General features: G+C 30.2%; 52 protein-coding genes, 1 tRNA gene, 1 other RNA gene and 1 pseudogene (1 of these 55 running past the window's edge). 30 read left to right on the forward strand and 25 right to left on the reverse strand.

Translation table 11 applies throughout. The features are described from left to right. From AJ888_RS05480 to AJ888_RS05525, 10 genes are all read right to left on the reverse strand, one after another. The coding region (locus tag AJ888_RS05480) for a flagellin (RefSeq protein WP_070296181.1) at positions 1-1517 on the reverse strand (1517 nt) is incomplete at its 3' end. Positions 1518-1600: 83 nt separating this feature from the next. Next, a complete protein-coding gene (locus AJ888_RS05485; RefSeq protein WP_070296182.1) occupies positions 1601-3427 on the reverse strand; it encodes a motility associated factor glycosyltransferase family protein in 1827 nt (608 codons plus the stop codon). Positions 3428-3436: 9 nt separating this feature from the next. Beyond that, a complete protein-coding gene (locus tag AJ888_RS05490) occupies positions 3437-4687 on the reverse strand; it encodes a DUF2920 family protein (RefSeq protein ID WP_070296183.1) in 1251 nt (416 codons plus the stop codon). Beyond that, entirely contained in the window at positions 4688-5203 is a 516-nt protein-coding gene (locus AJ888_RS05495; protein WP_070296184.1) for a type II secretion system protein, read from the reverse strand. After that, complete coding sequence (gene tsaD / locus AJ888_RS05500; protein ID WP_070284128.1) at positions 5204-6211, reverse strand: tRNA (adenosine(37)-N6)-threonylcarbamoyltransferase complex transferase subunit TsaD; 1008 nt, start codon at positions 6209-6211, stop codon at positions 5204-5206. It abuts the gene before it with no gap. Further along, positions 6208-7602 (reverse strand): M99 family carboxypeptidase catalytic domain-containing protein, encoded by a 1395-nt coding sequence (locus AJ888_RS05505; protein WP_070284127.1) that lies wholly within the window; start codon positions 7600-7602, stop codon positions 6208-6210. The genes tsaD and AJ888_RS05505 overlap by 4 nt, the downstream gene beginning before the upstream one ends. Before the next feature lies 1 nt (position 7603). Then, entirely contained in the window at positions 7604-8674 is a 1071-nt protein-coding gene (dxr, locus tag AJ888_RS05510; RefSeq protein ID WP_002862022.1) for a 1-deoxy-D-xylulose-5-phosphate reductoisomerase, read from the reverse strand. After that, a complete protein-coding gene (locus AJ888_RS05515; RefSeq protein ID WP_002862023.1) occupies positions 8671-9396 on the reverse strand; it encodes a phosphatidate cytidylyltransferase in 726 nt (241 codons plus the stop codon). Before AJ888_RS05515 ends, dxr begins: the two co-directional genes overlap by 4 nt. Before the next feature lie 8 nt (positions 9397-9404). Next, the gene (locus AJ888_RS05520) at positions 9405-9743 is read right to left on the reverse strand and encodes a hypothetical protein (RefSeq protein WP_002855905.1); all 339 of its coding nucleotides are present in this window, start codon (positions 9741-9743) and stop codon (positions 9405-9407) included. A 1-nt stretch (position 9744) separates the two neighbouring features. Beyond that, on the reverse strand, positions 9745-11052 hold the full coding sequence (locus AJ888_RS05525) for an NFACT RNA binding domain-containing protein (protein WP_070296185.1): 1308 nt from the start codon (positions 11050-11052) through the stop codon (positions 9745-9747). 61 nt (positions 11053-11113) lie between these two features. Here AJ888_RS05525 and AJ888_RS05530 point away from each other — a divergent pair, with 61 nt between their 5' ends. The 6 genes from AJ888_RS05530 to ceuB all read left to right on the forward strand — a co-directional run bounded on the left by AJ888_RS05530 (position 11114) and on the right by ceuB (position 16417). Continuing rightward, positions 11114-11689, forward strand: coding sequence for a molybdenum cofactor guanylyltransferase (locus AJ888_RS05530; protein ID WP_070296186.1), 576 nt, complete (start codon positions 11114-11116; stop codon positions 11687-11689). Beyond that, positions 11686-12675: a phospholipase A gene (locus AJ888_RS05535; RefSeq protein ID WP_070296187.1), complete on the forward strand. Its 990-nt coding sequence runs from the start codon at positions 11686-11688 to the stop codon at positions 12673-12675. Before AJ888_RS05530 ends, AJ888_RS05535 begins: the two co-directional genes overlap by 4 nt. 85 nt (positions 12676-12760) lie before the next feature. Continuing rightward, positions 12761-13729: an ABC transporter permease gene (locus tag AJ888_RS05540; protein WP_002871405.1), complete on the forward strand. Its 969-nt coding sequence runs from the start codon at positions 12761-12763 to the stop codon at positions 13727-13729. Then, a complete protein-coding gene (locus AJ888_RS05545) occupies positions 13722-14660 on the forward strand; it encodes an iron chelate uptake ABC transporter family permease subunit (RefSeq protein WP_002881476.1) in 939 nt (312 codons plus the stop codon). Before AJ888_RS05540 ends, AJ888_RS05545 begins: the two co-directional genes overlap by 8 nt. Continuing rightward, entirely contained in the window at positions 14657-15412 is a 756-nt protein-coding gene (locus AJ888_RS05550) for an ABC transporter ATP-binding protein (RefSeq protein ID WP_070284893.1), read from the forward strand. The genes AJ888_RS05545 and AJ888_RS05550 overlap by 4 nt, the downstream gene beginning before the upstream one ends. 12 nt (positions 15413-15424) lie before the next feature. Continuing rightward, on the forward strand, positions 15425-16417 hold the full coding sequence (gene ceuB, locus AJ888_RS05555) for an enterochelin ABC transporter substrate-binding protein CeuB (protein ID WP_052949159.1): 993 nt from the start codon (positions 15425-15427) through the stop codon (positions 16415-16417). 72 nt (positions 16418-16489) lie between these two features. On the opposite strand, the gene AJ888_RS05560 is transcribed toward ceuB, so the two are convergent. The 4 genes from AJ888_RS05560 to nrfH form a co-directional block, all read right to left on the reverse strand. Beyond that, positions 16490-16579, reverse strand: a tRNA-Ser gene (locus AJ888_RS05560). 63 nt (positions 16580-16642) lie between these two features. Then, on the reverse strand, positions 16643-17197 hold the full coding sequence (locus AJ888_RS05565) for a membrane protein (RefSeq protein WP_002892921.1): 555 nt from the start codon (positions 17195-17197) through the stop codon (positions 16643-16645). A gap of 126 nt (positions 17198-17323) precedes the next feature. Further along, the gene (locus AJ888_RS05570) at positions 17324-19156 is read right to left on the reverse strand and encodes an ammonia-forming cytochrome c nitrite reductase subunit c552 (RefSeq protein ID WP_070296188.1); all 1833 of its coding nucleotides are present in this window, start codon (positions 19154-19156) and stop codon (positions 17324-17326) included. Positions 19157-19170: 14 nt separating this feature from the next. Continuing rightward, positions 19171-19686: a cytochrome c nitrite reductase small subunit gene (nrfH, locus tag AJ888_RS05575; protein ID WP_010891930.1), complete on the reverse strand. Its 516-nt coding sequence runs from the start codon at positions 19684-19686 to the stop codon at positions 19171-19173. A 188-nt stretch (positions 19687-19874) separates the two neighbouring features. Between nrfH and AJ888_RS05580 the strand changes: the two genes are divergently transcribed. From AJ888_RS05580 to AJ888_RS05595, 4 genes are all read left to right on the forward strand, one after another. Beyond that, positions 19875-21959, forward strand: a complete 2085-nt coding sequence (locus AJ888_RS05580) for an RNA degradosome polyphosphate kinase (protein WP_070261409.1) — start codon at positions 19875-19877, stop codon at positions 21957-21959. Positions 21960-22040: 81 nt separating this feature from the next. Further along, complete coding sequence (locus AJ888_RS05585; RefSeq protein WP_002862033.1) at positions 22041-23033, forward strand: DNA cytosine methyltransferase; 993 nt, start codon at positions 22041-22043, stop codon at positions 23031-23033. Next, positions 23026-24039 (forward strand): DNA adenine methylase, encoded by a 1014-nt coding sequence (locus AJ888_RS05590; RefSeq protein WP_002862034.1) that lies wholly within the window; start codon positions 23026-23028, stop codon positions 24037-24039. The genes AJ888_RS05585 and AJ888_RS05590 overlap by 8 nt, the downstream gene beginning before the upstream one ends. Position 24040: 1 nt before the next feature. Then, positions 24041-25102, forward strand: coding sequence for an HNH endonuclease signature motif containing protein (locus AJ888_RS05595; RefSeq protein WP_002862035.1), 1062 nt, complete (start codon positions 24041-24043; stop codon positions 25100-25102). A gap of 39 nt (positions 25103-25141) precedes the next feature. Here AJ888_RS05595 and ssrA read toward each other — a convergent pair. Both ssrA and AJ888_RS05605 read right to left on the reverse strand, forming a co-directional pair. Next, positions 25142-25500: a transfer-messenger RNA gene (gene ssrA, locus AJ888_RS05600) on the reverse strand. Further along, complete coding sequence (locus tag AJ888_RS05605) at positions 25501-25911, reverse strand: hypothetical protein (RefSeq protein WP_002862036.1); 411 nt, start codon at positions 25909-25911, stop codon at positions 25501-25503. Positions 25912-26001: 90 nt separating this feature from the next. Here AJ888_RS05605 and ruvB point away from each other — a divergent pair, with 90 nt between their 5' ends. Beyond that, positions 26002-27009 carry a Holliday junction branch migration DNA helicase RuvB gene (gene ruvB, locus AJ888_RS05610; RefSeq protein ID WP_002862037.1) on the forward strand — a complete coding sequence of 336 codons (1008 nt, stop codon included), beginning with the start codon at positions 26002-26004 and terminating at the stop codon, positions 27007-27009. A 3-nt stretch (positions 27010-27012) separates the two neighbouring features. Next, positions 27013-28056: an AI-2E family transporter gene (locus AJ888_RS05615; RefSeq protein WP_002862038.1), complete on the forward strand. Its 1044-nt coding sequence runs from the start codon at positions 27013-27015 to the stop codon at positions 28054-28056. A gap of 29 nt (positions 28057-28085) precedes the next feature. Here the strand turns inward: AJ888_RS05615 and fumC are convergent, their stop codons facing one another. From fumC to AJ888_RS05630, 3 genes are all read right to left on the reverse strand, one after another. Beyond that, complete coding sequence (gene fumC, locus AJ888_RS05620; RefSeq protein ID WP_002862039.1) at positions 28086-29477, reverse strand: class II fumarate hydratase; 1392 nt, start codon at positions 29475-29477, stop codon at positions 28086-28088. A gap of 133 nt (positions 29478-29610) precedes the next feature. Then, positions 29611-31407 carry a glutamine--fructose-6-phosphate transaminase (isomerizing) gene (gene glmS, locus AJ888_RS05625; protein ID WP_002862040.1) on the reverse strand — a complete coding sequence of 599 codons (1797 nt, stop codon included), beginning with the start codon at positions 31405-31407 and terminating at the stop codon, positions 29611-29613. Between the two features lie 3 nt (positions 31408-31410). Continuing rightward, positions 31411-33759 (reverse strand): hypothetical protein, encoded by a 2349-nt coding sequence (locus tag AJ888_RS05630; RefSeq protein ID WP_002862041.1) that lies wholly within the window; start codon positions 33757-33759, stop codon positions 31411-31413. A gap of 142 nt (positions 33760-33901) precedes the next feature. On the opposite strand from AJ888_RS05630, the gene mqnE reads away from it, so the two are divergent. From mqnE to AJ888_RS05660, 6 genes are read left to right on the forward strand one after another with little or no spacing between them, the layout of a single operon-like run. Further along, positions 33902-34966, forward strand: coding sequence for an aminofutalosine synthase MqnE (gene mqnE / locus AJ888_RS05635; protein ID WP_070296189.1), 1065 nt, complete (start codon positions 33902-33904; stop codon positions 34964-34966). Between the two features lie 9 nt (positions 34967-34975). Further along, entirely contained in the window at positions 34976-36295 is a 1320-nt protein-coding gene (locus tag AJ888_RS05640) for an NCS2 family permease (RefSeq protein WP_002862043.1), read from the forward strand. A gap of 14 nt (positions 36296-36309) precedes the next feature. After that, positions 36310-36753, forward strand: a complete 444-nt coding sequence (locus tag AJ888_RS05645) for a phosphoribosyltransferase (protein WP_002862044.1) — start codon at positions 36310-36312, stop codon at positions 36751-36753. A 44-nt stretch (positions 36754-36797) separates the two neighbouring features. Then, positions 36798-37496 (forward strand): VacJ family lipoprotein, encoded by a 699-nt coding sequence (locus AJ888_RS05650; protein WP_002932912.1) that lies wholly within the window; start codon positions 36798-36800, stop codon positions 37494-37496. A 9-nt stretch (positions 37497-37505) separates the two neighbouring features. Then, positions 37506-38075: an ABC transporter substrate-binding protein gene (locus AJ888_RS05655; protein ID WP_002862046.1), complete on the forward strand. Its 570-nt coding sequence runs from the start codon at positions 37506-37508 to the stop codon at positions 38073-38075. After that, positions 38075-40546, forward strand: coding sequence for an efflux RND transporter permease subunit (locus tag AJ888_RS05660; RefSeq protein WP_002862047.1), 2472 nt, complete (start codon positions 38075-38077; stop codon positions 40544-40546). Before AJ888_RS05655 ends, AJ888_RS05660 begins: the two co-directional genes overlap by 1 nt. 30 nt (positions 40547-40576) lie before the next feature. Here the strand turns inward: AJ888_RS05660 and rdgB are convergent, their stop codons facing one another. Continuing rightward, positions 40577-41179, reverse strand: coding sequence for an RdgB/HAM1 family non-canonical purine NTP pyrophosphatase (rdgB, locus tag AJ888_RS05665; RefSeq protein WP_002862048.1), 603 nt, complete (start codon positions 41177-41179; stop codon positions 40577-40579). 166 nt (positions 41180-41345) lie between these two features. Here rdgB and AJ888_RS05670 point away from each other — a divergent pair, with 166 nt between their 5' ends. Both AJ888_RS05670 and AJ888_RS05675 read left to right on the forward strand, forming a co-directional pair. Next, the gene (locus tag AJ888_RS05670) at positions 41346-42641 is read left to right on the forward strand and encodes an MFS transporter (RefSeq protein ID WP_002862049.1); all 1296 of its coding nucleotides are present in this window, start codon (positions 41346-41348) and stop codon (positions 42639-42641) included. Continuing rightward, positions 42638-43446: pseudogene (locus AJ888_RS05675) on the forward strand (alpha/beta hydrolase). Before AJ888_RS05670 ends, AJ888_RS05675 begins: the two are co-directional and overlap by 4 nt. Here AJ888_RS05675 and AJ888_RS05680 read toward each other — a convergent pair. Next, entirely contained in the window at positions 43439-45100 is a 1662-nt protein-coding gene (locus tag AJ888_RS05680) for a 4Fe-4S dicluster domain-containing protein (protein ID WP_002862051.1), read from the reverse strand. The pseudogene AJ888_RS05675 and the gene AJ888_RS05680 sit on opposite strands and share 8 nt — an antisense overlap. A gap of 77 nt (positions 45101-45177) precedes the next feature. Between AJ888_RS05680 and selA the strand changes: the two genes are divergently transcribed. From selA to AJ888_RS05700, 4 genes are read left to right on the forward strand one after another with little or no spacing between them, the layout of a single operon-like run. Continuing rightward, positions 45178-46500 carry an L-seryl-tRNA(Sec) selenium transferase gene (gene selA / locus AJ888_RS05685; protein WP_002862052.1) on the forward strand — a complete coding sequence of 441 codons (1323 nt, stop codon included), beginning with the start codon at positions 45178-45180 and terminating at the stop codon, positions 46498-46500. Beyond that, a complete protein-coding gene (selB, locus tag AJ888_RS05690; protein ID WP_002862053.1) occupies positions 46497-48302 on the forward strand; it encodes a selenocysteine-specific translation elongation factor in 1806 nt (601 codons plus the stop codon). The genes selA and selB overlap by 4 nt, the downstream gene beginning before the upstream one ends. A 48-nt stretch (positions 48303-48350) precedes the next feature. Then, positions 48351-49061, forward strand: coding sequence for a thioredoxin fold domain-containing protein (locus AJ888_RS05695; protein ID WP_002862054.1), 711 nt, complete (start codon positions 48351-48353; stop codon positions 49059-49061). 5 nt (positions 49062-49066) lie between these two features. After that, positions 49067-49597 carry a hypothetical protein gene (locus AJ888_RS05700; protein WP_002862055.1) on the forward strand — a complete coding sequence of 177 codons (531 nt, stop codon included), beginning with the start codon at positions 49067-49069 and terminating at the stop codon, positions 49595-49597. Between the two features lie 45 nt (positions 49598-49642). On the opposite strand, the gene fldA is transcribed toward AJ888_RS05700, so the two are convergent. From fldA to AJ888_RS05715, 3 genes are read right to left on the reverse strand one after another with little or no spacing between them, the layout of a single operon-like run. Next, positions 49643-50134, reverse strand: coding sequence for a flavodoxin FldA (fldA, locus tag AJ888_RS05705; protein ID WP_002855629.1), 492 nt, complete (start codon positions 50132-50134; stop codon positions 49643-49645). Next, on the reverse strand, positions 50134-50829 hold the full coding sequence (locus AJ888_RS05710) for a hypothetical protein (RefSeq protein ID WP_002862056.1): 696 nt from the start codon (positions 50827-50829) through the stop codon (positions 50134-50136). The genes fldA and AJ888_RS05710 overlap by 1 nt, the downstream gene beginning before the upstream one ends. Positions 50830-50831: 2 nt before the next feature. Next, positions 50832-51146, reverse strand: coding sequence for a DUF2325 domain-containing protein (locus tag AJ888_RS05715; protein WP_002855637.1), 315 nt, complete (start codon positions 51144-51146; stop codon positions 50832-50834). A 170-nt stretch (positions 51147-51316) separates the two neighbouring features. Between AJ888_RS05715 and AJ888_RS05720 the strand changes: the two genes are divergently transcribed. Both AJ888_RS05720 and AJ888_RS05725 read left to right on the forward strand, forming a co-directional pair. After that, positions 51317-52741 carry a catalase gene (locus tag AJ888_RS05720; RefSeq protein WP_044794240.1) on the forward strand — a complete coding sequence of 475 codons (1425 nt, stop codon included), beginning with the start codon at positions 51317-51319 and terminating at the stop codon, positions 52739-52741. Positions 52742-52797: 56 nt separating this feature from the next. After that, on the forward strand, positions 52798-53268 hold the full coding sequence (locus AJ888_RS05725) for a Cj1386 family hemin-binding protein (RefSeq protein ID WP_002862058.1): 471 nt from the start codon (positions 52798-52800) through the stop codon (positions 53266-53268). Here AJ888_RS05725 and AJ888_RS05730 read toward each other — a convergent pair whose 3' ends face one another. Next, a complete protein-coding gene (locus AJ888_RS05730; protein ID WP_002881505.1) occupies positions 53269-53925 on the reverse strand; it encodes a transcriptional regulator in 657 nt (218 codons plus the stop codon). It abuts the gene before it with no gap. A 166-nt stretch (positions 53926-54091) separates the two neighbouring features. Between AJ888_RS05730 and AJ888_RS05735 the strand changes: the two genes are divergently transcribed. The 4 genes in view from AJ888_RS05735 to purB are tightly spaced (at most 12 nt apart) and all read left to right on the forward strand, a layout consistent with a single transcriptional unit that may run on beyond the window. Continuing rightward, a complete protein-coding gene (locus tag AJ888_RS05735) occupies positions 54092-54454 on the forward strand; it encodes a RidA family protein (RefSeq protein WP_002881507.1) in 363 nt (120 codons plus the stop codon). A gap of 3 nt (positions 54455-54457) precedes the next feature. After that, positions 54458-55897: a C4-dicarboxylate transporter DcuC gene (gene dcuC / locus AJ888_RS05740; protein ID WP_044794239.1), complete on the forward strand. Its 1440-nt coding sequence runs from the start codon at positions 54458-54460 to the stop codon at positions 55895-55897. 12 nt (positions 55898-55909) lie between these two features. Continuing rightward, positions 55910-57073, forward strand: coding sequence for a trans-sulfuration enzyme family protein (locus AJ888_RS05745; RefSeq protein ID WP_002862062.1), 1164 nt, complete (start codon positions 55910-55912; stop codon positions 57071-57073). A gap of 9 nt (positions 57074-57082) precedes the next feature. Then, positions 57083-57671, forward strand: partial view of an adenylosuccinate lyase gene (gene purB, locus AJ888_RS05750; protein ID WP_002862063.1) — the 5' end (the start) only. It continues 779 nt past the right edge of the window; 589 of the gene's 1368 nt are visible here — the first part of the coding sequence; it begins with the start codon at positions 57083-57085; its stop codon lies off the right edge, out of view.

Raw genomic sequence — 57671 nt, forward strand, 5'->3', positions numbered from 1 at the left:
GAACCTATATCAGCTCTGATTTGATCAAGGTTAGTTATAGCAGTTTCAGCTATATCCATCACAGCCATAGCACCTTTAAGAGTGGTTACACCCGCAGTTTCATCAGTAGCACCTACAGCTGTAGTTCTTAAAGCAGCAAATTGAGAATTACCTGAACCTGCTGAGAAGCCTGAACCTGCCGAAACTACATAGGTACTGCTTATAGAAGCCGCGCTTGAAACAATTTGTACTGCTCCAGTTAAAATTGTAGAATATCCTTTTCCACTACCTACTGAGAAGCCTGAACCTCCTGAGAAGCCTGAACCTGCTTGAGACATAAACGCTGAAATACTAGAAGCTTGGATAATTTGCTTATCTCCACCACCATTGTAAGAATTAAATCCCATAGCATCAGCATTAGCTGCTGAAATTTGACCTTTTGACTCTCTTAAAGATACTGAAGCTTGAGAAATCATATCTGTAGCACCCATACCTATAGCACTAAGATTAGTTCCACTTATGTTGATATCTCTACCATCATTTTTAACTAAAGATAATCTTCCATAATTTTCAGTTTTTAAAATACCCGCACCAGCACCTATACTACCTGTGATTTTAATGCCTCTACCATCAGCTGAAGTAAGAACAAGTTTACCATTCTCATCTTTAGAAGCTTGAACTCCTGTGGTATCTTTAACCGCATTGATGGCTGAAATCAAAGAACCGTTATTATCTCCATCTTTATAATCAACCTTACCAATTATAACCCCATTGATAGCAAAGTCTTGAGAAGTAGTTCCTTCTTTTATAGCATAAGCTCCAACAGTTTTTACATCATAAGTTGCTCTAACTCCTGTTTTATCAGAGCTTTTATTAATCTCTTCAGCTAAAGCTCCAAGACCTGTTCCAACAGAAGTTGAAATCACAACATTATCAAATTTAAAATCTTCCAAACCATTATAGTTTTTGATAGTAAGTCCTACTACACCTGAACTCACACTTTGTGAACCTGTTTCAAATCTTGTAACACCGATTTTTGAAGACTGGGTTGGTCCAATGCTAGCTTTTATAGTTTGATTTGAGCTTGAACCGATTTGAAATTCTTGATTGGTAAAATTTCCACTTAAAAGTTGTTTACCATTAAAAGCTGTAGTATTTGCGATATTATCAAGTTCTTCCATTAAGCGGTTTATATCTGCTTGAAGCATGGTTCTTGTTTTTAAACTTTGACCATCTTGAGCTGCTTGAGTTGCTTTAGTCTTAATAGTATCTAAGATCTTAAGTTGCTCATCCATAGCCTTATCTGCAGTTTGTAAGATACCCAAAGCATCATTACCATTTGATATAGCTTGACCTAGAGTATTTGCTTGAGATCTTAAGCTATCTGCTATCGCCATCCCTGAAGCATCATCTGCTGCGGAGTTAATCCTAAGACCTGAACTAAGTCTTGCTAATGAACTGTCTAAACTTTTAGCATTTAGATCTGAATTTGCTTTTGCATTTAATGCTGCGACATTTGTGTTAATACGAAATCCCATTTTAAATCCTTTTAAATAAATTCAAGCTCATCCATGAACTTGTTGCACCCTATATCGTTACTTTTTTTAAAAAATTTATACTTTTATAAAAATAATTTTTCTAAACTTTGTTTTCTAACATTTAATTTTTCGATTAGCAAAATAAGCCAATCTTTATAAACTTTAACAATTAAATACAAATAATTTTCTTCTTTTTGAATTTTCTGAATAATAATTTTACTTAACTCAAATCCTCTTTTAAAAAAAATTCCCTTAAGAACTCCATCTTTAAAAATAAAACTATTCTCCAAAAAGGAGTTAAAAAATTGTATATTTTTATGACATTGATGTAGAAATTCTAAAGGTAATTTTTTTTCGCTTAATAAAATTTTTTCCAAAGCATTATCTAAAAATTTTGCATTATCTAAAATTTCATTAATATTATTTAAATCTTCTTTTAAAATTTCTAAAACTTTTTTATAAAGTTTTTCATTTCTATTTGAAGTTAAAATTTGTGGAATTTTTAAACTTTTTTCTTTCTGACTTGCAAATTTCAAGCAACACTGCTCAAAATTAAGTTCTTTTGTAAATGCTATTTTAGCTCCTCCTTCGGTAGCATTGTAAAAATTTACTTGAGTATTATTTGCGAATAAAATTTCCAGTTTCTTTCTATAGTCATTCCAAGTTATTCTAGTTGCAATTTTATCTTTTCCGCCATAAGCGCTAACTTCAAATTTAAAATCTTTATTTTTTTCAAAATTTGATTGATACTTAAAATCTGAAAAATGCGTATTACCATCCAAAGAATAAGCTAAATCTTGGCCTATTATAATAACATTTTTAAATTTTAAAGCTAAAGCTAAAGTATAACAGGTATGTCCAACATGAGTTCCAGTTTCTAAATATCCAAAACTAGGAATATTAATATGCTGATAAAGAGCATCTCTGCTTAAAAATAAAGATATATGAAAATTATTTTCCAAATAAGAAACAACTTTAGAATGAGTAGATGAAGCTAATAGAATAAGGCTTTTTGACAATTTTTCTTTTTCAATATCTTTAAAAAATTCAATAGGATATTCTTGAAAATCCACATTTAGGATATAATCAGGAATAATATCATTTTTATAAAGCAAAGGAAAAGCCCCATCTGCACAAAAAATCACAAAATTTTCTTGATATTTTTTTAAAAGCGGAATTTGTTTTTCAAGACTAGGTCCAGCGCAAACTACTATACAATTTTCAAATTTATTTTTTCTTTCTTGAATAATTCTTTGAAAAGGAATACTTTTTAACATTAAAGGAATATTTTGTATAAAATTATCATAGCAAATTAATGATAATTTACATTCTGGATCTAAATTTCTAATTACAAGATTGATATTATCATACACTATATGGTCTATTTTTATAATATCATCCATGAAATACTTTTCATAATAAGAAGAATTTATAAACATTTCATAAAGACTCAGATATTCAAACATATCTTTTTGATCAAATAGTATACTAAGCTGTATGTTAACTTTCTCTTCCTCAACATCCACCAGATAAATTTTTCCACTACAAAGCTCTTCACTCAAATCCAGTGTACTTAAAGCTAGGATGAAAAGTTCTATTTCGCTTTCAAATACAAAAAGATGTTTATAGTGTTTAGCTAAATTTTTAATAAGCAAGGCATTGCCTATACCATAAATACATACAAAAGGATATCTAGGAGTTTTTTCTAAAATACTTTGATAGAAAAAATTTAATTCTTCTTCTAAGTTTTCATACATGAAAACATTATGAGTTTTATCAAAGATATTTAAATTTTCATCTATATTAAAACGAGAACAAGTTTTATTTTGTATGAAATTTAAAAGTTTATTTCCTAAGGGTTCATTTACCCCACTTAATAAAGCTTGTATGTTTTTTTCTAATATAGTCATGAAATTTCCTTAAATTTTATCTATTTTGAGTGATATTTTGTCATCTTTTTCACTAAATTGATACAACAAATCCTCACAAGGATAAGAGATACATTTTTCTTTACAATCTTTTTTTGAATTTTGTTTTATTTTTTCTAGCATTAAAGGGAGTTCTTTAGAAATCAAAGTTTTTATAGACATTCCCATGCCATGTTCTAAACTTTTGATAAATCTACCATCAACTTGATCTGAATTTTTTATCATATAAAGCTCTGCATTAAACCCAAATTGTTCTAAATATTTGTAAAGTTCTAATTTTTCATCAGGTGGAGCTATTTCTTTATCATAAAAAGAATGATAACTAATATAACATGGTTTTGCGTAATTAGCTTGAATTTCAAGATGCTTTGGTTCTAAGATATATCTTATCATTCTTCTTGGCATTGAAAAAAAATTATTTGAACTTGAATTACTTGTCCAAAAAGTTTTTGTCGAGCAATGTGTTTTAATATGATGAAAAAAATCAAAAGTAGAAAATTCACTATATTGCACAAAATCTATTTCCTTTCCAAAACCTATAAGACGCCAAAGAAATTTAGCATAACTTGAGTTATCTATAACTCCATCTATTAGCCAAGGTGCAATTTTAGTTGCCAAATGTGCTAAATATCCCCCGTGAGAACTACCTATCATAATAACTGGTATACCCCCCCCCATAGTATCAAAAGGAGCATGTTTTTTAAGATAAAGTGCAACATTTAAAAGATCTTGAGCCTGCATAACACCAAAATTTTGATATTCATTTTTTGCAGGTTGCAAACTCACATGTAAATTTAAAAAATAATTTGGTGCAAAATTACCTTTCTGCTTACCTTTGGTTATTTGATTATTTACAAAATGAAAAATTTCACTCATTTGTTTATAGTCTTGAATTTTATCAACATCATAAGGAAGCTTTATGTCTATAGCTTCACAACTTACTTTTAAAATAAGCTTGTCTATATCATCTAAATAAAAAGTAGAGCCTGTTTGAGGACGATTACCTATACAATGATAATTCACACTAGCTACAGCTGCATTATACTCACTAGCCACAAATTCAGCCAAGTGTTCACGGTAATTTTCATCCGCATCTCCACCAAGCCCAGGGATGATAAACACTAAAGCTTTTATTTCTTTTTCATCATCAAAACAAAGCTTAAATTCAAGCTTTGATTCTCTTTTTATACCAAGCTCTACATCATCACAAGAGTCAATCTCATAAGTTTTACTCACTAACATTTACCTTCCTCCTATTAAAAGATAAGTTTTACTCGCTAGGTTTTTAAAATTTTCATTCTTACTTAAAATCACGCAAGCTTTATTGCTTGAAGAGCTTGTAAAGTCTATATTTTCTAAATCTTCATGAGTCTGATTAGCTGCGTTGATGATAGCATTTTTACTTGCTTCATTACTTGAAATTCCCATGAGCATAAAATCAGCCTTATTTATAAAAACAAGTTTTAAGCATTCTTTATCATCGCCTACGCGAAAATTTACTTCTTTTGTGCCGTTAAAATTGCCAAGATCAACATTTTCAACTCCGTTTACATTACTCATCGTTTTTATAGAGCTTAAATGGTCATTTTTTAAAGTATAAATGCTTATATCATTGATCAAAGTTTTAAGGTTGTTTAAAGACTTGCTAACTTCAGCTTCATCCTTGCTTGAACTCATTTTTGGTAAAGCAATAGCAGCTAAAATTCCCAAAATAACGATCACAAAAACAAGTTCTAATATAGTAAAAGCTTTTCTCATCTATATCCTTGAAAAATTTTTATTTTTAGGGCTTAAAATATCTTCTTCTATGCTTACAAATTCCTTTTTTTCGTAAGCATCAACTGCGGCTCTTGCTATCATCAACGCATTATCAGAACAGAATTTTAAAGGAGCTAGTTTTAAATTTGCATTATATTTTTGACATAAATTTTGCAAACGCGAACGCAAATTAAGGTTTGCACTAGCTCCACCTACAACGCCAAAATTTTTAAATTTATAAAGATTAAAAATTTTTTCTAATTTATCCATGATATGATCACAAGCTGTATTTTCAAAGGCATAAGCTATTTCTGCTTTTGTGTCTTCATTTAAATTTTCATGCTTTAAAATTTCCAAACGCACTGCATTTTTAAGTCCTGAAAAACTGAAAGCAAGTTCTTTAGAATGCTTTAAAGGTATGTTAAAAGAGATATTTTTAAGTTTGGCATTTTTTGCTAAATTTTCTATGATAACCCCACCAGGATAACCTAAATTCATCATTTTAGCCACTTTATCAAAACTTTCTCCAAAACTATCATCATTTGTGCTTGCTAAAAGCTCTAAGTCTGCATCATCTTTAAGATAAAGCACCATAGTATGCCCACCACTAACAAGCAAAATTCCCATATCTAAAGAAATTTTTTCTTCCAAAAAAAGACTATAAATATGACCTTTAAGATGATTTATAGGGATTAAAGGCAAATTTAGGGCACTTGCTAAAGTTTTTGCCATAGAAATTCCACTGAGCAAAGAAACACTAAGTCCAGGTTCATTTGTCACAGCTATGGCGCAAAGATTTTTAAAATGCTCTTTGCATTGCTTAAGTATCTTTGGTAAAGCTTCGCTATGAAGTCTTGCAGCAAGTTCAGGTACCACTCCCCCATAGATACTATGATCTAATTCTTGGGAAATTTTTTTATGAAATTTACACTCTAAGGTATTTTTATCAATGATAGCTATAGAACTATCATCGCAAGAACTTTCTATAGCTAGGATAAGATTTTTCATTCAAATTCCACTAAAATAGAACCTAAGAATTTATCTTTTAATCTTGCCATTTTAAGAGTGTTTAAGTCCAAATTTTTAGCATTTTTGATCAACTTGCTATTGGTATTTGCCTCTAAAAGTTGTTGCAAATTCGCCCCTCTTAACTCATAAAATTCCACTCTATAAATTTTACCTGCCATATCTAAAGAGTATTGTGTTTGCATATTTTTTTTATGAACTAAAATACCACTTTCATCTTTTCCATGATCAAAGCCTATGATATTTACGCGTACATTAGCTATCTTTGGGATAAGAAAATTCTCTTTTACTTTTACCTTACTTCCAAAAGAAGCTGTGGTTTCATTACCATCAACTTGAAAAGTTACTTCATTAAAAGCATCGCTAAATTCTAAATACTCAGGATATAATCTTGTTTGAAAACGATTGCCATACTGGATATAAAAAGAATTTCCTTCTGCGATAACAGCGGTAAGTTCATTACTTGTATTATAATTTAACTCTTTATTTACCGGAAAAGGCACATAATTGATAACCTTTCTTGGATTTTTTAAAGAAAGTAAAATTCTATCATCAAAAAGTTTCACTTCAAGCTCTTTATTTATGGCTTTATCAACCCCTTGTGGAGTGAGTTCAAAATCTCTGCTAAATTCAATTCCTGCGGTTTTTAGATAATTTTCAATTGCCAAAAGATGATAATAAGCTCTTAAATTTACAGGCAGATTTTTGCTCGCTTCATTTGCAAAAGCAGCTTTGTGATTTGAAATCACAAAATAAGTCAAAGCTTTAAGCATTTCCGTATCGCCAAGCTCTTGGGTTTTGGTATTTTTAAGATGATAAGCATGCTTTGGATCAGCAAGTGAAGAATTGACACTATTTACGGTTTGAGTAGCGATATTTTCAAGATCAGGGTATTTGCTTGCATTAATTTCGCTTGTGTCAATCACACTTGAATTTCCCCAACGCTTAGGATTTTGCATCGCATCGATATAAGTAGGTTTATAAAAACCCCAACCATCGTGAAGATTGATCACCATACTAACCTCAGGAAGTAAAATAAGCTCTTTAATGCGTTGAACTCTTTTGTAATCAGGATCCTTTGGGCTAATACTTGCAAATTTACGGTTTAAATCCCCATTATTCCCACGCGAACGCTTGATAATGCTATCAAAAGCTAAATTTGGAGCCACTATAATCTTACCCTTAGTGATATTATAATCACTCAAAAGCAAACTTGCCGCATGAAATCCACCAGGCTCATCGCCTTGAATTCCACCAAAAATCAAAACTGTATTATTATCATCTAGGCTTTTTCCATTTTCTCCTACGCTAAAGTCTAGCTCTAAGGCAAAAATACTTGTTATAAAAAATAAAATTATTAAAAAAAATTTCATTTTAACTCCTTAAATACTCTCTTGTTTTAAAATCATACTCAAAAACTTCTTCTATACTTGAAATTTTAGGCACTCCAAAGTGATCAAGAGCTTTAAAAATGCATTTAGCAATGTCTAAAAATCTACTTTTATTTTCTAAAAAATTATAAACACCAACTTCATTAGCAGCATTGATGATAACACCTAAATTTGGCTCTTTTAAAAATGCATTTTTAAGCTTAAAAATAGGATATTTTTTTGTGCTAATTTTATGAAATTTTAAAGCAGGCATTTTGCTAAAATCAACAGCCTCTAAAATAGGCGTATCTTGTTTTTCAAATATAGCATCTGAAATAGCTAATTTCATATCTGCTTTTGAAAAATACGCCGTGCTAGCTCCATTTTTAAATTCACACATTGCATGCACTAAAGATCTTGGTTCTATTAAAGCATCAATTTCTTTAAAATCATATAAATGATAAGCCTCTATAATCTCAAAAAGCTTATTTGCCATAGTCGCACTATCTATAGTGATCTTTGCTCCCATGTTCCAATTAGGATGTTTTAAAGCATCTTTGACACTAACTTGATTTAAATCTTTGATTTTGTACTTATAAAAAGCTCCACCACTTGCTGTGATATAAAGTTTTGCTATATTTTTTTTACCTTCGAGTAAAAATTTTAAAGCCGCATGCTCACTATCAACGGGTAAAAATTTAGCCCCTTTTAAAAAACTCCCCGCCACCACAAGACTTTCTTTGTTGGCTAAGGCTATGTTTTTGCCAAGTTCTTTAGCCTTTAAAGTGCTTTTAAGTCCTGCAAAACCTACAATGGCATTGAGCAAAAGTTTGTCTTGGCATTCTGTTAAAATTTGCTCTAAACCTTCTTGCCCTATAAAAACCCTATCGTGTTTAACTAAATGCTTATTTTTTGAATCTTTTATGGCAACAAATTTAGGCTTAAACCTTGCGATTTGTTCATTTAAAAGAGCGATGTTATCCCCACAAGCTAAAGCAGAAATGGGAATGTTTTTTAAAGCAGCAAGTTTAAGAGCATTTACTCCTATGCTACCTGTGCTTCCAAAAAGTATCATAAAAGAGCAACCATCACAAAAGCAGCAATGATCACTGCATCGATTCTATCGAGCACACCCCCATGACCAGGGATAAGATCTCCACTATCTTTTACGCCTACTTCTCTTTTAAAATAACTCTCAAGCAAATCTCCAATTACTGCAAAAATCGCTACAAAAAACGAACAAAGCAAAGAAAGCCAAAAACTATAAACAAAAACTCCTAAAATAGTTCCAATAATACTCGCACAAATCAAGCCACCTATAACACCTTCTAAGGTTTTGTTTGGACTTGTTGGAGAAAAAGGGGTTTTACCCATAAGTTTTCCGATAAAATACGCCCCACTATCACAAGCTGCAACGATAATGATAAGCCAAAAAAGCGCGAACATACCCTGATCTAAATACACTTGCCAAAGTGCTAAAATAGGCAAACTAGGATAAATATAAATAAGAGCTGGTTTTAAGGAAGCCTTTTTATAAACCAAATATCCAACGACTAATAACAAAGCTAAAATCCCAAAAAACAAAGCTTTATGCGATAAACTTCCCAAAATAAAAGCTATAGCCAAAGGGATAATAGAAATATTTTCTAAAACAAAAAGTTTTTTTGCTTCACTAAAAGATAAATACAATAAAACCGCAAAAACGATAAAATTGATAAAAAATTGATCAATCAACGCGATAATAATAATAGCCCCTATCATCACAAGAGCTGAAATAATTCTAGTTGTATTAAACATATTTTTCCTTATATACTAATATCTAAGCGATGAATGCTTTGTGCGTCTTTAAAATTTGGATCTTTAGACTCATCTTCTTCATTTTTCTCATCATCGCTAGTTTTAGCTTCTTGATTGTGTTTTTTCTTTTTTTCTTCTTGTTCGGCTTTTTCTTTGATCTCTTCTTTGATTTCATGAGTCTCATTGACTTTTTCAAGCTTGTTTAAAGTTTTTTCTTTTTCATTAAATTCAGCCATATTTAGCGTAGCTGCAAAACCTTCTTTTGCAAGCTCATTGCTTGCTTGTGTAGCTGGATAAGCCATATTTTGATTTATATAATTGACATTTCCTAATGGGCTAACTGGCATTTTAATCCTTCATGATATTAATACTTTTAAAATTTGTATAATTTACAAACGCCTTTTGCTGAACCTTAACAAAATTTTTTAAGGTATAATCGACCCAATACGAACCTTTCTTTAACTTAGAAAAACTTACACAAAGCCTTGCGGCAAATTCTATCACATCAAGGCTGATTTTTTGCTTGTTTGATACAATCAAAGTATGTGCACTAGGAATATCCCTTACATGAAGCCACAAATCATCTTTTTTAGCATTTTTAAGTAAAAATTCATTGCCTTTTTCATTTTTACCCACGCAAATTTTAAACTCATTAAAATAAAAATTTGCCACAAGATCTTCTTGTTTATGATCTTGATTTTTTTTGCTATTTTTTTTAGGTAGTAAAATTTCAAGCTCTATCTCACTCTTAGCTTGAAGCAATAATTCTTTTAAACTCAGGGTAAAATCTAACTTTTCTTTTAAATTTTGCCTTTGTATGTTTAAATTTTTAGCTTTTTGTTCTAATTTTTTGGCATTTTTATAGTATAAATTAGCACTTTGCTTAGGACTAAATTCAAGCTTAAATTCAAGCTCTTTGCCTTCAAAGTCATCAAGCTTAAATTCCCTTTCATAATCTTTTAAAACACTCAAATTTGCAAACAATACATCAGCCCTTTTTCTGTATTCTAAAGCTTTTAAGAGTAAAGAATTTTCTTCATCTAAATTAGAAAAAAGTTCTTGTAAATTTTGTATTTTTTTATCCACTTGTGCAAGTTTTAAATTTTTTATTTGTTTGATTTTACTCTCATAAATGCTTGTAAATTTGCGAGAAAAATAATCTTTAAAATCTTTAATTTCCTCAAAACTTTCATCCATTTTATAAGGCTTTAAAGGCTCTAAAATCACATTAGGTTTTACTACACGATAACTTTTATCAATGTGCCTTAAAGCCTCTATGATTAAATCTTTTTCATCTGTAAGAATAACATTGGTATTTTTACCCGTAAATTCAAAATAAATCTTGCTCTCATAGCTTTTATAAGCCTTATTAGCTTTTACACTAAAACATAAAATACGATTGCCTTCAAGGACTTTAACTTCCTTTATAAAAGCATTGCTAAAATACTTTTTAAGCATAAAATCAAAAGGTGCATTATAGTTTTTTGCATTAAATTTAGCTGTATAAATCGCACTCATTACGCGAGTGAGATCGAAAATAAATCTTTCTTTATCAAAGCTTAATTCCAAAATATTGTCATTGATACGCTTGATAAAATCGATTTTTTTAAACTGAGAAAAAAAAGTTTGCAATTGTAAAAGTTCTGTGTATTTCATAAAAGAAATTATAAAATATTTTAGCAAATTTGTGGTAGAATTAAACTAAAAAAGGAAATTTGTGCAGCTTAATGAGCTAAATTGCGTGATTTTATGTGGTGGTAAATCTAGTCGTATGGGACAAGATAAAAGCAAATTGATTCTTAAAAATCAAAATTTAATTCAATTTCAAGTAAATAAATTTTCTAAAATTTTTAAAAATGTCTATGTGAGCACAAAAGAAGACAAATTTGAAAACCATTTTAGCTTGATAAAAGATTCTTTAGAATTTGAAGTTTACTCTCCTATGCTTGCGCTTTACTCTATACTTTCAAATTTTAAAAATGAATTTGTTTTTGTTTTAAGTGTGGATAGTCCTAAAGTAGGTGAAAATGAGCTTTTAAAAATGCTTCCTTTTTTAGAGCAAAACTATAAAATAATCATAGCCAAAACCCCTTTACATAAACATCCCTTATGTGGCTTTTATCACAGCTCTTTAGCTCAAACTTGTAAAAATTTCTTAGAAAAAAATGAACAAAAAATAGGACTTTTATTTTCTGAGATTAAAACCAAATTTGTGGAATTCGAAAATGAAGATGCTTTTTTAAATCTTAATTTTTATGAAGAATATGAAAAATTTAAAAGCGAGTTAAAATGAGAAAAACTGCTTTATTTTTAAGCTTATGCGTTTTTATATGCGCTAGTGATTTGCAACAAGCTTTAGAGTATGAAAAACAAGGCAATTATAAAAAAGCTATGGAAATTTACAAAAAACTCGCTTTAAAAAATTCATCTGTTTTAATCCCTCAAGAACAAAATAAAACTAAACAAACTACTCAAAATGAAAAATCTATTATTGCAGCCAAAGAAGAAAGACAAGATTTTGCTCGTCTTGCCTTGGCAAATTATCTTGAAGAAGATGAATACTTTAACCCTCTTGGCATTAGTGCTTATAAAATGAATTATTTTCTACCTTTGGCTTATAGTTTTAACTCTCTGGAAGAAAATCACAATAAAAGTGAAGCTAAATTTCAACTTAGCATTAAAAAAAGGCTTTTTGAAAATTTGCTAGGATTGGATGAAAAATATTATATAGCCTATACTCAAACTTCTTGGTGGCAAATTTATGAACATTCTTCTCCTTTTAGAGAAACCAACTATCAGCCAGAATTTTTTATAGATTTTCCTTTGTATCTTAAAGATTATGAATTTTTTAACAACCTACGCGTAGGTATATTGCATGAAAGCAATGGTAAGGGAGATGAGAATTTGCAATCTCGCTCATGGAATAGAATTTATGTATCTACAGCTATTTTATATAATAAATTTTTATTTGTCCCACGCCTTTGGTATAGAATTCCTGAAAGCAAAAAAGATGATGATAATCCTGCCATCTTGCATTATATGGGAAATTTTGATGTGAATTTAGCGTATTTAGGCGATGATTATTTTATCAATCTTATGCTAAGAAACAATCTTAAATTCCGCAATAACAAAGGCGCTATACAAGTTGATCTAGGATATGATATTTTTAATAACGGAATTTATTGGTATTTACAATACTTTAATGGCTATGGAGAAAGCCTTATAGACTATAACAAACACTTGCAAAGACTTTCCACTGGATTTTTAATTTCTTACTAAAATATCCTTTGTAGTTTTATCATTTCTTAAAACAAATTTCATTACAATTTCATTTTTGATAATTATTATTACTATAAGGAAAGATTTGTTTTTTAAGCATATATTGAGTTTAAAAGCGCTTATAGCTTTACTTTTATTCTTTGGAATGATAAGTTTATTTATAGGAGTTATCAGTATCAATGTAAAAGATATTCTTAATCTTAACTCCACTCAATTAGAAATCATAACTCTCACAAGAATTCCTAGACTTATAGCGATTTTACTCACAGGAATGAGTCTTAGTATATGTGGGCTTATCATGCAACAACTCACGCAAAATAAATTCGTTTCCCCAACTACAGCAGGGACTATGGATTGTGCTAAATTTGGCATACTTGTTTCTTTAATATTTTTTGCTGGAGCGTCTTTTTTCACTCAAGCTATCATTGCATCTGTATTTGCGCTTTTGGGTTCTTTTATATTTATCCAAATTTTAAGAAAAATCAAACTCAAAGATGTGATTTTTGTACCTTTGATAGGCTTGATGTTTGGAGGCATTATTAGTGCTATAACCACTTTTTTTGCTTATGCTTTAAATTATATACAAAATATCCAAGGCTGGTTACAAGGCAGTATGGCAAATGTTATGCAAGGAAATTATGAATTGCTCTACATTTCTTTACCACTTTTTATACTTGCTTATTTTTTAGCTCATAAAATCACCATAGTTGGCATGGGCGAAGATATAGCTTTAAATCTTGGAATTTCTTATAATGGTATATTATTTTTAGGCTTGATGATTGTAAGCATTATCACTAGCTTAGTGATTGTAAGCGTTGGGATTATCCCTTTTTTAGGGCTAATTATCCCAAATTTAGTAGCTCTTTATCTAGGTGATAACCTTAGAAAAAATCTTATCTATATAGCACTTTGTGGAGCTTTGTTTTTACTTGTTTGCGATATCATTTCAAGACTTGTCATCTTTCCTTTTGAAATGCCTTTAAGTATCACTACAGGTGTTTTAGGATCTTTAATCTTTATCTTTCTTTTGTTAAAAAGGAAAGTTTATGCGTAAAAAAATGCTGATTTTAAGCTTTTTAACACTTAACATGATAGGGATTTTTATACTTGTGGGTTTAAATGGCTTTGATGAGTACGCCTTAAAAAGTCGTTTTTTACAAATTGCAGCTATTATCATAGTAGCTATTTGTATCGCTGTTTCAACAGTGATTTTTCAAACTTTATGCAATAACAAAATTCTAACCCCTGCTATCATAGGATTAGATTCTTTATATATGTTACTTCAAAGTGCTCTTATCTTTTCTTTTGGTGCGGCTAATTTAAGTGTTTATAAAAACGATATCAATTTTTTAATCACTCTAGTTTGTATGGTGGTTTTTTCACTAGGACTTTATAAAATTTTATTTAGTAGCGATAGAAGCATTTATCTTATCATGCTTTTAGGCTTAGTTTTTGGAACACTTTTTAGCACTTTAAGCTCTTTTTTTGAAGTATTAATCGACCCTGATGAATTCATGGTGATACAGGGAAGAATGTTTGCTAGCTTTGATAATATTGCTTTTGATGTTTTAATTCTTGCTTATATTATTAGCTTTTTAAGTTTTATATGGATTTTTCGCTATATGAAATTTTTGGATCCTTTGAATTTAGGCAAAGATTTAGCGATAAATTTAGGGATAAATTATCAAAAAATTTCAAAACAATTGATGATTATCATAGCTATTTTAACTTCTATTAGCACCGCGCTTGTAGGTCCTATAACCTTTTTAGGGCTTTTGGTAGTAAATATCACTTATGAACTATTTAAAACTGCAAAGCATAGTATTTTACTAAGTGCTTGTATACTCATTAGCATTTTAGCTTTGCTTGGAGGGGTATTTTTTGTCTCTAGAGTTTTTGATTATAATGCCACTATAAGCGTGGTTATTAATTTCTTAGGCGGGATATATTTTATCTATCTTGTATTAAAGGGTAATAAATTATGATTAAACTAAAAAATATCACCAAATTTTATGACAATAAAGCCATTATTTCAGATCTTAGCCTTGATTTTCATAAAGGCAAAATCACTTCTATAATAGGAGCCAACGGTGCTGGAAAATCCACTCTTTTAGCTCTAGCAAGTCGTTTGATAAAACCTAGCAGTGGAGAAATTTATATCGATGGAATGAATTTAAAAGACTATAAAGAGCAAATCTTAGCACAAAAAATTTCCATTCTCAAACAACAAAACAATATCAATTTAAGATTAAAAGTTGAAGAATTAGTCGCTTTTGGGCGTTTTCCGCATTCTCAAGGAAGACTTAATGCAAACGATAAAATCAAAATCAATGAAGCTTTAAAATATATGGGGCTTAGTAACTTAAGAAATGAATTTTTAGATACATTAAGCGGCGGACAAAAACAAAGAGCTTTTATAGCCATGATCATCGCTCAAGATACTGAATTTATAATGTTTGATGAACCTTTAAACAATCTTGATATGAAACATAGCGTACAAATCATGCAACTAATGAAAAATTTAGTCAAAGACTTTAACAAAAGTATAGCTGTTGTATTGCATGATATTAATTTTGCTTCGATTTATTCTGATGAAATCATAGCCTTAAAAGATGGGAAGCTTTTAAAACAAGGCTCAAAAGATGAAATCATCAATCAAGAAAATTTAAAACAAATTTATGATATGGATATACCTGTAAGTCAAATCGATGGTAAGAAAATTTGTATTTATTTTTAAAAAGGAGAAAATATGAAAAAATCTTTAGTTTTTGCATTTTTTGCATTTTTTTTAAGTCTAATCTTAACAGCTTGTAATTCAAACTCAAATGAAAACAATGCAAGCTCTACAACAAAAACCAACACTGCTACGGTGAAAGTTTTGCCTATTAGCATGAGTGATGAGGGTGATAGTTTTTTAGTAAAGGATAGTCTAGGAGAAAATAAAATCCCTAAAAATCCTTCTAAGGTAGTGATCTTAGATCTTGGAATTTTAGATACTTTTGATGCTTTAAAATTAAACGATAAAGTCGCAGGCGTTCCTGCTAAAAATTTACCAAAATACCTACAACAATTTAAAAACAAACCTAGTGTAGGTGGAGTGCAACAAGTTGATTTTGAAGCCATTAATGCTTTAAAACCTGATCTTATCATCATTTCTGGACGCCAAAGTAAATTTTATGATAAATTAAAAGAAATAGCTCCAACTTTATTTGTAGGTCTTGATAATGCAAATTTTTTAAGCTCTTTTGAAAACAATGTCTTAAGCATTGCAAAACTTTATGGTTTAGAAAAAGAAGCTTTAGAAAAAATTTCAGATATTAAAAATGAAATTGAAAAAGCCAAAAGCATAGTTAATGAAGATAAAAAAGCTCTTATCATTCTTACAAATTCTAACAAAATTTCAGCCTTTGGTCCTCAATCTCGCTTTGGGATTATTCACGATGTTTTAGGGATTAACGCGGTAGATGAGAATATAAAAGTAGGCACACACGGCAAAAGTATCAATTCTGAATTTATATTAGAAAAAAATCCTGATTATATTTTTGTTGTTGATAGAAATATCATTGTAGGCAACAAAGAACGCGCTCAAGGCATACTCGATAATGCGCTTGTTGCTAAAACCAAAGCAGCACAAAACAAAAAAATCATCTATCTTGATCCAGAATACTGGTATTTAGCAAGTGGAAATGGACTAGAGTCTTTAAAAACTATGATTTTAGAAATCAAAAATGCTGTAAAATAATACAACCTCGCAAGGGCTAGTCTCTTGCTTTAATACCTAATAAAATATTTGGAATTTTCAAGAAAGTTTTAGTGGCGGACAGAGAGGGATTTGAACCCTCGAGACCCGTTAAGATCTGCACCCTTAGCAGGGGTGTGGTTTCAGCCGCTCACCCATCTGTCCAATAAAGTAAAGTGTGATTATACAAAAAAATAAATAATACCTAGCTTAAAAAGCTAGGAAAAATCAAAGGCTAAGATAAGCCAAAAGCAAAGTTACAACAACCCCTACTCCAAGAACTGCAAATTGTTTACTTCTATCTTTTTTATTTGCAAACAAAGTAATCATAAGCCCTGAAATATAAAGCATAAATAAAGTAATACCAAAGCCTACGCTAAGCACAGAAAAATACCAAGCGCCCTTATCTTTATGAAGCATAATCATATCTCCAAGTAAAGATCTTGTTTTTAAGGTAATGTTGTATTCATTAGTAGAATTTTGAGTTATATTAGCACTATAATGAGTTCCGCCTATTGTTATGCCTTTATCTTTACTTTTAATGATATCTGTATTAGATGGCACTTTTAAACCATTTGTTTTTAAGTACTCTATTAAAGCTTCTCTTTCTTTACCACTTTCTATAACTTTTGACAATTGATACTGCTCAACTTTCAAACCCACATCTTGATTAATACCAAAAATATACGCTATACCCGTTAAAGCAAAAAGCAAAGCACAAGGCAAGAAGAACAAACTAAGATAGATATGAACCTGTCTAAACAATTTATTTTTATTAATCATTTTAAGTCCTTTTTTTATTATTAAAATTTGTGATATTTTGACAAAATAAAGTGAATTTTAAATAAAAAGTTTATATTTTTTAAAACAATGAAAAGAAAAAGCCCTTATGATTATAGGGCTTAAGAATTATTTTTTATCAATCACTTGATAATTATAAGGAACAAGCTCTTTATCATGCTCTAAAAGTTCTTTTGGAGGATTGCCATTAACATCTTTTTCATCTGCATAGTAACGCTCTCCAGCTTTATGACCATTAACATCTACTTTATAATAAAGCTCTCCTGGATTAAATTTTTGAATATCTTCAAAACCTAAATTTGAAGTTTTAAAATCTTTAATTCCATTTACCGCTGCAATTTCTACAAGTTTAGTTTGTCCCATTCTTGCCATATCAACAGCTTGCAATAACATTCTTGAAGCTTCGCGAGGATTATGAAAACCAGTTGAGTTTTCAGCATTAACAAAATCCGCTCTCATTTGAGCTTTACGATGAAGTTCTAAAACTTCTTTTAGCTCTTCGCTAATTTTTTTCGCATCAGCTTTTCCATCGCTTTGGAATTTTTCCATATTGCCTAGCTCATCGCGTAGTTTTTTAGTATCCATAATCAAACTAACAATTGCGTACTCTACAGTTCTTTGATCATGTGCAACGCTATTTTGTATGTCAAGTACTTGAGCTTTTAAATAATCTTCGCTTTGTTTATGACAAGATTTGCAAGCAGAGTTAATATCTCTTAAAGGAGAAGTGATATTGTGTTGAGTAACCTTTTTAGCCCCTTCTCTAACATAAGGCATATGACAATCCACGCAACTTACTCCATTTGCAGCATGCACACCGCCACTATAAAGTTCACTTTCTGGGTGTTGAATTTTAATAATTTGTGCCCCTGTTAATTTATGAGTAAAATCAGCTCCAAATACTCCACGAACTTTATCATAATAATCATCTAGCATTTCAATTCTAAATGGTTGTCCTTTTTTCCACTCACTCCAAGGAAAAGTTAAAACTATACCATCGGTTTCAATCTCTTTAGCTTTATTTCCATCTCTCCAAAACTCATACTCATCATAATTTTTCTGAGTTCCATTCCACCATTTTTTAGAACTATCATCTACAATAGTTTCACCCATTACTTTTACTTTTTCCCCTGTTGGTTTAAAATAGTATTCAACATGGCATTGAGAGCAAACTAAAGTTCTCATTTCTTCTCTTGTAGCTTTTACGCCTTGTACTGGATCTTTTTCATATCCCCTAGAAACTAAAGCATTAATAGCTGCTGGACGAGTAAGTCTTAAACTCATATCATTTGGATTGTGACAATCTGCACAAGTTACACCCATTCTTTTACCACCATGTGGACCTGCATGTTCAGGTGAATTTTCCACTATACCATCAACGGCTGGGATATTTTTAATCATGGTCCAATAATTTGTAGAGTTAAAAGCAGTAAAATCCCCTTTAGCAACATTTTTTATAAGCCATGGAGTCCATCCACTATGACAATTCATACAAGCTGCGGGCTGGCCTTTAAAAGCAGCAAGGCCGTGAGCATTAAGAAAATCTTTGTTGTTTCTTGCTGTTTTCATTTGATCTACTTGAACCCAAAAATGCCCTCTTTCTTCATTGAAATCAAGACTAAAAGGATATCCTGCCCAAAGTATGGTTAATTGAGGAAAGCGAATTAATTTTGAATAAGCTAAATTACCACCAAATTCAGTAGCTTTAGGCTCTTCTTTTTCAACTGTTAAATACATTTTTAGCTGCTCTGGAAAAACCTTACCCCATTTTTCAAAATTTGGATCATCATCACTAAGCAAAGAAAAATCAGCATTTGCTGCAATGGCATTTTTATTTGCTTCATCTTCTTTTTTTTGATTGATATCATTATTTAGCCATAAAACTCCCGCTATAAGTAAAACCAAAACAACAATACCCAAGCGTAAAATATTTTTTTTCATTCATCTTCTCCTTATTAAATTCCGTGTTTATGTCCAACATCTTTATGACAAGAAGCACAATTTAATGACTTGTCTGCATGTGGATTTGTTGTAGCATTGATAGCTGTTTGAGCAAAATCTGCATGACAGCGTATGCAGTTTTCTTGCACCATTTTTCTGCTTTTTTCAGTCGCACTCAAATTTGTAGGCAATTCATCAAGTTTAAAAGTAAAAGCATAAGCATGTCCTAAACCACTTTGCGCTTTAGCTATCCACTTAGCTACAAAATTATGTGGCAAATGACAATCCACACAAGTTGCTCTTGGTTCGCCTTTGACTTTTTGAGAGTGTGGTCCTGCCATGTATTCGTTATAAACTTCATTCATAATATGGCAGTTATTACAAGATTCGCTTGCATTGCTTAAATAAGATGTGCCCTTAGCATTATAAAAAGTATAAAACCCAACCGCAAAGAAAACAAAAAGCAAAACAAGAAAAATAGTAAAAAGATTCGAAGTTTTCTTCAAAATTTTCCTCCTTAAAATTATCATTTCTTAAAATCTTCAATAAAACAATAATGTCACAGAATTTCCCAAAAATAAATTTTGTAATTTTAACATAGATGAATTTAATATAATTTTAAAGATATATTTACTCTTAATTAACCTAAAAAATTTGAAACTTTTATTCAATAATTTTAAAATAAATGATAAAATATAACAAAAAAAAGGAAAAATTAATGCAAATAAGTCCTGATATGTTTATCAATCGCGAACTTTCTTGGCTTCGCTTTAATTCTCGTGTTTTAGACCAATGTTCTAAAAATTTACCCTTATTAGAAAAATTAAAATTTATAGCTATATATTGCACTAATTTAGATGAATTTTATATGATACGCGTTGCAGGCTTAAAACAACTTTTTTCAGCTGGAGTTAATGCAAGCAGTAGCGATGAAATGACCCCGTTACAACAATTAAAAGCCATACGCAAATACTTACACCAAGAAAAAGAGCTTTTGGAGCGTTATTTTAATGAAATCACAAGTGAATTAGAAAAAGAAAATCTTTTCATAAAGCATTATGAGAATTTAGATGAAAATTTAAAACAAAAATGTGATGAGTATTTTTTCTCTAATATTTTTCCTGTTATTGTTCCAATAGCTGTTGATGCGACTCACCCTTTTCCACATTTAAATAACTTATCTTTTTCACTAGCGGTTAAAATTTGTGATAAAGCACATCCTGAACTTGTAAAATTTGGAATGATTAGAATTCCAAGGGTTTTACCTCGTTTTTATGAGGTAAGTGCAAATATTTATGTTCCTATAGAAAGTATAGTCCACCAACACGCAGAAGAAATTTTTCCAGGCTATAAACTCTTAGCTTCAGCAGCATTTAGAGTGACTAGAAATGCAGATATAGTAATAGAAGAGGAAGAAGCTGATGATTTTATGATGATTTTAGAACAAGGCTTAAAACTTCGTAGAAAAGGGGCTTTTGTAAGATTGCAAATTCAAAAAGATGCAGATGAACAAATCGTAGAATTTCTTAATACACACATGAAAATTTTTCATAAAGATGTTTATGAATATTCTATTTTACTCAATCTCCCTAGCCTTTGGCAAATCGCGGGAAATAAAAACTTTACGCATCTTTTAAGCCCACTTTACACGCCTAAAACTTTACCACCTTTTGATGAAAATTTATCTATTTTTGATGCTGTAGAAAAAGAAGATATACTCATCATACAACCTTTTGAAAGTTTTGATCCAGTTTATAAATTTATCAAAGAAGCAAGCAAAGATCCTGAAGTAATTTCCATAAGAATGACACTTTATAGAGTTGAAAAAAATTCTAATATAGTTCAAGCTTTAATTGATGCTGCAAGCGATGGAAAACAAGTAACTGTGATGGTAGAATTAAAAGCACGTTTTGATGAAGAAAATAATCTTCATTGGGCGAAAGCTTTAGAAAATGCCGGAGCTCATGTTATTTATGGCATTACAGGTTTTAAAGTCCACGCTAAGGTTTCTCAAGTCATACGCAAACAAGGGGATAAGCTTAAATTTTATATGCATTTAAGCACAGGAAATTACAATGCAAGCAGTGCTAAAATCTATACTGATGTGAGTTATTTTACAAGCAAAGTAGAATTTGCAAGAGATACGACAAAATTTTTTCATATCTTATCAGGCTTTAGTAAAAACCGTCGTCTTCAAACTCTTTCAATGAGTCCAAATCAAATCAAAGAAAAAGTTTTAGAAATGATACGCATTGAAACAAGCAAAAAAAATGAAGGTGTGATTGTAGCTAAAATGAACTCTCTTGTGGATAGTGATATCATACAAGCGCTTTATGAAGCAAGCATGGAAGGAGTACAAATCGATCTTATCATACGCGGAATTTGTTGCTTAAAACCTGATGAAGAATACAGCAAAAACATACGCGTTAGAAGCATCATAGGAAAATACTTAGAACATGCTAGAGTATTTTATTTTAAACATAGTGAGCCAAATTATTTTATATCGAGTGCAGACTGGATGCCAAGAAATTTAGAGCGTCGCTTAGAACTTATGACTCCTATATATGATGAAAGAAGCAAAGCTAAATTAGCTCAATTTTTACGCTTACAACTTAGCGATAATGTTTTAGCTTATGAGCTTAAAAACAATGGAGAGTATGAAAAAATTCCTTCTTCTGAAAAAACCATAGATTCTCAACAAACCTTAGAAGAATATGTAAGTAAAATTTATAAAACACTTAAAAAAGATACAGATCAAAGTCGTGCAACGCACTTAGCTTCCAAACTTTTTAAGGAAAATTAGTTTAAAATAAGTTTTTATGTTTTATGTGAAAATTACAAAAATCACCAATAAAAACGGGAAGGCTAAGATTGGTAGTTTATAATGAAAAAATATAATACTTTAGATTTATTTAGTGGGGCGGGTGGTTTCTCTCTAGGTTTTTTAAAAAGTGGGGCTTTTAATATACTGCTTTCAATTGATAATAATCCAAAACTATCCATAAGCTACGAAAAAAATTTTGATTTCATTAAGCATATAAACCGTGATATTTTAAGCTTTAGTGATAAAGATATACAAAAATTACAACAAAAATATAATTTTGAAGTAATTATTGGAGGTCCGCCTTGTCAAGGATTTTCCTTAGCAGGAAAAATTGGAAGAAAGGAACTACAAGATGATAGGAATAAACTCTTTCTAGCCTATTTAAAATTTATAAAGAATATCAAGCCTAAAATTTTTATAATGGAAAATGTTGCAAGCCTTGCTAGACACAATAAAGGACAAACACTAAAAGAGATTTTGCAGTGCTTTTATAATATTAACTATGAAGTCAAATACGAAATTTTAAATACTAAAGACTATAGTATAGCACAAAATAGAAGTAGAATTTTTATCGTTGGAACGATAAAAAAAAATAGCTTTATTTTTCCAAAAAAAGAAAATAGTCAAATCAGCATCAAAAAAGTAATAGATGATTTACCCAAACTAAAAAATGGCGAAAAATCTAAAATACCTAATCACAATGCAATGATGCACTCAAATCAAATGCTAGAAAAAATGTCCTATATTAAAGATGGTGGCAATAAAGAGCAAATTCCACCTGAGATAAGACCAAAAAGTGGCGATATGAGAAAATATATTCGCTACAATAGTGCCAAACCATCTATAACTATAACAGGCGATATGAGAAAGGTTTTTCACTATTCTCAAAATAGAGCCTTAAGTGCAAGGGAATTAGCAAGAATTCAAAGTTTTCCTGATGATTTTATCTTTTATGGTAATTCTATTGATATACAACAGCAGATTGGCAATGCTGTTGCACCCTTATTGGCAGAAAAAATTGCAAATCAAGTTAAGATTTTTTTAGATGCATAAATATCCAAAAGTCAATTATATAGGTAATAAAGAAAAAATTAGTACTTGGATAATAGAAAATTTACCTATTAAAAAGGGTAAAGTATTAGACTTATTCTCTGGCGGCTGTGCTATGTCTTACGCGTTTAAAAACGCAGGTTTTAGTGTCATTTCTAATGATATTTTGTATTCTAATTATTGTATATCAAAAGCCATTATAGAAAATAGCAATCAAATTTTAAACTTAAATATAACAGCAAATGAGTTAACTGATTTTTTTACACAAAAAAGCTATAAAAATATAAGCTGGCTATCAAATCATTTATATTTTGATTATGAAGTAAAGGAGTTAGCTTGTATTATAAATTATAGTGCTACTTTAAATGAATATGAGAAATTCATATTTTTAGCCTTAGTGCGTAGAGCAATGATACGAAAAATTCCATACTCAAGAATGTGTATAAAATGGGAAGAAATCGTTAAATTTAGAGATGAAGAATTAAGTTATCAAAAATACGGTAGGCGTAGAGCCTATCATAATATAAGTTTTTTAGAGCATATTTATTTAAATCTTAAACAATATAATAATGCTGTCTTTGACAATGGATTAAAAAATTTTTCCCACAAGCTTGACTGCATAAAAATGCTTGATAAAATAGCTAAAGTGGATTTGATATACATAGATCCACCCTATCCTTCTACAATGAATAATTATTTTAATTTTTATGGTCCTTACGATAAAATCTTTAAGGAAGAAACTAAACAATGTACGGATTTTACAAACAAAAACACCTTTTTGCAAAATTTAAAGCTTATATTTGAAAAAGCCATAGGAAAGACTACCTATATAGCTATGAGTTTAAACAACCAAAGTAAGCCAAATCCTAATGAAATAATTACTAGCGTATCGAATTTAACCCTTAATTTTTTTATTTATCAAAAACCACACATCTATAAGGTAACTGGAAAAGAAAATAAAAAACAAAATTATGAAATCGTGCTTATTTTTAAACTTATTGGGAGTTAAAATGAAAAAGCAGCAATACGAAAATTACTGGCAACTTACCCTTGAATATAGTGATTTTTACGGCAATAATTTTAATGAATGCCTAAAAATAATAATTGAATTTATGGATAAAAATCCTCAAATTGATTCTCAAAAATATCAAGAATTACAAGAAAAAGTATATGCTTTTAATCCAAAATCAGACTTTGCTTCAGTTAGAAAATCTATCAATCAATTTTTTAAATTAGGATTTATCAACAATAAGTTTGAGGGCTATCACAGCAAAACAAAAGAATTTTTACATGAGCAAAATAGGACAAAAAAGAAAATTTTATATTCAGAAATACTTTATGATAATGCTAGTTTTTCAAGGTCTTTTAGACATCCTAGCAATGAAAATGAACTCAAATTTTTGGTAAAAACCATAGAATACTGCGGAAGTATTACAAAAGAAAATCTTTTAGCACTTATGTATGTGAAAGATACAATTCATAAAAATTATTTAAACAAACAAGAATTAGAACAACTAACCCACCACATCATACAAATGCATGCAGCAGAGAGAAAATATAACCAAATAGCATATTTATGGAATATTTGCACGAATATTCTTACGGGTATTTATTTAGACCAAGATAATTGCTTAACACTAGATAGATCTGATTATAGTTATACTGAGAAATCAGCTAACAGAGACACATACAAACAAACCTTATATAAACATTTACTTTATGAAGAAAGTAGGGAATTTTTATCCGATGTTTATTGCTATGTTGAAAATTTAAAATATCCACTCTTAGTAGCTTCCCATATAAAACCTTATAGAGTTTGTGATGAAAATGAGCAATTTGACAAAGATAATGGCTTACTACTATCAAAATCAATAGACCAATTATTTGACCAAGGTTGGATTTCATTTGAAAATGATGGGGATATAATACTTAATGAAAATTTAGATGAAAATCTAAAAAAGTTCTTAGCTACAAAAAGAATTCATCCAAAAATCTTAAATGAAAAAAGACTTCAATATTTAGCCTATCATAGAAAATATGTCTTTAATAACTCAAAACAATACAAATTCTAATTTCAAGGCTTAGAATAAATCTTGCACCTTCTATACGGATGGTGGAAGCGAGGGGAATCGAACCCCTGTCCAAAAATAATCCCACAAAGACCTCTACATGCTTAGCAAAGATGACTACTTCACCCTACTTCGCTCATCTTCCAAAACTCAAAAGCAAGGCTAAGACTTTATTTCACCTCAACGCTTGTCAAACACAAGGCTACACTATCAAAAATGACCGAAAATTAAGCTAGATAGTATGACTTAAATTTCAGGCTCAACTGAACTTACGCAGCTTTAGCGTAAGCAGGAGCGAATTTAACGTTGTTTGCGTTTAATTTTATTTGGGCTTTTTACGCTTTGCCCAAAGCGACATGCCATCTAAGCAGACTTACTCCTGTCGAAGCCAAGTCGCTCCCTTATTTAGAAATAATATTTGGAACATTAACAATTAAAGGATTAAAAACCGCTAAAACAGAATCATCATTTTCATATGAACGACAATATTTTTCAAACTGATCGCTCATCAAAAGCATCCAATCCGTAAATTCATCACTAGCAGGTCCGTTAAAGCGATTTGCTTGCACCATCATCTCTTCACAAAATACACAAAAATCAGTCACTTCTTCAAGATTTAAACGTCTTGCTGCCCAAGCGGTATTGTGTGCTAAAGTTTCAAGCTCTTTTATAGCTTCTTTATAACGCACACTATCGCTTCCAAGCTTGATGATTAAAGGTTCAAACCTATCGCACATGGTTCTAAAAAATTGTAAAAATTTTTCTATATCGTCAATTTCATAATCTAATTCTAATTTTGTTAAAATTCCCATTTTTAAACCATAATCATTAAAGTTTAATGTAAATTCTAGCAAATTTTAGCTAAAATCTTATTTTAATTTTTCCAAAATATAAGCAAAGATATGGATAGAATAGTAGAAATAGAAAAATACTCCTTTGATGAAACTTACGAAACTTCGTTGCGTCCTTCAAATTTTGATGGTTATATAGGTCAAGAAAGCATTAAAAAAAATTTAAATGTCTTTATAGCTGCAGCTAAAAAACGCAATGAATGTTTAGATCATATACTTTTTAGCGGTCCTGCAGGACTTGGAAAAACAACACTAGCTAATATCATCTCCTATGAAATGGGTGCAAATATCAAAACAACCGCCGCTCCTATGATAGAAAAAAGCGGGGATTTAGCCGCTATTTTAACCAATCTTAGTGAAGGAGATATACTTTTTATTGATGAAATTCATCGCTTAAGCCCTGCTATCGAAGAAGTGCTTTACCCTGCAATGGAGGATTACCGCCTTGATATTATCATAGGTAGTGGTCCAGCCGCCCAAACCATAAAAATCGATTTGCCAAAATTTACTCTTATAGGAGCTACAACGCGTGCAGGTATGCTTAGTAATCCTTTGCGAGATCGTTTTGGTATGCAATTTAGATTAGAATTTTACAAAGATAGCGAACTTGCTCTCATCTTGCAAAAAGCAGCTTTAAAACTTAATAAAACTTGCGAAGAAAAAGCCGCACTTGAGATCGCTAAAAGAAGTCGTTCAACCCCTAGAATAGCTCTAAGGCTTTTAAAAAGGGTAAGAGATTTTGCTGATGTTAATGATGAAGAGATTATCACAGAAAAAAGGGCTAATGAGGCCTTAAATTCTTTAGGAGTGAATGAGCTTGGTTTTGATGCGATGGATTTAAGATATCTTGAACTTTTAACTGCTGCTAAACAAAAACCTATCGGACTTGCAAGCATTGCTGCGGCTTTAAGCGAAGATGAAAATACCATAGAAGATGTAATCGAACCTTATTTACTAGCTAATGGCTATATAGAACGCACTGCAAAAGGGCGTATAGCTAGTACAAAAAGCTATAGTGCTTTAAAATTAAACTATGAAAAAACTTTATTTGAGGAGTAAATTTTGCAAAATGGAAAATTCTTTCTTATAAGCTTTATTTTAGTTATTTTATTTCTTTTGCTTTATCTTTTTAAAGGTTTTTTACTTGTAATTATCATAGCTAGTTTAATGGCGGTAGCTACCTCAAATATCAATGCGAAATTTTTAAATCTTACTAAAGGGCATAAATTTTTAGCTTCCATTCTTACAACAACTTGTATGGTTTTGCTTTTCTTTGCACCTTTTGTTTATGCTATGATAGAACTTGCCAAAGCTTTAAAAAATTTTGATATTAATTTAGTCACACAAACACTTGATTATGTCAAAAACTATCAATTTACCTTGCCTGAAAGCTTTAATTTTTTAGAACCTAAAATCAAAGAATTTTTAGCTTCTATAGATTTAAATAGCATTTCTAAACAAATTCTAAGTTATGCTTCAAGTTTTACAAAATCAGGAGCTAAATTTCTTATAGATATGGTTTTAATTTGCGTATTTTATTTCTTTGCAAATCTATATGGAACAGAACTTGTTATCTATCTTAAATCCATCATTCCCATTGATAAAAAAGAACTCGATGATGTTTTAAGCGAAGTGGGTAATGTTATGGCTGTTGTGCTTTACTCTATGGTAATTGTAGCAATATTTCAAGGTGCACTTTTTGGTTTAATTACAATGTTTTATGGTTATGATGGAATTTTAATGGGAGTAATTTTTGCTGTAAGTTCTCTCATACCTGCTATAGGAGGAGCTTTAATTTATGTGCCTGTAAGTCTTTATGAATTTGCCTCAAACAATCTTAACTCAGCTCTTGTTATTTTTATTTATTCTGTAATTGTAATTTCTTTTATAGCAGATACTTTAATCAAACCTTTAATCATCAAATGGATCAACAAAAAACTTGTAAAAACTCCAACCAAAATCAACGAACTTTTAATTTTCTTGGCTATGATAGCAGGAATTTCTACCTTTGGTTTTTGGGGTATTATACTAGGTCCTGCGATTTTAACCTTTTTTGTATCAACTTTAAGAATGTATGTGATTTTAAAAGATAAGAATTTAATTTAACTTGCCTTAAAAAAGGCAAGTTTTATGTTCTAGGCTTTTGGACCTATCATTTTAGTAGGATCAACAAATTTATTGAAATCTTCTTCGCTAACCAAACCAAGCTCCATTGCGCTTTCTTTTAAAGAAATACCTTTTTTATGGGCATTTTTGGCTACTTTAGCAGCGTTTTCATAACCTATGTGTGGATTTAGAGCGGTAACTAGCATTAAAGAATTATGAAGATTATGATCGATTTTTGCACGATTTGGTTCTATGCCTACAGCACAATGGATATTGAATGAATGCATAGAATCAGCCAACAAATCAAGACTTTGCAAGAAATTATAAATAATCACAGGCTTAAACACATTAAGCTCAAAATTTCCTTGACTTGCTGCAAATCCAATAGCTGCATCATTTCCCATCACTTGTACAGCAACCATAGTAATAGCTTCGCACTGGGTAGGATTTACCTTACCTGGCATAATCGAACTTCCTGGCTCATTTTCAGGGATGATAAGCTCACCAAGACCGCATCTTGGGCCTGAAGCTAACCATCTTATATCATTTGCAATTTTCATTAAATTTGCAGCCAAACCCTTCATTGCTCCATGAGTGAAATTGATCGCATCATGACTTGTTAAAGCATGAAATTTATTTGGACTTGAAACAAATTTCGTACCTATAAGTTGAGTTAGTTCTTCACTTACTTTTTGGCTTAATTCTGGATGCGCATTAAGCCCTGTTCCTACTGCGGTTCCTCCTATAGCAAGTTCTCTTAAAGTTGGTAAAGAAGCGATGATTTGCTCTTTTGAATGCAAAAGCATAGAAAGATATCCACTAAATTCTTGTGCTAGAGTAAGTGGCGTAGCATCTTGTAAATGCGTGCGTCCTATCTTGATAATACCATCAAATTCTTTTACTTTTTTTTCAAAAGTTGCAATAAGCTCATCAAGCGCAGGGATGAGCTTTTTCTCTACTTGCTCAACCGCAACAATACTCATAGCAGTTGGAAAAGTATCATTTGAACTTTGACTCATATTAACATGATCATTTGGATGTACAAGCTTTTCTTTTCGAAAATCTCCGCCCATGATTTCAGTGGCACGATTTGCAATAACTTCATTCATATTCATATTGCTTTGCGTACCTGAACCTGTTTGCCAAATCGCAAGTGGAAAATTATCATCAAATTTACCTGCGATAATCTCATCACAAGCTTGAACTATAGCATTTTTTTTAGCATCATCAAGTTTGCCAAGTTTGTTATTGACTAAAGCTAAAGATTTTTTAAGATTTGCAAAAGCATAGATTAAAACCTTTGGCATTTTCTCACAACCGATTTTGAAATTTTCAAAACTTCTTTCAGTTTGAGCTCCCCAATATTTGTCATTTGGGACCTTAACTTCACCCATGGTATCATGTTCAACTCTGTATTCCATAGTGTTTCCTTTCTAGAAATATTGTTAGAATTATTTAAGCAAAAATAAGCATAAAATTAGCTTATAATTTAAAATTTATTTATAATTTTTGAAGTATTTGAAAGTTATGTGCAGTTTCTTTAAACTGCACGGATTATTCCACTGTTACGCTTTTAGCCAAATTTCTTGGCATATCCACATCATTACCAAGTCTTATAGAAATTTCCATTGCTAAAAGTTGAGTAATTACCATCATTTCAAAAAATTCACACATATAATGATCTTGCTCATTGGTTTTTATAAAATCATCACTCAAATCAAATTCTAAAGGCGAAATGCTAAGCACTGTAGAATCCCTAGCAATAAGCTCTTCAACATTTGATTTTGTTTTTTCATAAAGCATATGCTTTGGCATTAAAGCTATAGTATAAAGTTTAGAATCAGCCAGAGCAATAGGGCCATGTTTCATCTCTCCTGCAGGATAACCCTCAGCGTGAAGATAAGATAATTCTTTAAGTTTTAAAGCTCCTTCTAAGGCCAAAGGATAAAACACATCTCTACCTATAAAGAAAAAGCCATGTCCATCTAAATAACGCTTGGATAAACGATGAATTTTTTCATGTAAAGCCTGTTTTACACTCACACAATTTGGAGTATGTAAAAGCGCTTTAATTTCAGCAGAAACATTTAAATTTCTTTTTTGTGCCATAAAAATAGCAAGCATCCAAAGTGTTAAAACCTGAGTGGCAAAAGCTTTAGTTGAAGCAACTCCTTTTTCTATGCCCGCACGAGTTAAAAGGCTTAGATGTGCTAAACGCACTATATTAGAATTATCCACATTACAAATTGCAAAAGTCTTAGCACCCTGCTCTTTTGCAATCTTTAAAGCCTCTAAAGTGTCTGCTGTTTCTCCACTTTGAGAAATAACGATAAATAAAGAATCTTTTTTTATAATTGCTTCACGGTAGCGAAATTCACTTGCAATTTCTACTTTAGCTTTAACTTTAGCAATTCTTTCAAACAAATAAGCACTTGCCATTGCAGCATGATAGCTTGTTCCACAAGCACAAAGCGTGATTTCATCTACTTGACTTAAATCTTCATTGTTTAGCTCATCAAAAACGACTTCATCGCCTTGAATACGTCCCATTAAAACTTCACTCATCACGCGACTTTGTTCATAAATTTCTTTTTCCATAAAAAAGCGAAAGCCGTCTTTTTTTGCATAAGCCTTATCGCCTGAAAACTTAGAAAAACAAAGTGATTTTAAAACATCATTTTCATAAACGACAAGCTCATCTTTACTCGCGTATCCCAAGCTTAAATCTTCAAGATACATTACCTCATCACAACTTCCTATCAAAGGTGCATCACCTGAAGAAAAATACCATTCTTTATTTGCATTTTTACCGATAATCAAAGGAGCAGCATTTTTTGCAAAATACACATGATGGGGATCTTTTTTTGTTACTAACAAAGTAGCAAAAGCACCGCGAAGTTCTTTGATGGTTTTTTGCCAAGCTTCAAAAACTCCCAAATTTCTTGCATAAAATTCAAAAAGCTGGACAATAACTTCAGTATCTGTTTGGCTTAAAAAACTCACGCCTTCTTTTTCAAGTTTATCTTTGATTTCTTTATAATTTTCTATAATACCATTGTGAATCACGCAAGAATACTGTCCTAAATGAGGATGTGCGTTGATTTCAGTAGGCTTACCATGAGTTGCCCATCTTGTATGACCTATAGCAAAACCATAACCTTGACTTTCAAAATCCATGCATTTATTCGCCAAATTTTCAAGTTTTCCTACAGCTTTAAAAAAACTAAGCTCTCCTTCTTGCATCACTGCCATACCCGCACTATCATAGCCACGATATTCTAATTCTTTAAGTCCATTTAGTATAATTTGTTTTTTTTCATTATTTCCTATATAGCCTACAATTCCACACATTTTTTACTCACTTATTAATAAATTAACTAACTTTTGCTCGCTATGTTCTAATTTTTCATTCTTTTGAAAAATAAAAATATTACGCGTCCTTTGTCTTATGGTTTGAATTTTTGCTGCACATAAAACAAGTTCAAGTTCATTAAAAACATTCATCAAATACGCCATTAAACCTTGCTGATCTTTGGTATTAAGACCTAATTTGGCATACATTTTAGAATAGTTTAAGTCTAATTTTAACTCATCTTTTTTAATGACTGGCTTTTTAATTTTTTTCAAATTAAAACCAGAAAGATTTGAATTTAAAAGCTCGCAAAGTTTTAGTTTTTGCTCATCGCTGATAATATTATCATATTCAAATCTTAAATAAATTTTATCATCAAAAAGTTCAAAAAAATTCATGAAAATAAGATTTAAATTTGTTAAAGAACTTAAAATAATGGCAATATTAAAATGAAGTGGTGCAACAATTTGCAAACTAAGATTTGTTTCATTACTAAACCAAAATTTAAAATCATTTTCTTTGGCTAATTTAGAAATCATAACAATATCTTCAAAAGTATTTTTTATAATAAAAAGATTTGATTTGATATGTATGATTTTATCTTGCAAAATTTCATCTTGCTCTAAAAAAATCTTACTTCTTTTAAGTGTTAATTCTTTTTTTACTCTTCTTGCGCTTTCTTCAAGTAGATTTTCATCTTCAAAACCTTGTTTTGCATTTTCTAAAAGTTTATCAAGAACTCTAAAATAAAAAGCATTGTAATTTAAAGCCTTAGCCTTTAGCCAAGTTAAAGTGTATAAAAGCTCTAAATTTTTTAAATTTTCTAGTTTAGAAACCAAGCTACTTACAACAATAGGATTATATATATCTTCTTTTTCTACAAGATCTTTTAAGGCATTATTGTTTTTAAATATTTTAAGACCCCATTCTAAAATTTCATTCTTTAAATCAAATTTGGAGCAATACGCTCTATATATGCCTGCTAAAGAAATTTCATTTTCACTTTCTATAGCGCTTAAAAGTATCACAAGCTTTAAAATCATTTTTTCATCGGTTTTAAGTTTTTGGAGTATCTCAAGCTCATCTTCGTATTTTTCAAATTCACTTAACATAAGAAAAACTTGCTCATCAAAACTATAATTTCCTTCTTCATCACTTAAAAAACGAACTGTCCAAAAAGGCTTGCATAAATCTTTTAAAATTCCACTATCAAGCAAAAGCTTTAAAACACAAAAACTATGCCTTTTATAAAAAATTTTCTCAAAAAGCATTAAAGCTTTTTCTATATCTTTTTTACCGTATTTCAATCTTCTTAGGGCAAAAACCAAGTTAAGATCGAAAATAACCTGTTTATCTTCAAGTTTTAATAAGTATTCTAAAACTTCCACAAGAGTTTTAAATTTATATTCTTGTTTAAGAGTATGATTTAATCCATCTTGAATTTGCTTTGCTAAAAAGTGTGTATAAAAACCTATAGTATGCATACTTTGCAAAGCCTTTTGAACCAACAACTCATTTGCTCCAAAATGTTTTTTAGCTTTTTTATACATTAATTCACTCAAGTCATGAACATTAATAAGTAAAAACTCATCCTCATCTTTAGCACTTAATAAATTCATCGCTGATTTTAAAGAAAGTAAAAAGTCTCCAGCTAAACGTAACTCGCTTAAATTTTTTTCATCTATAAAATTTAAAGCATAATTTTTTGGAGAAGTCTTAAAAAGAACAAGCAAACCCTCTAAGGATCTTAAATGATTTAATCCGCCAAAATCTTTTAAGATATTAAATTCTTGCTTTATAAATGGAATATCAAATTCTTTAAAATTTTCTAGCAAAAGCTTGGCAAAATCATTTTTATTTTCTTTTAAAATACTCTCAAATTTTGTCTTAATCCCTTTAAATAAAATCCTAGAACCACATATGAAACGAGTTTGTATTATAGAAGTCTTAAGCTCATTGCTAGCATTATAAAGTCCATTAAATTCTAAGACAACCGAATTAATTTGCAAATGCGCATCATTTAAAATTTCAATAAAAGCCTTAATCATAGGTTTTAAATGAAAAGCCTTAATATCTTTATAAACAAAAATCAAAGAAATACTTTCATTAAAACAAAGACTATTGTTTGCATATGCTTTGCTTGCTAAAACACAAAAAGGGATATTATCACTTGGAGGTGAAAAATCATCAAAATAATCTTTAAGAACTATATCATAAGCTTTTTTTATGAAATTATCCATATTTTTAGAATGATATAAGCTAAACGCCCCTTGCTTAAGAAAAAATTTTCTACAACTTTGGGTATAGGAACTAAGATTTTTTTTAAAAATTTCTAATTCTTTATTTAACAAAATTTCCACTCTCTTTAAATTTTAATATTTTAATAATAATCTTAACAAAAATATCTTTTATTTTGGCTTTTTCTATAAACTCTTTTTCAGTAAGCAAAAATTATAATGCTTTATTTAAAAACAGCAAAAGAGTAAAATTAAAATGAAAAATTTAATTACCAAACTAGAAAATGAAGAAAGATTAAACCAAAAAGAAGCCAATGCACTTTGGGATTTAGATCTTTTTACCCTAGGCAAATACGCTCACAAAAAACGCACTAAACTTCATGGAAAAAAAGTCTATTTTAATATCAATCGTCATATCAATCCAACTAATATCTGTGCAGATACCTGTAAATTTTGTGCCTTTTCAGCACACCGAAAAAATCCTAATCCTTATTTGATGACTCATGAAGAAATCATGAAAATTGTTGATGAAACCGTAAAACGAGAAACTAAAGAAGTGCATATCGTTTCAGCTCACAACAAAGATACAACTTGGCAGTGGTATTTAGAAATTTTTAAAATGATAAAAGAAAAATATCCCAATCTTCATGTAAAAGCTATGACTGCTGCTGAGATTGATTTTTTACATCGCCGTTTTAAAATGAGCTATGAAGAAGTGATAGAAAAAATGCTTGAATACGGCGTTGATTCTATGCCTGGGGGTGGAGCTGAAATTTTTGATGAAGAAGTGCGTAAGAAAATTTGTCATGGAAAAGTTAGCAGTGAAAATTGGCTTAAAATTCATAAACTTTGGCATGAAAAAGGCAAGCAAAGTAATGCTACCATGCTTTTTGGGCATATAGAAGAAAGACATCACAGGATCGATCATATGTTAAGACTGCGTGATCTTCAAGATCAAACCGGTGGATTTAATGCTTTTATCCCTCTAGTTTGGCAAAGGGATAATAGCTTTATACAAACTGATAAAATCATGGATAGTGAAGAAATTTTAAAAACCATTGCCATTGCTCGTTTAGTGCTTGATAATATTAAAAATATCAAAGCTTACTGGGCAACAATGACTTTAAATTTAGCCATGGTAGCACAAGAATTTGGAGCTAATGATTTAGACGGTACCATAGAAAAAGAAAGCATACAGAGTGCAGGTGGTGCAAAATCTGCTAAAGGCACAAGTTTAAAAACTTTTATCGATATGATAAAAACTTCAAATCTTATTCCTGTAGAACGCGATAGTTTATATAACGAGCTAAAAACCTACTAAGGAGAAAAAATGGACTTTTTTAAACTCAAAGAAAACAATACGAGTTTTAAAGCCGAAGTTATAGCAGGGCTTACTACTTTTTTGGCTATGGTTTACATTATCCCTGTAAATTCTAGCATAGTAGGAAATACAGGAATGCCTATAGAAGCTTTAATCACCGCAACAGCTTTAATCACCATAGTTGCAAGTGCTTTTAATGCTTTTTTTGCCAATACTCCTGTAGCTATGAGTGTTGGAATGGGTTTAAATGCTTATTTTACCTTTGCAGTTTGTTTAGGTCAAAACATAGCTTGGCAAAGCGCCTTAGGAGCTGTTTTTATTTCAAGTATTATTTTTCTCATACTTTCTTTTACGCATTTTCGCCTTTGGGTAATCCGCAATATCCCAAAAGATTTACGTCTTGCAATTTGTGCGGGCATAGGTTGCTTTATTGCATTTTTAGGCTTAAGTCAAATGGGTGTGATAATGCATAATAAAGATACTTTAGTCAGCATAGGAAATTTCAAAAGCCCCCATGTGTTTTTTGGAATTTTTACCCTAGCTTTAATCATCTTTTTTTGGGCTATAAAACTTCGCGGAGCTTTTATTTTGGGGGTATTAGCAAGCTCTATTATCGCTTGGATTTTTCATTTAGATAATGCAAGTTTTCCTGTGCAAATCTTTTCTTTGCCAAATTTTAGCATGGAAAATGGTTTAGGAGCCATCTTTTTACAACTTGATATCAAAAGTGCCTTAAATATTACTATGATACCTATAATTCTTACTTTTTTTATCACTCAACTTTTTGATAGTATAGGAACTATCACAGGTGTGGGTGAAAGAGGAAAGATTTTTGATGATCCCAAAAATGGAGAAAAAAAACTAAGCAAAACCTTAATGGCAGATGCAACAGGATCAGCCTTAGGAGCTATGACAGGTACTTCTACAGTTACTGCTTTTGTAGAAAGCACTACAGGGGTTGAAAGCGGAGGAAGAACGGGGCTTGCAGCTTTAGTTGTAGCTATTTGTTTTGCTTTTACACTTTTTTTACTGCCACTTTTTAAAGCCATTCCTGCAAACGCAATATACCCCGTACTTGTAATGGTTGGAATTTTAATGTTTATGGAAGTTAAAAATATAGATTTTAAAGATAGTGCTATAGCTGTAGCAAGCTTTTTTACTATTATCATGATGCCTTTTACTTACTCCATTACCACAGGTTTTGCTTTTGGTTTTCTTTCTTATTTGCTTGTAAGAATTTTTAAACGCGAATGGGATAAAATCAATCTTGGTATTATAGTTTTAAGTTTATTATCTTTGGGTAATTTTTTACTTATAGCACTACATTAAATTAAGGATATATAATGATATTTTACTCCTATGAAGAATTTAAAGAAGATGTAAAAATTCTTGCTAAAGAAATTAAAAAAGATTTTAACCCTGATGCACTTTTAGCTATAGCAAGAGGAGGAATGAGTTTAGGACACTCTTTAGCAGTGGCTTTAAAAACACGTCAGCTTTTTGCTTTAAACTCAATTCATTACGATGATACAAAAAAACTTGATACTATTGAAATTTTTAACATTCCTGATTTAAGCAAGCACAAAAAAATTCTACTCATTGATGATATAGTAGATAGTGGAGAAAGTTTAGTAGAAATAAAAAAAGTTTTGCTTGAAAAATTTCCTCATATAGAACTTAAAATTGCAACCATTTTTTACAAAAAAACTGCTCTTTTGGAGCCTGATTTTAAAGCAAAAGAAGCTACTGAATGGGTGGATTTTTACTGGGATATAAATCTTGATTAAAAATTTGCTATAATTTTACTTTTAAAATTTTTAGGAGTTTTTGCTTGAGAATAAAATTTATATCTTTTATTTTAATTTTTTTTACTATTTTTGCTTTTGCTAAAGAACAAAATTTAGATGATTTTGAACAAGAATACCAAAACTATCAAGTAAACGATCCGCTTTCAGGATATAACAAAGCTATGACAAGCTTTAATGTGGCTTTGTATGATTATGGTTTGCGTCCCGTTCTTAAGGGCTATAACGCCATCACCCCTGAATTTATAAGATTAGGGGCAAGAAATTTCTTTGATAATTTACTTGCTCCTTTGCGTTTTGTAGGCAATGTTTTGCAGTTTAAATTTGAAGAAGCTGGAGAAGAATTTAAAAGATTTACTGCCAATACCATTATGGGCTTTGGTGGACTTATGGATGTGGCATCAAAAATGGGTCTTAAAAAACATCCCGCGGACTTAGGAACCGTTTTGGCTCACTGGGGCGTAGGAAGCGGTTTTCATATTGTCTTACCTATACTTGGCCCTAGTAATCTTAGAGACACTCTTACTTTACCTGCAACTTGGTATGCAAGTTTTACCGCTTACATTGATCCTACTTGGGCAAGTATAGCTATAAGTGCTTATGGATTTGGTAATGAACTTAGTTTTAGACTTGATGAAATTGATGAAATTTATCACAACACGCCTAATTTATATCCATTCTTGCGGGATGCTTACGAGCAAAGACGCAATGAACTTAGCAAATAAAGGAAAATAATGAAAAAAATATTTCTAATCTTGGCTTTATTTTTTAATGCTTTTGCCTTACAACTAGATGAAATTTCTAGTACTATGCAAAAAAACATTGATGCAAGCTTAAAACTTTTACAAGATAGCAAAGAAGATAAAAAACAAGCTGCTGATGGAATTTTTAAACTTTTTGATAGTATAATAGATTATAAACTCATGGCAAAACTCAGTCTTTCGAAAAATTATTCTAAATTAAATCCAAAAGAACAAGAAAAATTTACCACAGCCTTTGAAGCAAGTCTTAAAAAAAGTTTTACCGATAAACTCAGTCTTTATAAAGATCAAGTTTTAAAGGTCAAAAATGGTGAGTTAAAAAATGAAAAACGCTATTTTTTAACCACTTCTATGGTAGTAGATGGGGAAGAAAAAAATATCATTTTCAAATTTTACAATGATAATAACAACTGGCTTATTTATGATGTAGATGTTTTAGGTGTGAGTATAGTACAAACTTATAGATCGCAATTTGGAGATATTTTAGCCAACCAAGGCTTTGATGCCCTACTTCAAAAACTTGAAAGTATTGTCATAGAATAATGTTTGCAAAGCTTTTAAAGTTTTTTATTTCTCGTCCAAAAAGTACTTTTTTTGGAACCTTATTTATATGCCTGTTTTTAAGCTTTTTTGCTTTTAAGCTTAGCGTAGATGCAAGTGCTGAAAGTTTGCTTTTAGAAGATGATGCAGATTTAAAAACTTTTAGAGAAATTTCAAAACATTATAAAAGTGATAATTTTTTACTTTTAGCCTTTAAACCCTATGATGAAAAACCTTTTTCAAATGAAAATTTAGCCAAATTAAAAAAACTTCATGAAGAATTAGAAAAAGCCCCTTTAGTAGAACGCGTTTTTAGTATCATCAATGCCCCTTTGCTTCAAAGTTCAAAAAATACGGATTTAAAAGAACTTTTAAAAAATATCCCAAACATAGAAAGCCAAGATATAAACCGCACAAAAGCCCAAAATGAAATTTTAAATAGTCCCTTTTATAAAAATAATATCATCTCAAAAGATGGAAAAGTAACAGGGCTTATTATTTACTTAAAGCCTGATACAGTTTATAATGATCTTGTAGAAAAACGCGATCTTGCTACCAATGAAAAAGAAAAAGATCGAATTCGTCTTGCCATAAAAGAACATCAAGACAAGCAAAAAGTTATCACGAAACAAAGTCTAGATACTATTAAAAGCATAGTTCGAAATTATGAAAAAAATAAAGATACGCTCTACCTTGGTGGCGTAAGCATGATCGCTGATGATATGATAGCTTATATAAAATCTGATCTTGTGCTTTATGGTGTTTCTCTTGTATTTTTACTGGGATTTGCACTTTATTATTTTTTCCGTTCATGGCGTTTTGTTTTTTTACCTCTTTTTATTTGTTTTATAAGCTTAAGTGCGGCTAGTGGAGTTTTTGCACTTTTAAATTTTCAAATCACGGTTATTTCATCAAATTACGTTGCTTTAGTTTTAATTATCACCTTAAGTGTAGTTGTTCATTTGATCACGCATTTTATCGAAAGCACCCAAAATCATCCCAAAGCTAAAGTTGAGCGCATAGTGCTTGAAACCTTACTAGCCAAAGCAAATCCTAGCCTTTATGCCATTGTTACAACGATGATAGGATTTTTTTCTTTAATCCTATCAAATATCGAACCTATCATAAAACTTGGTATTATGATGAGTATAGGTATAGGTTTAGCTCTTATCTTTAGTTATTTATTTTTAGCAAGTATCTTGGTTCTTTTAAAACCAAAAAATTATCATAAAAAAGAGTTTAAATTTAATCTTTTAGCCTTTTGTGCTAAAACCGCTCTTGATCCTAAAAAGCGTCGCATGATTTATGGAATTTCAGTTCTTGCTATAATCTTAGCTTTAATAGGCATTTCAAAACTCAGAGTTGAAAATTCTTTTGTCAATTATTTCAAAGATGGTAGCGAAATCAAAAAAGGACTTTTGGTTATTGATAAAAATCTAGGTGGAACCTTGCCTTTAGAAGTGATTATTCGTTTTCCAAATAATAAAAACGATCAAAATATAAGCGATGCACTTGATAGTTTTGAAAGTGAATTTGAAAATTTAGCCACACAAGAAACTTATTGGTTTGACTCTAAAAAAACACGCATTGCAAAAAAAGTTCATGAATTTTTAGAAAACAAAGAATTTGTAGGTTCGGTTTTAAGTCTTAATAGTCTTTTAACCCTAGGGAAAAATATCAACGATGGAAAAGAGTTAGATGATTTTGCCCTTGCATTTTTAAATGAGAATTTACCTGCTAAATTTAAACAAGACTTGCTTTCGCCTTTTGTAAGTATAGAAAATAACGAGTTAAGATTTAGTATGCGTATTGTTGACTCTGATCCGAATTTAAGACGTAATGAGTTTTTAATAGATCTTAAAAAACAGCTCAACGAGCTTGTAAAAAACGATGGAGTAGAAGTACAAATCACAGGTATAATGGTGCTTTATAATAATATGCTTCAAAGTCTTTTTTCATCGCAATTTGATACTCTTATATTTGTAATTTTAACTATTTTTATACTTTTTATCATTGTTTTTAGAGATTTAAAATTTTCAGTTGCAGCCATATTAGTAAATGTTATTCCTTTAAGCGTGGTTTTTGCTCTTATGGGGCTTTTAGGTATTCCTTTGGATATGATGAGTATTACTATAGCTGCTATTGCTATAGGTATAGGCGTTGATGATGCCCTGCACTATATTTATCGTTTTGGGGAAGAAATTAAAAACAAAAGCCTAGAAGAAGCCATTATGATTTCTCACCTTAGTATAGGTTCGGCACTTTATTATACCACCATTAGCATAGTTTTAGGTTTTAGTGTTATGATGAGTAGCAATTTTATTCCAACAATTTATTTTGGAATTTTAACCGTTTTTGTAATGATTTTGCTTTTAAGTGGAAGTTTGTTCTTATTACCAAGCTTTTTAATCACTATTTATTCTAAGAAAACCAAGTTTCCAAACCAACATAAAGAGCATATATTAAAACAATAATAGCTATATATTTTAAAAAATTTTTCATTTTTATCCTTTATTTAAAATCTTTAAAATGATTTTTGCAAGCTCTAAAGCTTTAAAACGATGAGAGATATTATTCTTCTCATCCACGCTAAGTTGGGCTAAGGTTTTATCAAAACCCTTTGGAATAAAAAGGCTATCATAACCAAAACCATTTTCACCTTTTTCTGTATCTATTACTTTTCCATGCATGGTTCCATGCGTACTAAATTCCCCCATCAAACCTACCATAGCAATAGCAGCAACATAATGTGCCCTGCTTTGTTTAAAACCTTTTTTTATCATTTCATTGACAAGTTTATCACGGTTACTTTTATCATCGCCCTTACCGCTAAATCGAGCAGAATAAATTCCTGGATTTCCTTCTAAAATATCTACGCAAATGCCGCTATCATCACTTAAAGCGATAAAATCTTTTTTTTGCTTTTCATCCAAAGTATTAAAAACCGCTCTTGCTTTAATCAAAGCATTTTCTTTAAAAGTTTTTCCATTTTCTTCAATCTCAAAAGGCGTTAAAACTTCATCAAAAGCATAAATTTCAAAATCTTTTAAAATTTCTTTAAGTTCTAAAACCTTATGCTTATTGCTCGTAGCTAAGATAATCTTCATAACAAAAGCTCCAAAATAATATCAAAAACAAAAATATGATTTTATAAAATTTATCCTTGTGCGTAGCTTTTAAATATCAAATGATAAAACGATGTTAATCAACGCTTAATCCATTTCATAGTAAAATTATCCTAATTTAAATTTCAAATTTAATAGGAAATTGATAATGCTAAATAATGTCTTACCCTTATCTTTCATAGTTGGAACAAGATTTTTTGGGCTTTTTATAGTTTTGCCAGTTTTAAGTCTTTATGCTTTAAAACTTGAAGGTGCTAATGAATTTTTAGTGGGACTTTTAGTTGGTGTTTATGCCTTAACCCAAATGATTTTACAAATGCCTTTTGGGATTTTAAGTGATAAAATTGGTCGTAAAAAAACCATGCTCATTGGACTGATTATTTTTATAATAGGCTCTTTAATCTGCTCTTTTGCGGAAAATATCTACATCATGCTTTTAGGAAGAATGCTCCAAGGCGCAGGAGCTATTGGAGCTGTGGCTACAGCAATGATAAGTGATTTTATCACAGAAGAAAATCGTGGTAAAGCCATGGCGGTAATGGGTTCTTTTATAGGACTTAGTTTTGCAGCTTCTATGGTGATCTCTCCTTTAATGAGTGCAAAATGGGGTTTATCTAGCCTTTTTGATCTTAGTGCAGCTTTGTCTCTTTTATGTATAATTTTACTTTATACCGTTGTACCTAAAGAAAATAAAATCACTCATGAAAATGAAAAAACTCCTTTTTTCCATCTTATTAAACAAAAAAATTTAGCCCTTATGAATCTTACTAATTTCATGCAAAAAATGCTTATGAGTATAGCATTTTTAAGTATTCCTATTATTCTAGTAAAACATTTAGGCTTTGCTTCTGATAAACTTTGGATTGTTTATAGCGCTTCTATGGTAGCAGGTTTTATCGCTATGGGCTTTGCTGGAAGTTTAGGTGAAAAAAGAGGTTTAGCTAAACAAATTTTACTCTTAGGAATTGTTTTTTTCATACTTTCTTATCTTTTTTTTGCTTTTAGTAATTCTATGGATTTTTTTATCATAGCAGTTGTGATTTTTTTTATAGGTTTTAATTTACACGAACCTATTATGCAAAGTTGTGCATCAAAATTTTGTAAAGTTCATGAAAAAGGCGCAGCATTAGGATTGTTTAATGCTTTTGGATATGGTGGAAGTTTTATAGGTGGTATTATCGGAGGGATATTTTTACATCTAGATGCCTTAAATCTTTTGGCTATTATTTTAGTAATTTTAGCCCTAATTTGGCTTGTGGCATTATTTTTCTTAAAAAATCCAGCTGATTTTAAAAACCTTTATCTACCTTTAGACACACCTTTAAATTTTAGTAGTTTTAGTGAAAATTTAGGGGTTGTAGATATTTATAAAAACTCTAAAAATCTTGTTGTTAAATTTGATAGCAAACTTACAAATAAAAAAGAATTAGAAGAAAAATTATGAAAAAAATATTATTTTTATTCTGTTCTTTTTTTCTAGCTTTTGCAAAACCAAGTCTAGAGATACCCAAGCTCTCAAAACAAGCAAAACAAAACTTTATTTTAGAAAATGTCAAATTTAATTATAATGACACAATATATAAAATTTTTATAGCTAAAAACAAGAATGAAAACTTAAATTATAAATATAAAATCATTTATTTACTCGATGGAAATGCTTTTTTTCCTCTTTTTTAAATCTTTTCAACACTCCTGTCAAAGAAAATCTTTTAATTATTGGAATAGGTTATGATAATAATTTAGCTTTTGACACACAAAAACGCACTAAAGATTATACGCCTACAACAAATTTAAATAAACAAGGTGGAGGTAGTAAAGAATTTAGAAATTTTTTAATAACCCAACTCATCCCTTATATCAACAAAATGTATCCTATTGATTTTAGCCATCGAATTCTCTTTGGACATTCTTTTGGAGGACTTTTTGCCATTGATACACTTCTTTATGATAGTAAGATTTTTAGTCATTATTTTATTATTTCTCCTTCTTTATGGTGGGATAATAGTGAGTTTTTACCTAACATCATAAAATTACAAACTTGCCCTAAAATTTACATCGGATTAGGTTCATTGGAAACAAATTCAAGTATTATCAAAGGTGTAGCTAAGCTCAATGCTCAAAAACTTAGCGAAAAAATATCCAAAGAAACTAATTGTAAAACTCATTTTAAACTTTTTAAAAATGAAACTCATGGAAGTGTCATATCTAAAGCTATGCCGTGGATGAAAAAGTTTCTTGATCTTAATTAATCATTGCTTTTATCATCACTTTTGCCTTGCAATCTGCACAGCAATAAAGTGTTTTGATTTTATTTTCATCATTACCAAATTTAGGCTTCATTAAATTGGCTATTTTTTCTACAGCTTTTTTGGTGGCAAATTCTTTACCACATTCTATACAGGCAAAAAGCTCATCTTTTGCCATGGTTTGATATTCAAAATAAGAAGCTCTAAACTCCATTCCACTACGAACTAATTTTAAAGTATCTTTTTCGGCACAACTTAACTCACAATACCCACAAGTCGTACAAAGAGAAGCATTAAATTTCAAAGCATTTTCTTGTTTATCAGCGATTAAAGCTCCTACATTACAGGCACCCACACAAGAAAGACAAAGCGTACAGGTGTTAGGATTGATTTCTACCTTGCCATAACGCAACCATTCGCCACTTTCTATACTGCCAAAATCTTCATTTTTTATCATTTCTTGCATTCTTTTGGCAAAATTTTCTCTTGTAGTTAAGGTGTTGTTATGAAAATCATATTTTAAATCTTGTATGAATTCTTGCTCTTTTAAAACATTTTGCAATTCTTTTTCATTTTTAGCAACAAAAATAGCTTTTTTTTGAAATTTTCTTTCAAAAAAAGTATTTAAAAGTACAATAGCCTCATTGCTACCACGAGATACAAAGTCCGTATAAAAAACCAAATTTGCTCCACTATTTTGCAAAAGTGTTAAAAAATGCATAGAAGAAAGCCACTTTTCACCCTCTATCATAAAAGGTAAAACATCTTTTGGTAAAGCAAGATTTAAATTTTCTAAAGACATTTTTTTAGGAATGATTAAAATTTTTTTATCTTTATAAAACTCACAAAGGGTAAAAAAACTTTCTCTTGGCATGGGAGCATAATCAAGTGATCCACTAGGACATACACTAATACACCCTCCACAACCCAAACAATCCACTTGAGAAAATTCTAAATGCTTTTTTTCATCATCTTTTAAAATCGCCACAGTAGGACAAATTTCAGCACATTTTGCACAATGCTCACTGCGTCTTTCGTGGTATTGACACACGCTAGCATTATAGCTAATATAAGTTTTATAATGATATTTTGGACTTTTGCTTTGCAAAAACTCTAACAATACTTCAAGATTTTCAAAATTTAAAAGATTATAACATCCACTTTGTCTTGTAAAATCTTTACGCACAACGCTTAAATCCTTAGCTTTAAAAAGCAAAAAATCAAAATCTATTTCCACTTCTTCGCCTTGATTTTTAACCACAGCACAAAGTTCCCCTACACTTCCAAAAACAGCTAAAATTTCTGCACTGCTTAAAGCAATAACCTTAAATCCATGTTCTTTTAAAAACTCTACGGTTTGAGTATCACTATCTACTAAAATCAAACGATTTTTCACTTCTTTGCTTTGTTCCAAATCAAGCCCTAAGTCATAAACGCTAGCTCTTGCTTCATAAAGCGTTAAAACATTTTTACTTTGCTCTAAAATTTCATCTTGAGAATTTTTAAGATAAAAATTAATCTCAGGGGCATAAATTTGTGCTTTTTGATTTTTATCATTGCAAACTAATGCTTCTTTATCATTTGCCTGATCTAAAATTTCAATAGCATCAGGCAAAGGGATTAAAACATCATTTTTTATATAAACAAAATCTTGCATTGTCTTCCTTAATCTCTTTAAAACATCATTTTATAAATTCTATGTTAAAATAACCAAATATTTTCTTAAGGCTTAAGATGAACAAATTGAGAACTTTTCCACAGATTAACACTCTTATTGAAGATGAAAGTTTAAAATCCTATCCTTTTTATATCAAAGCATTTTTTTGTAAAAAAGTTGTCGCAAAACTAAAAGAAAATTTTTCCCAAGATGAAATTTCTAAAGATAAACTACTTTTAGAAATCAAAAAAGAAATCAAAACTTTTTACCGCAAAGATTTACAAAGTGTGATTAATGCAAGTGGAGTCGTTATACACACAAACCTTGGCAGAAGTGTAATCCATGAAGAACTTTATGAAGCGTGTAAAGATATCATTTGTAATTATTCTAATGTAGAGTTTGATTTAGAAAATGGAAAAAGAGGCTCTCGCTATGCTTTGGTGCTAGAAAAACTTAAAATGCTTTTTGAATGCGAAGATGCTTTAGTAGTCAATAACAACGCTGCGGCAGTTTTTTTAGTACTTAATTCTCTTTGTTACAATAAAGAAATCATAAGCTCAAGAGGAGAACTTGTAGAAATTGGTGGCAGTTTTCGCGTGCCTGAAGTAATAAAAGCTGCAGGTGTAAAGCTTTGCGAAGTTGGAACTAGCAACAAAACACACTTAAAAGACTATGAACAAGCTATCAGTGAAAATACCGCTCTAATTTTAAAAACCCACAAGTCTAATTTCTCTCTTATGGGTTTTCACAGTGAAGTAAATATAAAAGATCTACATGAACTAGCAAAAGAAAAAGGACTTTTGAGTTATTATGATCTAGGTTCTGGCTGGTGTGAAAATTTAAATGAAAAACTGATTAAAAATGAACCTAAAATCAAAAAACTCGTGCAAGAATGTGATATTTTAAGTTTTAGTGGAGATAAACTTTTTGGTAGTGTGCAAGCGGGCATTATACTTGGAAAAAAAGAACTCATAGAAAAGCTTAAACAAAATCAACTTTTAAGAATGCTAAGAGTGGATAAATTAACTCTATCTTTTTTAAACGAAAGCTTAAAAGCTTATTTACAAAAAGATTATGAAAAAATTATTACCTTAAAACTTTTAAATGATGACTTATCCTTTATAGAAGAAAAAGCTTTAAGAGTGCAAAAAGAATTAAAATTTCAAACCCAGCTTAAAAAAAGCAAAAGTTTAGTAGGAGGAGGCTCTATGCCTGATAAAAGTTTAGATACTTATATACTGACTTTTCAAGGAGATGCTTTAAAACTACAAACTCGATTTAGAAAAGAAAATATCATAGGACGCATTGAAAATGATGAATTTATTCTTGATTTTAGAACTATACGAGAAAATGAACTTCAAAAACTTATTCTTACAATCAATCAAATGGAAAACTTATGAAATCTGTTATTATTGGAACCGCAGGACATATTGATCATGGAAAAACTTCACTCATTAAAGCTTTAAATGGTTTTGAAGGCGATAGTTTAAAAGAAGAACAAGAAAGACAAATCACCATTAATTTAAGTTTTTCAAATCTTAAATTAAAAGATAAAAACATTTCTTTTATCGATGTTCCAGGACATAAAGATTTGGTTAAAACTATGGTAAGTGGAGCTTTTGGTTTTAGTGTTTGTTTGTTTGTTGTAGATATTAACGAGGGTTTAAAAGAACAAAGTTTAGAACATTTAGAAATTTTAAAAATTCTTGATATTAAAAATATCATTTTAGTGCTTAGCAAATGCGATCTTTGTGAAAATATAGAGCAAAAAAGTGTAGAAATTTTAGAAGAGTTAAAAAATTTAGATTATTCCATTTTAAAAGTATTTCACACCAGTATAAAAAATAATCAAGGCATAGAAGAATTAAAAAATTATCTTTATACCATAGAAAACAAAGAAAACGATGAAGAACTGATTTTTCATTATTATATCGATAGAGTTTTTTCTCTAAAAGGCATAGGAACTGTCGTTACAGGCAGTCTTAATGAAGGAAGCATCACTTTAAATGAAAAAATCATCTGTTTAGACACTCAAAAAGAACTCATTGTTAAAAATATACAAAACCACGATACTAATTTAGAGCAAATCAAAGCTTGTAACCGTGTGGCCTTAAGTTTAAATTGTGATTATAAAGAGTTAAAAAAAGGTTATTTACTAAGTAAAAAAGGTTATTTTAAAGCCTTTAAAGAATGCGATACTTTAGTTAAAGCAAAAAATTTACAAAATAGCAAAATGATTTTTTGCGTGGGTTCAAGACAAATAGAATGCAAAATAAATATATTAAAAAAACTAGAAAATGATGAATTTTTTGTGCATTTTAGTTTTGATAAAAATGTATTTTTAAGTTTTGATGAGGCTTTTATTTTATTACAAAACAATCGTGTTATAGGCGGTGGTAGGGTTTTAAATCCTTTAAGCGAACCTTTAAAAAAAGAACAAAAAAATAAATTTTTAATGTTTTTGAAAAATAAAGATTTTAAAGCGGCTTTTTCCTTCTTAAAAGACGCACACAAATATGGCTTTGGCTTGCTTTCAAGTTATCAAAGATTTAAACTCTCTCATCAAAAAGCATTGAAATTAGCAAAAGAATTAAATCAAGTATTTGTCGATGAAAAAAATCTTAATGTATATCATTTACAAAGTCTAGAAGAAATTAAAAATTTCATCAAATTCATACTTGAAAAAAATCCTTATGCCATGCTTTCAGCACATTCTTTAGCCTTAAGGATTACTTGGGCAAGTGAAAATTTTTGCGAACTCGGACTTAAAGAAATGTCAAATTTATTGGATTTTCAAAATGGAATTTATTTTAAAAAAGGTATAGATTTTGAAAAACTTCAAGAAAAAAATAATAATCAATTATATGAAATTTTAAAAAAACAAGGCATTAAACCCGAAGCTCCTTATAATCTTTATGATTTTTTAGAACTTGATAGAAAAAGCGGAGATAATATACTCAAAAAACTTACCCAAAAAGGCTTGGTTGTAAGACTTTCACACAATCTTTTTATAGAAAAACAAGCTCTTGAAAAACTTATGCAAGAATGTTTAAATTTATTAAAAAATCAAAGTCTTGATGTGCAAAGTATGAAAGAATATTTCAATCTTTCAAGAAAATATGCTATTGCTTATTTAGAATACTTAGACAAATTTCCTCAAGTAAGCAAAGAAGCTGAAAAAAGATTTTTAACAAACATTTAGAAAATCATTATAGAATTAAACATAATTTATTTAAAGGATTTATAAACTATGAAAAAATTAAGTTTAATTCTTGCCTGTTCAGCATCTTTGTTTGCTGCAAGTAATTCAGAAATTAGTGATTTTTATTCAAAAAGCATTAAAGCACAATTTCCAAATGCTACCGTTAGTGTATCAAATCGTCAAAAGGTTGGTAATACGGGTTTTGAAAGTGTTGTTGTAAGCGTTGAATTAAATGGACAAAAACAAGAAAACATTCTTTTTACAAAAGATAGTCTTATTACCCCTGATCTTATCGATTTGAAAACGGGAATTTCCTATGCTCAAGAATATGAAATGAAAAAATTTCAAGAAGCAAGAGAAAATTTTACAAAAAATGCTAAAGCTGTAGCACAAAAAGAAACCATGGTAATAGCTTTGGGAGATAAAAATAAACCTGCAATTTATGTTTTTTCGGATCCTGAATGTCCATATTGTAGAGAGCATTTAGCTCAAATTGATGATGAACTTAAAAACTATCAAGTTAATTATATTTTAACTCCAGTACATGGAAAATCTGCTTTTGAAAAATCCGCTCTAATCTACAAAGAAGCAAAAAAAGCAAAAAATGATAAAGAAAAAATCGCAATTTTAAACAAATACTATGATGCAAATATCAAAAATTATCCAAAAGTAAGTGATGCAGAATTAAAAGAAGTTTTTTCCTTATATGAAAAATATCGCTCATTAGGTCTTAGCGCTACTCCAACTATTATTAAATAAACCTAATGTCTAAATTTGCTTTAATTTTAAGCTTTTTTATAGCACTCTTTATGAGTGCTTGCACCAATGCAACTTTCATACAAAGCTTTATTCAAACAAGCAATGAAGGCATTTTTATCAGATCGCAAAAACAACAAAGTTTTAAAATTTCCTTTCAAAATCCTAGCCAACTTCGAACTACTTTGGATAGAGATTTGGCTTTAAAACTTAAAAATTTAGGCTTAAAAGAAGTAAAAGAGAATGCAGATTATGAAATTTTAATCAATCTTGTAGATATGAAAAAGCGTTCTTATGCTCAAAAAATCACAACTTCAGCAAGATTTTTTTATGATTTTGATCCTTTTGAAAGTGATGGAGAATGGATGGTAGAAAACTACTATACTATGCAAGTTAATTTACAAATCAACTCTAAAAATTACAATTCTCAAAAAACAAGTCTTCTTGCAAGAACAGCTTATCTTGGAAATAAAGAACACTGTCAATTATCTTTAGAAAATAAAATTATAAATCAAATAGTGAATTTTTTTTATTTTTAAGAAAAGAACAATCAAGAGTATAAAAACTCTTGATTTTAAGAATTATTAAGCAAAATAAGGTTTGATTTGTTCTACCCAAGCATCAATTCTTGATTCAGTTTGATCTTCTTGATTATCATTGTCAAGAGCAAGTCCAACAAATTTACCATCTACAACCGCATCGCTTGCTTCAAATGTATAACCATCAGTTGAAACTTCTCCTACCAAATTTGCACCTGCATCTTTTAAATTTTGAGCTAATTTACCCATGCCACCACAAAAAGTGTCAGAATAACTTTCACTATCACCCATACCAAATACAGCTACAGTTTTTCCACCAAGACTAAGCCCTGAAAAATCAAAACCATCCCAATCATCTTGTAAATCACCACTTCCCCAAGTTGAAGTTCCACAAATTAATTTATCGTAAGAATTCATTTTAGCCGCATCAATATCTGAGATATTAAAAACATCGCTAATTCCAAGTTTTGAAGCAATTGTATTAGCCGCTCCTTCTGTATTTCCCATAGCACTACCATAGATTACTGCTACTGACATTATTTTCTCCTTATAATTTGATTTGATATTTTATACGGAACTAATTTTAACATAGTTTTGTTTAAATCACACAAAAAATGTTTTATTTCAATAAAATGTGTGAAATTTTTGTTACGTGGACAAACAATATAAAATTTTTCAAAATTGTTTTCTTTTATTAAATTCAATAATCCATGAATTTCATTTTCAATTTTTAAATTATGTGTATTAATCTCTTTGCAAAGTGGTAAAATTGCAAATTTCTTATCTATTATAATAAGATTACCATCTTGATCTATATTTTTTCCATTATTTTGAAAAGAAACCTTATCATAAACATAAGAGCTAAATAAAATTTGTGCATCAAAACAAATACCATAAAGATAAATTCTTAAAAGTCTTAAAAGATCGATATTCTTAGATATTTTAGTATTAAAAATCAAGCTTTTTCTTTTTTGAAAGTAAAAAGCGTATACATTAAGCTTGATATTTATATTTTGAATCTTACCAAATGAAACATGCATTATATCATGTAAAAAATTTCCAAATATCATTTTTAAACTCTTGGTATTTTTTGCATATAAAAGAGGAATTTTTAGAGCGCTATCAACACTCGCATTATATTGAGTTAAAAAAGTCAACATAAGTTCTTGATTGTTTAAATAGCGATAAATTTGCGGTATAAATTCTCGCTTATCATCAAATCCAAATAACATCTTTAACCTTTATAGCAAGAAAATTCTTTATTAAGATTAAAAATTTTACAATATTCACAATACACACAACTTACGCTTCTTTTTGCACAAACTAATGGAATTTTGCGCTTTTTAGCTTCATTTTTGATTTTTTTCATAGTATTATGATTTAAAAAGCTTGTTAACATTACTATACATTCCGTATCACAAGGAATCGGCTTGCGATTAACTCTATTTTCATTACGCGCATCCCAGTGTTCTATTTTTTTAGCACCTAAATCATGTAAAACAGCTCTAATAGGAGTGATTTCATCTGCACCAATAACCAAAACTGACATAAATTCTCCTTTGTGATTTTTAAAATATATTTTGATAATTATTATTATAATATAAAAAAACTAAATTTATTTTGAAATTTATTATCAATAAAATGCAATTATTCAGTTAATTTTAATTTTTAATAGATATAATTTACTAATTAATAAATTTTATTATTTAGGAGAAAACAATGAAAAAATTGACTAACGATTTTGGAAACATTATAGCCGATAACCAAAATTCATTAAGCGCAGGCGCAAAAGGACCTTTACTTATGCAAGATTATCTTTTACTTGAAAAACTTGCTCATCAAAATAGAGAAAGAATTCCAGAAAGAACCGTTCATGCTAAGGGAAGTGGAGCTTATGGCGAAATAAAAATTACAGCAGACTTAAGTGCTTATACCAAAGCTAAAATTTTTCAAAAAGGCGAAGTTACTCCATTATTTTTACGCTTTTCAACAGTAGCAGGTGAAGCAGGTGCAGCAGATGCTGAACGCGATGTGAGAGGTTTTGCTATTAAATTTTACACCAAAGAAGGAAACTGGGACTTGGTAGGAAATAACACTCCGACATTCTTCATCCGTGATGCTTATAAATTCCCTGATTTTATCCATACTCAAAAAAGAGATCCAAGAACACATTTAAGAAGCAATAATGCTGCTTGGGATTTTTGGAGTTTATGTCCTGAAAGCTTACATCAAGTAACCATTCTTATGAGTGATAGAGGAATTCCTGCAAGTTATCGTCATATGCATGGATTTGGAAGCCATACTTATAGTTTTATTAATGATAAAAATGAAAGATTTTGGGTGAAATTCCATTTTAAAACCCAACAAGGGATTAAAAATCTTACCAACCAAGAAGCTGCTGAGCTTATAGCAAAAGACAGAGAAAGCCATCAAAGAGATCTCTATAATGCTATAGAAAATAAAGATTTTCCAAAATGGAAAGTTCAAGTTCAAATTCTTGCTGAAAAAGATATAGAAAAACTTGGATTTAATCCTTTTGATTTAACAAAAATTTGGCCTCATAGCCTTGTACCTTTGATGGATATAGGCGAAATGATTCTAAATAAAAATCCTCAAAATTATTTCAATGAAGTTGAACAAGCTGCCTTTAGTCCAAGCAATATCGTTCCTGGAATTGGCTTTAGCCCTGATAAAATGTTGCAAGCTAGAATTTTTTCATATCCTGATGCACAAAGATATAGAATAGGAACTAATTATCATCTTTTGCCCGTAAATCGTGCAAAAAGCGAAGTAAATACTTACAATGTCGCTGGTGCTATGAATTTTGATAGTTATAAAAATGATGCAGCTTATTATGAACCAAACAGCTATGATAATAGCCCAAAAGAAGACAAAAGCTATCTTGAACCTGATTTAGTCTTAGAAGGTGTAGCACAAAGATATGCTCCACTAGATAATGACTTTTATACTCAACCAAGAGCTTTATTTAATCTTATGAATGATGATCAAAAAACTCAACTTTTTCATAATATCGCCGCTTCTATGGATGGAGTTGATGAAAAAATTATCACTAGAGCTTTAGAACATTTTGAAAAAATTTCACCTGATTATGCAAAAGGAATTAAAAAAGCTTTAGAAAAATAATTTTTACTTGCCACTTTTGGTGGCAAACTAAAGATTATAATAATTAAGGAGAAACAATGACAACTCTTAGTTTAGAAGAAGAAAAAAGATTTGAAGAGCTTTGCAAAATGGCTTTTAATTTTGCAAGAAATAATGAATGTGAAAATCTTAAAATCATGATAGAAGCAGGTTTAAATGTAAATTTAAAAACTCATAAAGGCGATAGCTTGCTTATGCTTGCAGCTTATAATAATTCTTATGAAAGCGCTAAAATGCTTTTAGAAAAAGGTGCAAAAGTAGATGAAAAAAACGATCGTGGACAAACCCCATTAGCGGGAGTTTGTTTTAAAGGATACTTACCTATGTGTGAACTTTTAGTTAAATATGGAGCAAATATTGATGAAAACAATGGTTTAGGAATGACACCTTATACTTTTGCTATTATGTTTGGACGCAAAGATGTGGCAGAATTTTTACTCAAAAAATCTAAAAATAATTTTTTAAAGAAAATGAGCCTAAAAATACTAAAATTTATCAAAAAATTTTAGTTATTTTTTAAATTTCTTCAGATACCTATAAACACTGGGTTCTGAAATTTTTAAAAATTTTGCTACGATAGGAACCGCTCCTTTTATATTAAAAATACCTTTTTCATATAGCTTTTCAGCAATTTCTTCTTTTTGAGTAATGCTTAATTGATAATCAGAATTTAAATAACTAGAATCTACACTTTGAACTAAAATATCCTCTATCGAGCGACTTAATGTTTCTATGCTTGAATCATTTTGAGAAAAACTAATATTTCCTAAAATATCACCCATATCTCCAATTTTTTCTAAATCAATCATCTTGCATATTAAATCTCTCATAATGCTAGTATCATGATTGATACACAAAATACCTACTAATTTATCATGATTTTTAATAAAAAAAGTAGATCCTCTAATTAATTTTGATTTTCCAACAAGAGCCTTATAATCACATAAAAAATCTTTTTCTAAATATTTTTTATTTTGCATAAGCTCACTTGCAAAAGCAGTCAAGGGGGAATCTAAACTTCTCCCACTAATGTGATTATTAGCAATTGCCGCAATATAAGCCCCATCTTCAGTAATTACATGAAAAACTATCTCATATTGCTCACCTAAAACTTCTCCTAAAAAATATGTCAACTTTATAAATTGTTGTTTTTGTCCCTCATCCATAAAACTGCCTTCAATAAAAATTAATATAATATTAAATTCTACTCTTTATACTTTAAAACATTTCTTAAAAATAAAATTTTATTATTATGATAATAAACTATTGACAAGTTATTATTGTAGTGATAAAATTCACTCTGCTTAATCTATATTTAACAAAGGAGAATTCATGTCAAACTATCCAAAAGCTATTGGTCCATACTCAGCTTACAGAGAAGCAAATGGACTTTTATTTATATCAGGACAACTTCCTATCAACCCTATTTCAGGAGAAATAGAAAGTTCTGACATCAAAGAACAAACCAAACAATCTTTGAAAAATATCGGTGCTATTTTAGAAGAAAATGGTATCAGTTATGATAAAGTGATTAAAACCACTTGCTTTTTAGCTGATATCAATGATTTTGTAGCATTTAATGAAATTTATGCTGAATTTTTTAAAGATCCTTATCCAGCAAGAAGTGCTTTTGCGGTAAAAGATCTACCAAAAAAAGCTAAAGTAGAGATAGAGATCATCGCTCAAAAAGGCTAAAATATGCTAGGTATTGTTTTATCTCTATTTAGCATTTTTTTACTTGTTTTTATGCTTTATAAAAAAATCAATGCTCACATGGCATTGCTTTTAAGTGGTTTACTTTTACTTTCCTTAGCTGCTATTTTTGGACTTTCTCCACACATTGTCGCTAAAGGTTCTTTAAATTTAGGTTTTTTTGATATTTTTCAAGTTTTTAATCAAACCATGTCAAGTACATTAGCAGGGCTTGGACTTACACTTATGACTATAGCAGGTTTTTCTGCTTATATGGATCATGTAGGGGCTTCTTATGCACTTTTTAAAGTTTTTGAAAAACCTTTAAAAGCTGTAAAATCTCCTTATGTTTTACTCATAGTTGCTTATTTTATCGTGCAATTTTTAGTTCTTTTTATCCCTTCTCACGCAGGCTTGGCACTTTTACTTATGGTTACTATGTATCCTATACTTGTACGCTCTGGTGTTTCAAAACTTTCTGCCTTAAGCGTGATTGCTATTTGTCAATATATCGATCATGGACCTGGGAGTGGAAATGTGATCATGGCGTCAAAAGTAGCTGAAATTGATCCTGCAATTTATTTTGTTCATTATCAACTCCCTACGACTTTACCTATCATTATAGCTGTAGGTATTGCAATATATCTTTGCAATAAATTTTTTGACAAAAAAGATAATTTTGTCTTCAATGCACAAGAAATTGAAAAAGAACTAAATGAAAATGAAGGCAAAGAAAAAGAACTTAAAAAACCTCCTAGAATTTATGCGATTTTACCTATAATTCCTTTGGTTTTAATCCTAGGATTTAGTTCAGTACTCGATAGCATCTTGATTTTAATGGGAATAAATAGTGCTGAAGAAGTCAAAGCAGCTGCTAGTACCGCAATTAAAATGAATGTTCCAGTAGCAATGGTGATTTCAACTTTTGTGGCTATTATTTTTGAAATGATACGCTATAAAAGCATAGTAGAAACTCTTAATTCTATTATGATTTTCTTTAAAGGAATGGGACATTTATTTGTTATCACGGTTTCACTCATCGTTTGTGGTCAGGTATTTGCAAGTGGTCTTTTATCTGTAGGTTTTGTAGATACTTTAATAGAATTTTGCAAAAATGCAGGATTTGGAGTTTTGGCTATTATTATCGCCGTTTCAATCTTGCTTGCAGTTTGTGCTTTCTTAATGGGTTCAGGAAATGCAGCATTTTTTAGTTTTGCTCCACTTATCCCAAATATAGCAAAACACTTTGGAGTTGAAACTATCACCATGATAGCACCAATTCAAATCATGACGGGCTTTGGAAGATGTGTTAGTCCTATTGCACCAGCAATCTTAGCTATCTCAGCTATTGCAAAAGTAAGTCCTTTTGCCGTGGTTAAAAGAACAGCTATTCCTATGCTTGTAGCGACTATTGTAAATGTTATTATGACTTATATTTATCTTTAAAAAGGAGAAAAAATGAACTCAAAAACTAAACTTATTCATTGTGGCAGAGGTGATCAAGGCGCTGAAGTAAGATCAGTTAATCCTACACTTATGCGTGCATCAACCATACTTTTTAAAGATCACGCAACTTGGCAAAAATACAGAGAATTAAGAAAAACAGATCGTGTTTTAAGTTATGGAGCTAGAGGAACAACAACCAATTTTGAACTTGAAAAACTTATTTGCACTCTAGAGGGTGGCTATAGAGCACAACTTTTCCCAACAGGACTTGCAGCATTAGCTATGGTACTTTTAAACTATGCAAGCAAAGATGCGCATTTTTTAATCACTGATGCAATTTATGGGCCTGTAAGAACGATTTGCGAACTATTTTTAGAAAAAATGGGTGTTGAAATTGATTTTTTAAAAGCTGATGCAAGTGATGTAGAAGAAAAAATCAAGCCTAATACCAAGCTTATCTTATGTGAAAGTCCAGGTTCTATACTTTATGAAATCATAGATTTACCAAAACTTTGCAAAATTGCCCATGCGCATAATATCCCTGTAGCCATTGATAATACTTATTCTAGTGGATATTTTCTAAATCCTTTAGAACTTGGGGTGGATATTTCAGTTATCGCCGCTACAAAATATCTTAGCGGACACTCTGATGTAACCATGGGTATAGTAGTAATCAACGAAAAAGAATGGAAAAATTTTGACAAACTTCCAGAAACTTTAGGCTTTACAACAAGTCCTGATGATGCTTACTTAGTGCTTCGTGGTATGAGAACACTAGATGTGAGAATGAAAGCTCATGAAAAAAGTGCTGATGAAATTGTAGAGTTTTTACAAAGCAGAAAAGAAATTAAAACAATTTTCTATCCAAAACTCAAATCCCACCCAAATCATGAAATTTTCATGCGTGATCATAAAGGTGCAAATGGTATGATTACCATAGAATTTGCAGAAGGTTATAACAAAGATGATGCTATTAAATTTGTAGATAAACTAGAATACTTTTCAATTGGTGCTAGCTGGGGTGGATATGAAAGCTTAGCCACCGTAACTACTCCACCTAGAACTGCAACAGACCTAAGCGCAAGAGGGCCATTTGTAAGATTTCATATAGGTCTTGAAGATACTAAAGATTTAATTGCTGATTTAACACAAGCTTTTGATAGTATTAAAAAATAAGGAGATAAGATGACAGGAATTAGCGTATTTGATCATAGATTACTAGCAGACTCATGGAGCACGCAGGAAATGCGTGCTATTTTTTGCGAACAAAACCGCATACAAAAATGGCTCGATGTTGAAGCAGCTTTAGCAAAAGCACAAGCAAAACTTAAAATTATCCCTAAAAAAGCAGCTGATGAGATCGCAAAAAAAGCTCATTATAAATTTATGGATATGGACTTTATCTTTGCTGAATTTAAAAAGACCAAACACCCTTTAGTTCCTACTGTAAGAGGATTAGAAAAAGCTTGCGATAATAATTTAGGTGAATATGTACATTTTGGAGTAACCACTCAAGATATCATCGATACAGGACTGGTTTTACAATTTAAAGAAGCAATGACTCTTATAAAAAGCGAATTAAAAGCTATCGCAAAAGCCCTAGCAAAACTAGCTAAAACCCATAAAAATACTGCTATGATGGGAAGAACTTTGGCACTTCAAGCTTTGCCTATTACTTTTGGACATAAAGTAGCTATTTGGTTAAGTGAACTTGAGCGTCATTTTGAAAGAATACTTGAACTTGAAAAAAGACTTTATGTAGGTAGTATAGTAG

It is taken from the genome of Campylobacter sp. BCW_6467 (assembly GCF_001762855.1).
GTDB classification, from domain to species: Bacteria; Campylobacterota; Campylobacteria; order Campylobacterales; family Campylobacteraceae; genus Campylobacter_D; species Campylobacter_D jejuni.

What these genes read in the sequence shown, in the direction of transcription:
- selB (WP_002862053.1), top strand. Translation starts at nt 46,497, where the DNA reads ATGAAATCTGTTATTATTGGAACCGCAGGACATATTGATCATGGAAAA.
- AJ888_RS05730 (WP_002881505.1), bottom strand. Translation starts at nt 53,925, where the DNA reads ATGGATGAGGGACAAAAACAACAATTTATAAAGTTGACATATTTTTTA.
- mqnE (WP_070296189.1), top strand. Translation starts at nt 33,902, where the DNA reads ATGAAAAATTTAATTACCAAACTAGAAAATGAAGAAAGATTAAACCAA.
- AJ888_RS05680 (WP_002862051.1), bottom strand. Translation starts at nt 45,100, where the DNA reads ATGCAAGATTTTGTTTATATAAAAAATGATGTTTTAATCCCTTTGCCT.
- nrfH (WP_010891930.1), bottom strand. Translation starts at nt 19,686, where the DNA reads ATGATAATTTTAAGGAGGAAAATTTTGAAGAAAACTTCGAATCTTTTT.
- AJ888_RS05490 (WP_070296183.1), bottom strand. Translation starts at nt 4,687, where the DNA reads ATGTTAGTGAGTAAAACTTATGAGATTGACTCTTGTGATGATGTAGAG.
- AJ888_RS05735 (WP_002881507.1), top strand. Translation starts at nt 54,092, where the DNA reads ATGTCAAACTATCCAAAAGCTATTGGTCCATACTCAGCTTACAGAGAA.
- AJ888_RS05580 (WP_070261409.1), top strand. Translation starts at nt 19,875, where the DNA reads ATGCAAATAAGTCCTGATATGTTTATCAATCGCGAACTTTCTTGGCTT.
- ceuB (WP_052949159.1), top strand. Translation starts at nt 15,425, where the DNA reads ATGAAAAAATCTTTAGTTTTTGCATTTTTTGCATTTTTTTTAAGTCTA.
- tsaD (WP_070284128.1), bottom strand. Translation starts at nt 6,211, where the DNA reads ATGAAAAATCTTATCCTAGCTATAGAAAGTTCTTGCGATGATAGTTCT.
- AJ888_RS05565 (WP_002892921.1), bottom strand. Translation starts at nt 17,197, where the DNA reads ATGATTAATAAAAATAAATTGTTTAGACAGGTTCATATCTATCTTAGT.
- AJ888_RS05660 (WP_002862047.1), top strand. Translation starts at nt 38,075, where the DNA reads ATGTTTGCAAAGCTTTTAAAGTTTTTTATTTCTCGTCCAAAAAGTACT.
- rdgB (WP_002862048.1), bottom strand. Translation starts at nt 41,179, where the DNA reads ATGAAGATTATCTTAGCTACGAGCAATAAGCATAAGGTTTTAGAACTT.
- AJ888_RS05570 (WP_070296188.1), bottom strand. Translation starts at nt 19,156, where the DNA reads ATGAAAAAAAATATTTTACGCTTGGGTATTGTTGTTTTGGTTTTACTT.
- fumC (WP_002862039.1), bottom strand. Translation starts at nt 29,477, where the DNA reads ATGGAATACAGAGTTGAACATGATACCATGGGTGAAGTTAAGGTCCCA.
- AJ888_RS05585 (WP_002862033.1), top strand. Translation starts at nt 22,041, where the DNA reads ATGAAAAAATATAATACTTTAGATTTATTTAGTGGGGCGGGTGGTTTC.
- AJ888_RS05525 (WP_070296185.1), bottom strand. Translation starts at nt 11,052, where the DNA reads ATGAAATACACAGAACTTTTACAATTGCAAACTTTTTTTTCTCAGTTT.
- AJ888_RS05495 (WP_070296184.1), bottom strand. Translation starts at nt 5,203, where the DNA reads ATGAGAAAAGCTTTTACTATATTAGAACTTGTTTTTGTGATCGTTATT.
- glmS (WP_002862040.1), bottom strand. Translation starts at nt 31,407, where the DNA reads ATGTGTGGAATTGTAGGCTATATAGGAAATAATGAAAAAAAACAAATT.
- AJ888_RS05700 (WP_002862055.1), top strand. Translation starts at nt 49,067, where the DNA reads ATGTCTAAATTTGCTTTAATTTTAAGCTTTTTTATAGCACTCTTTATG.
- dxr (WP_002862022.1), bottom strand. Translation starts at nt 8,674, where the DNA reads ATGATACTTTTTGGAAGCACAGGTAGCATAGGAGTAAATGCTCTTAAA.
- AJ888_RS05670 (WP_002862049.1), top strand. Translation starts at nt 41,346, where the DNA reads ATGCTAAATAATGTCTTACCCTTATCTTTCATAGTTGGAACAAGATTT.
- AJ888_RS05520 (WP_002855905.1), bottom strand. Translation starts at nt 9,743, where the DNA reads ATGCCAGTTAGCCCATTAGGAAATGTCAATTATATAAATCAAAATATG.
- AJ888_RS05595 (WP_002862035.1), top strand. Translation starts at nt 24,041, where the DNA reads ATGAAAAAGCAGCAATACGAAAATTACTGGCAACTTACCCTTGAATAT.
- AJ888_RS05720 (WP_044794240.1), top strand. Translation starts at nt 51,317, where the DNA reads ATGAAAAAATTGACTAACGATTTTGGAAACATTATAGCCGATAACCAA.
- dcuC (WP_044794239.1), top strand. Translation starts at nt 54,458, where the DNA reads ATGCTAGGTATTGTTTTATCTCTATTTAGCATTTTTTTACTTGTTTTT.
- AJ888_RS05485 (WP_070296182.1), bottom strand. Translation starts at nt 3,427, where the DNA reads ATGACTATATTAGAAAAAAACATACAAGCTTTATTAAGTGGGGTAAAT.
- AJ888_RS05640 (WP_002862043.1), top strand. Translation starts at nt 34,976, where the DNA reads ATGGACTTTTTTAAACTCAAAGAAAACAATACGAGTTTTAAAGCCGAA.
- AJ888_RS05745 (WP_002862062.1), top strand. Translation starts at nt 55,910, where the DNA reads ATGAACTCAAAAACTAAACTTATTCATTGTGGCAGAGGTGATCAAGGC.
- AJ888_RS05505 (WP_070284127.1), bottom strand. Translation starts at nt 7,602, where the DNA reads ATGAAATTTTTTTTAATAATTTTATTTTTTATAACAAGTATTTTTGCC.
- AJ888_RS05590 (WP_002862034.1), top strand. Translation starts at nt 23,026, where the DNA reads ATGCATAAATATCCAAAAGTCAATTATATAGGTAATAAAGAAAAAATT.
- AJ888_RS05655 (WP_002862046.1), top strand. Translation starts at nt 37,506, where the DNA reads ATGAAAAAAATATTTCTAATCTTGGCTTTATTTTTTAATGCTTTTGCC.
- AJ888_RS05710 (WP_002862056.1), bottom strand. Translation starts at nt 50,829, where the DNA reads ATGTTATTTGGATTTGATGATAAGCGAGAATTTATACCGCAAATTTAT.
- AJ888_RS05725 (WP_002862058.1), top strand. Translation starts at nt 52,798, where the DNA reads ATGACAACTCTTAGTTTAGAAGAAGAAAAAAGATTTGAAGAGCTTTGC.
- AJ888_RS05715 (WP_002855637.1), bottom strand. Translation starts at nt 51,146, where the DNA reads ATGTCAGTTTTGGTTATTGGTGCAGATGAAATCACTCCTATTAGAGCT.
- fldA (WP_002855629.1), bottom strand. Translation starts at nt 50,134, where the DNA reads ATGTCAGTAGCAGTAATCTATGGTAGTGCTATGGGAAATACAGAAGGA.
- selA (WP_002862052.1), top strand. Translation starts at nt 45,178, where the DNA reads ATGAACAAATTGAGAACTTTTCCACAGATTAACACTCTTATTGAAGAT.
- ruvB (WP_002862037.1), top strand. Translation starts at nt 26,002, where the DNA reads ATGGATAGAATAGTAGAAATAGAAAAATACTCCTTTGATGAAACTTAC.
- AJ888_RS05645 (WP_002862044.1), top strand. Translation starts at nt 36,310, where the DNA reads ATGATATTTTACTCCTATGAAGAATTTAAAGAAGATGTAAAAATTCTT.
- AJ888_RS05605 (WP_002862036.1), bottom strand. Translation starts at nt 25,911, where the DNA reads ATGGGAATTTTAACAAAATTAGAATTAGATTATGAAATTGACGATATA.
- AJ888_RS05515 (WP_002862023.1), bottom strand. Translation starts at nt 9,396, where the DNA reads ATGTTTAATACAACTAGAATTATTTCAGCTCTTGTGATGATAGGGGCT.
- AJ888_RS05535 (WP_070296187.1), top strand. Translation starts at nt 11,686, where the DNA reads ATGAGAAAAACTGCTTTATTTTTAAGCTTATGCGTTTTTATATGCGCT.
- AJ888_RS05695 (WP_002862054.1), top strand. Translation starts at nt 48,351, where the DNA reads ATGAAAAAATTAAGTTTAATTCTTGCCTGTTCAGCATCTTTGTTTGCT.
- AJ888_RS05550 (WP_070284893.1), top strand. Translation starts at nt 14,657, where the DNA reads ATGATTAAACTAAAAAATATCACCAAATTTTATGACAATAAAGCCATT.
- AJ888_RS05545 (WP_002881476.1), top strand. Translation starts at nt 13,722, where the DNA reads ATGCGTAAAAAAATGCTGATTTTAAGCTTTTTAACACTTAACATGATA.